Origin of the sequence: Pseudomonas sp. 6D_7.1_Bac1 (assembly GCF_025465945.1) — a bacterium.
Lineage (GTDB): Bacteria > Pseudomonadota > Gammaproteobacteria > Pseudomonadales > Pseudomonadaceae > Aquipseudomonas.
Genome location: NZ_JANLNW010000078.1, coordinates 1 through 57,291 on the forward strand (window position 1 = coordinate 1; position 57,291 = coordinate 57,291).

Below are 57,291 nucleotides of genomic sequence, written 5' to 3' on the forward strand. Positions count from 1 at the left end.
CGCCATCCAGAACAGTGGCGACGGCCTGATCTACAGTCAGAACGGCGACCTGCAACTCAGCGCCGCGAGCCTGGCCAATGGCAAAGGCACCCTGCAAAGCCTGGGCGCCAGCACCCTGACCGTCAGCGGCGATATCGACAATCAGAGCGGGCGGCTCCTCGCCCAGAACGGCGACCTGCGCGTGACCGCCGCCAACCTCGACAACCGCGGCGGCACCCTCGCCAGCCTCAAGGGCGCCCTTGAAGCCCGCGTGGTCGGCGTGTTGAAAAACGGCTACGACCTGACCAACAACCGCCAGGGCGGCATCACCCAGGCCCAGCGTCTGACCCTCAGCGCCCTGGGCGGCATCGACAACTATGGCGGACGCATCTCTGCGCAAAGCGGCGATGCCATCGTCGATACCGGTAGCACCGGCAACTTCGACAACCGCAACGGTGGGCTCTACGCCAAGGGCCTGGTCAAGGTCAGTGGCAACAACTTCGACAACAGCGGCGACAACGACGGCCAAATCGCCGGCAACCGGATCGACCTCAGCCTCAACGGCGCCCTGAACAACCGCCTGGGCATCATCGAAAGCGACAGCACCCTGAGCGTGCGCGCCGCCAGCCTCGACAACCAGACCGGCCAACTGCGTGCACTGGGCACCAGCGGCAAGACCGAATTCCAGATCGGCGGTCTGTTCGACAACCGCAACGGCATCGTCGAAACCGCCAACAGCGACCTGACCCTCGGTGCCGGTGGTTTCATGAACGTCGGCGGCAGACTGTTGCACGTCGGTACCGGCACCTTCGACATCGCCACCGCGAACGTCATGGGGGCCGGTGGCACCCTCGTCACCCGAGGCGGCCTGACCCTCAACGCCGACACCTGGACCAACAGCAGCGTGATCCAGGCTGGGCGATTGACGGTTAACGTGAACAACTTCAGTCAGAGCGCGGGCGGCCAGTTGCTGGCAGCCAACAGCTTTGTCGGTAGCGGTGTCAACTGGTTCAACGAAGGCTTGATTGCCAGTGATGGCAGCCTGAGCGTGGGTCTGAGCGGTGCTTACTGGGGCGCTGGTCGTCTCAGCAGCCGGGGGACGCTTGGCCTGAGCGCCGCGCAAGTGAGCCTCAATAGCGCGACTTCCAGCATCGCCGGCGGTAGCGACACCACGCTCAATGTTAGCGGCCAGTTCGACAATTCCGGTCGGCTGACTTCCAGCGCCGGGCTGACGGTCATGGCGGGAGGGGTGAGGAACTTCGGGACATTGGGGAGTGGGGGAAACCTGACGCTCTCGACCGGCGCATTGTTCAACTACGGCGGTTATACCAGCGGCAGTTTGATCTTCAGCGGCGGCGACATGCAACTGCTGGCGTCCAACTTCACCAACAGCTATGCGCAGGTCTACAGCCTGGGCAACGTGCTGATCGCCAGAGACTCGTACCAGAACAAGGCCGATCTGCTGGATAACCGTTCGGGGAACATCGAGAGCGTCGGCAACCTGACCATCGCAGCCACGACGGTTAACAATGTCATGGATGTGTTGCAGTACACCGAGCATGAGAAAAGTGTTGCGACCATCACTGAATTGCCGTGCACATTGATCGCGGGTCCTGCATGTGACTACCGTGGCGGTGGCCGCAGAAACGGCCTTTGGGAAATTGCAGAAACCGATCGTTTGAAGATAACGCTTCATTCTGCAGCCGCCTCGATCAACAGCGGCGCGAACCTGACGATTAACGCAGGAGAAGTGAACAACATCAGCAGCAGTCTTACAGCGGCTGGCGATTTAACTGCCACTGCTTCGACGATCAACAACAAAGGTGTGCAAGAGCAGCAAATAGAATCCACTCGAAGATACGTGAGCTGGGTCAACGAAACCGCCACGGCCATTAGACTGGCTGCCATCTTCACCCAACGAAACAACCCGACACCTTCGGCCACGGTCGAAGCGGACATGAGCAACTTTCTGGCCTGGATGGGAGAAACACTGCCCGCCAGCACCCGCGTCATCAACGGTGAGTCTCTGGATGCCATTATCCAGGCTGGCGCAAATGTCACCCTCAATGCCGCTCAGAACATCAACAACAGCGTGGTTCGCCCGTACTATGCCTATGTTGCGGCGGGTCGTACCAAGACTGACACCGGTGCGGGACCGGCGTACTCCACGCCGATCTACATCAACGCGCAACTACCACCCAACCTGGCCCAACAGCAGGTCAACCCACTGAGCCTGCCGGGCTTCAGCCTGCCCACCGGGCAAAACGGCCTGTTCCGCCTGAGTGGCCAGGGCGGCACTGTCCGTCAGGCAACCCAGGCCAACAACGCACCCCAAAGCTGGACCATGGGGGGGGCCAGCGTCAGCAGCGCCCAGCGTGAAGTAAACCTGCCGAACGCTCAGGCCCGCAGCGTCCAGATCGCTGACATCGCCCAGGTTTCCGCCAGCGACCGGCAACTGGTGCAGACCGCCCGCCAGAGTGCCGGCATCAGCGCCAGCGGCAGCGCGATCAACGTCACCGCACCAAGCGACAGCAGCACCGGCAATGTTCAGTTGCCCGGCCATGACAGCACCCCCGGCGCCATCACCCAGGTCGGTACCGTGCACGTCGATGCCGCCAGCCAGCCGCCAGTGGACGCCACCCACCCCGACCTGAGCCTGCCGACCCTGCCAGCCACCCAGCGTGATCCATTGGCCGCGATCAGCGCGCCGGTCGCCGGCGCCGTGCCGAGCGGCGCCAGCCCGGCAGTCGCCATCGCTCAAATTAGCCGCCCACTCGACGTACCGGGCGCGGCAGTAGTGCCGATTGCCACGACACCCGTGATCAGCACCGCCGTGGCTGCCATTGCCACGGCACCCGTGGCCAGCACTGCTGTGGCCGCCATTCCGGTAGCCATCGCGGCCGTGACCAGCACCCCGGCCACCAGCCAGACCGTCGCCCGGGTCTTGGGCCTGCCCGACACTTCCGGCAGGTCCAACCCGCAGAAGTACCTGATCGAAACCAACCCAGTGCTCACTGACCTCAAGCAATTCATGAGCTCGGACTACCTGCTGGCGAACCTCGGCTACGACCCGGATAAAAGCGCCAAGCGTTTGGGTGACGGCCTCTACGAGCAGCGTCTGATCCAGCAGGCCGTAGTCGCCCGCACCGGTCAGCGTTTTATCGACGGTCAGACCTCGGACGATGCACTGTTCAAGTACCTGATGAACAACGCCATCACCAGCAAGCAGCAACTTGGATTGTCGATGGGCGTGACGCTGACGTCACAGCAGGTAGCAGCCCTGACTCACGACATCGTCTGGATGGAAAACGCCACGGTCAACGGCGAAACCGTACTGGTGCCGGTGCTCTACCTGGCCAACGCCAACAACCGCCTGGCCCCCAACGGCGCCTTGATCGCCGGCAACGACGTCTCGCTGATCGCCGGCCAGGACCTGAACAACGTCGGCACCCTGCGCGCGACCCACAACCTGTCCGCCGCCGCTGGCAACGACCTGGTCAACAGCGGCTTGATCGAAGCGGGCAACCGCCTGGACCTGCTGGCGGGCAACAACATCGTCAACAAGGCCGGCGGCATCATTGCCGGGCGTGATGTGAGCCTGACGGCGCTCCGGGGCGACGTGATCAACGAACGCAGCGTGACCACCCACAACAGCAGCAACGACAACTACAGCCAGCAACGGACGTTCCTCGACAGCGCCGCCCGCATCGAAGCGGCCAACAACCTGAGCCTCCAGGCCGGGCGCGATGTCAGCAACAACGGCAGCGTTCTGCAAAGTGGTGGCGATACGGCGATCAGCGCCGGGCGGGACATCACTATCGCGGCCACTGAAAGCCGTAATAAAGACGACTACGGCTCGAATAGAAACAGCAGCTCCGTCACCCAATACGGCGCCACCGTCAGCGCCGGCCGCGACCTGCAGATGAACGCCGGCCGCGACCTCTCGGCCATCGCCAGCCAGATCGAAGCCAAGCGCGACATCGCCCTGGCCGCGACGGAAAACCTGACCCTGGCCTCGGCAGCGGACGAGAGCCACTCCTACTCCAAGACCAAGAAGGAGACCCGTCAGGAGGACCATGTCAAACAGATCTCCAGCACCGTGACTGCCGGTGGCAACGTTGCGCTGAGTGCGGGTAAGGATCTGGGGTTGATTGCCAGCCGTATCAGCGCGGGGGATGAGGCGTATTTGTACGCGGGTAATGACCTGAACCTGAAAACGGCTGAAGACACTGACTACTCCTATTTCTCCGAGACTAAGAAAGGTTCGTGGGGCAGGAAAAGCTCGACGATGAGCGAGAGTGAGAGCGATACAGCTGTCAGCTCCACCATCGAGTCAGGGAAGAAACTGGTGATCTCAGCTGCGCAGGACATCAATGCTGAAGGGGCGAAGCTGACCAGCGCCGGAGCGCTGAAAGCGACAGCGGGGGGCGATATCAACCTCGATGCGGCCGAGAACTTTGCGAGCAAGGCCACCGCATCATCCAAAAGCAGTCTGTTCTCAAGCAAAGCCAGTAGCAGTTCTAGCAGTCAGAGCAGTTTGACCGGTACCGAGTTGGTTGCTCAAAGCATCGATCTGCAAGCAGACAATGATCTTGTACTGAAGGCAGCAGCACTCAAAGCAGTCGGAGCAATAACGTTAGGTGCTGGAAATGACCTCGAAATCGCTACCGATACCGTCCAGACACGGCAGTCATCCAGCCAGACCAAACAGTCCACCAACATGGGCTTTGGTTTAATCATGTGGGCAAATGCTGAGCAGAAAGCCCAGCAGAGGGAACAGAGTTCGACGCAGAGTGTGGGGTCAACGATCAGCGCTGGCAGCCTGAATATTAAAAGTGGCCGGGATACGACAATAAGCGGAAGTACGCTTGTTGTGGATCGGGACATAAAAGTTGATGCGGGCCGAAATCTTGACATCGTTAGTGCCGAAAACACGAACGGAGCGAACTCAAGCTCCAGCAGTAAAAAGGTCGGCGAGCTCGGTTCCTGGTGGCAGAGCGCTACTGGGGTGCTCAAGCAAAAGGCCGCCGATCAAAGCGACACGACCCAACAAACCGGGAGTCAGATCGCTTCCTTGGGCGGTAATGTCGATCTCAAGGCGGGCGAGCATTACAACCAGATCGCCAGCCAGGTTGTTGCGCCCAAGGGTGATATCAATATCTCCGGCAAGCAGGTCGATATTCAGGCGGGCTTCGACAACCTGAAAGCCAGCAACTCCGCGAGCATGAGCCGCACGGCTATCGGTGGCACCGTCAACATCCCCCTGCTGGATGCGCTGCGCGGTATCCAGCAGATGGGCAAGGCAGCACAAGAAACCAGTGACGGGCGCATGCTTGCACTGGCGGCCGTGAACGCTGCCATGAGCGCCAATCAGGCGATCGATAGCGGCCAGGCGCTGATGAAGGATCCTAAGACGGGGTTCAAGGTCAGCATCAACCTGAGCAACAGTAAAAACCACTTGGAGGGCAATCAGTCCGGTAGCAACGTGGTGGGCAGCAGCGTTGTGGCAGGTGGCAACGCCAATATCCTTGCCTCGGGCGCGGGGGCAGATAGCAATATCAATGTGATCGGTAGCCGGATTGAAGGCGGTGCAGACGTCAATCTGAAAGCCGACGGCAAGATCAATCTTTTGGCCGCGCAAAATACCGCGCATCAGGAAAGTACCAATGGTAATAGCGGTTGGAGCGTTGGCATTGGTTTCAGCGCCGGCGGACAACAGAACGGTTTCTCGCTGGACCTTGCCGCCAACAAGGGTCGTGGAAATGCCGATGGCGACGACGTCACGCAAACCAACACCGCCATCAAAGCAGGGCAGACAGTACGACTTGACAGTGGCGGCGATACCAATCTCAAAGGCGCAGTAGTTTCCGGCCCGCAAGTTCAGGCCAAGGTTGGTGGTGATCTCAATATCGAGAGCTTGCAAGACACCAGTACTTACCGTTCAGAGCAACTGAGCGCCAACGTCGGCGTCAGCATCTGTATTCCACCGTTTTGCGTTGGCATGAGCAGTGTCAGTGGCGGTATCGCCCAGCAACATATGCAAAGCGATTACGCCAGTGTCAGCGAACAGTCGGGTATCAAGGCAGGCGACGGTGGTTTCCAGGTCGAAGTCAAAGGCAACACCGACCTCAAAGGCGCGGTCATCGCCAGTACCGACAAAGCGGTAGCCGACGCTAAAAACACCCTGAGCACCGGCACGCTGACTACCTCCGACATCAAGAACAAGGCTGAGTACGATGCCAACAGCATCAATCTCAGTGGTGGCTATGGTGGCAATATAGGTCGAGACGGGAACGGTAATGCCAGCGCCACGGCCAATAAAAATGGCCCAGTACTTCCCAGCAAAGGTGGCGTGAGCGTTGGTGCTCCGGTCGTGTTGTTTGCCAGCGGCAGTTCCAGCAGCACAACCCAAAGCGGGATCAGCGGTGCAGCGGTCATCATCACCGACGGCGTCAAGCAGCAGGAACTGACCGGCCAGACCGCTGAGCAGGCGATTGCCGCGATCAATACCAACGTGTCCAGCGACCGGGATGGCAGCAACAAGCTCAAACCTATCTTTAATGCGCAAGAAATCGGTGTGGATTTCGAGATCGTTGGCAAGTTCGTGCAGAACGTCTCTCAGTACATTGAGAATCGAGCGCGGGAAATCGACCAGACGAAGGATCAGGCCAAAAAGGAAAAAGCCGCTTCTGATGATGAGACGTTGCCCCTTGCTGACCGGATAGCCCACCACGAGAACTACTTACAACTCAATCAGCAGATCAAGGAGATCGGCGATAACTGGGGGGCCGGCGGCACTTACCGGCAAATCGCAACAGCCCTGGTCGCCGGTATCAGCGGTGGCGTAACGGGCAGCAGTGCCCAGTTCGCGCAAAACATGCTGGTCAACTACGTCCAGCAACAGGGTTCGGACTACATCGGCCAATTGGTGAAAAAGGGCCTGAAGGAGGGCAGCCCTGAGCATGCGGCCCTGCATGCCATTCTCGGTTGTGCCGGCGCTGCCGCCAGCAATCAGAGCTGTTCGGCTGGCGCCTTGGGTGGCTCTGCCGCCAGTGTGCTGGCTGGCCTGTTCGCCGATTCCGATCCGAACGAAACCGCTGTAGAGCGCGAGGCCAAACGCAACATCATCACCAGTTTGGTGACCGGTATTGCGGCCATGAGCAGCCCGAACGGTGCGGCTACCGCCAACAACGCGGCGACGGCGAATGTTGATAACAACTGGTTGGCGACTCAGCAGTACGTTCAGGCTTGGAAAGAGATCGATGCCGAACCCAATCTGTTCAAGAAAATCGCGATTGCCGGGAAGTGGGGGATTACCTCTGCCCGTCAGGATGGTCTGACAGCGTCCGGGTTTCTCAACGGCTTCACCGACGCTATGGCGGGTAGCGGCCTAGGCACATTGGACAGTGCCGTGAATTTCATGCGCGACCCGGTGGAAAGCATCGGCGCCATGAAGGAGTTCCTCTCTTCTCCCGAGGCGATAAAGATCTTGGGGGCCAGTGTCGCTGAAGCGTTCAAATCGCAGCTTTCGCAAGTCGCTGACGCCGCCGTAAACGGTGGCGATGCCAACGCTGAAAACCTCGGCAAGCAACTGGGCCAGTCCTTGGCGCTCATCGTACAGCTCGTGGCGGGGGGCGGCAGTAACGCAGCCAACAGCTCGATGCTGCTCTCGCGCATGGGTATCGACGTATCGGCCAAGACCGTCAAAGAAATAGGGGTAACGGTCAAGATTGAAAGCGTCAAAAACCAGATCATCAAGCTGCCAGATTTGGTGCTGGATTCGGATGTGCCGGTGGTAGAGGCTCCGAAGGTGGTTACGCCGCCAAAAACTGATGTAACGCCGCCAAAATCGGTTGATCCAGTAACACCAGAATCGCCTTCTGGACCTGAAAAACCAATTGATGTCGATAACGGTATTCCGGCAACGTCAGCAATTGCACGAGAAGCGCTTCGGCTTAAACTTGCAATTGAAGCGGGAATCCCGCGATCCCTGGACAAGGTTTGGGGGGCGTCGGTAGATGATTTCGTTCAAGCGTATAAAATGGATGGGGCGACGCTTACACCTAAACCGCCCAGACCGGGTACTTCGGGGAAGGCTGAGGCATATATTGTGGAAGGGCATCCGGAAATAAGCGAGTTTCAATATCATCCGGGTAACGGCGTTCACGGTAGTGGTGAGTACTATAAATTTACATACAAAGATGGTATGGAGGTTAGGGTTATTGATTCAAGTTCGGATTTTAGTCCAGGTACGATTACCAAATATCAGCAGTATTTTGATAAGGACGGTAGTCGTCTGAAGTATATCGGTAGTAAATGGCTGGCTTGGTGAGGAAGTGTGAAGTGAACGCGATTTTTGTCCCGAATTTAGAAGCTGAACTGATTCCTGGGGTAAGTGCTGCTGGATTTAGTCTGGGAGACTCTTTTTCGAATTTGATGAGGTTGATTGGTCCAGTAGATTGGTATGAAGCGGACGCCGGTATACATGACGTACTTCTGAGAAGTAAAGGATGGGTTGGTGTAAGGAAGAAATTAGGTTTTGATGGGGGGGTTGTTGTTACCTTGACATATATGAATAGCTTGATTCTTCTTGCGTTTGAGTGTAGTGAGGTTTTGTACCGGATAGTCGTGGGTAGTGGGTATTTAGGGACGTTTAACGGTGTTAGAGTTGGTGATGATTTATTGTCGCTTGAAAAAAATTTTGAAATTGACTTTAATGATGTTGATGATGAATTTTTGATTCTAAAAGATAAAAGCTATATTGGCGGTATTAGTTTTATTACGAATTATAGAGCTTCGTTGATGCATGCGCCTGATCAAACTATAAAGTTTATTTCAGTGCATGATTGGGATCTTAGGTAGTGAAGGGGAGGTGCGGGAAATGGCGAGGTGAGCGTCCCCTTTTTTCGTTCGTTGTATTTCAGTCTGCGATAAGCAATGTCAAAAATGGGATTTATTTATGGCGGATTTATTTACGGGGTGCCGGATTTTGTCGTCGTAAATAAATCCGAGGTTTTTTTCGTATCCTGACAATGCAGCTATATATAACTCTGATGGGAAGTTGCGTTTTTAGCTTAAAATCCCGCTGGAAAGGGCAGCTATATCGGCGACATTCATTGTGGTGCGATGCCCGATAACCCCGATACTTTAGGTGTTTTGGTTGGAACGACCGCAAAAGGCAAAAGGACAGGCAAAAGCGGTAAAAGAGCGGCAAAAGGGGACACCCATTTTTCCTCATTCATCAGTCAAATAGCGCAATTATTCACATCAATCCAAATACAATTCCTTCCGGTATTGATCGTGCTGCTTTTGACAAATGGAAGATTCAATGCTGGCAGCAACGAGCGGAAAATTTTAGGAATTGAATATGAACGTTACGGCGCAGCAAGTTGAAGAGTTAATATCATTACATCCTGATGTCGTGTGCTTTGGTAGTGAGGCGGATCGGGTGAGTGATGGCTGGATTAAGAGGGCGGAAGAGAGACTAGGGCTTGCGTTGTCAGAGTCGTACAAGTGGTTCTTAAGAACTTATGCTGGTGGAGAGATTGGTGCTGAAGAAATTTACAGCATCTATGGAGTGGATTTTGACAGTGTTAATAGGGGGGATATTGTCTATCAGCATATTGTTGGCATGAAAAATAATTTGGTAGGTGGTAAAGAGCTCGTAATTAGCGAAACCGATATGGGGGAGGTTTTTTCTTTGATTATTCAAGGTTTAAAAATGACGAATGCCCAGTGAGTCTTCGGCTTCCGTCTGGAGAGAGTATTCATTATTCTTCAGATTTTTATGAGTTTTTATATAAGCGAATTTCTGTTCATATTTGATAGATCTCCCCCTCCAACACCGGCATCGCGCCGGTGTTGTTTTGTCTGTTTAATGTAATAGAGCAAAAAGGTGACACCCATTAGCCGGTATCGAGTCAAGGCTAATAGGTGTCCCCTTTTTGGTGCAGATTGTTTGCGACTTAGAAGGCTCCATCATTGGACCCACTCTGAAAACGAGCCTTACCCTCAAATAAATCGTACCCCGCGATGAAGTACATGGTTATCGTGGGGTACGGCGTTGAGCACCATTGTTTTGCAAAATCTTGCGCGCACGGCCTGAGGCTCAGTTCATCCTTCCCCGCAAAGTGGGGGAACAGCCTATACGTTACTTCAGTGCTGCGCCCGAATCTGGCGCCCCAATACATCCATCACATCGCAGCCATCACGCAGCAGCATGGCCGCTGCGTGGGCGATTTGCTGCACGTCTGCGCCTTTGGCATGGGCAATGTCGAGGCTGGCCAGGCTTTCCATCATCTGCGTGACCGCCAGAAACCGTGCAGCGGCGTTGCTGTGCAGCACATCCAGCGGCGCTTGGGTGGCGACCAGCAGCACCGGGATATCGCAATCGTTGTTGGCCATCGGCATGTGCGGGTTCATGCGTCATCTCCCGGTTGGGCGGCGTGCAGTCCGTCGATCGACGCCTGAACCAGTGAGCATTGGGTGGCAACTGTGCGTGGGTTGACGGACCGGCTCTCACGAACACCGGCGCACCCGAAGGTGCCCCGCGCACAGTCGCCATATGCAATGCAGCGGGCACAAAAGTGCTCGAGCAGAGAGAGGCTATGCACGTCGTAAGAAAATACGGGCCGTCAAACCCGATCACGAATGAGTCGTGACAGGCGCGAGGATAGGGAGTGAGGCGGTGGCCGTCAATCGGCCTAAGGTCTGACGCAGGTGGTTTGTTTGTAGGTTTGTTCCGGGACTGACAGTTGCCGTGTGCGCAGATACCGATCGCCGGTTGCGATGAACGCAACTGGGGTGGGATTAACGGTCTGAGGAAAAGGAGGCTGATTTATTGATGTACCCACCCAGCCAGAAACTCTTCAGGCCATATATTTCAATTGAGTAACATTCCTACTGTATAGAAATAAGCTGGACATCTTCCAGCAAAGGACGCAGGGCACTCTATACAGGCCCCCTCATAAGGAAACGAGCGTGCAGGTATTAGCCCTGCACGCTATCACTGCCGTCGACTCGATAACGCTTGGATTCAAGCCGTGACCGGCAATATGACCTGGTGCTTCTGACGCCCTGTAACCGAATGAAATGACTTTACCCATGGAGTAACACTATGAGCTTGACCAGGAAATTGTTTGTCGGCGTTGCCTTGACCAGCCTGCTGCTCGGCGGTTGCACCTCAAGAATCACGGAGAAGGAACAGTACTCAGGGTTTCTTCCCAACTACAACAACCTGCAAGAAGTCACTACACCCAGTGGCGAGAAAACCATGCGTTGGGTAAGCCCGTCCTGGAACCCGAACGCCTATGACACGGTGGCCTTCAAGCACATGGACTTGTACCCGGTACCCAAGCCCAATGAGCGGGTCAACCGTCAGACGCTGGATCAGTTGCAAGCCTACGTGACGGACAATGCCAAGAGCGTACTGAGCCAGAAGTACCATGTGGTACCGAACGTTCAGTCGGCCCCTGCCGGTTCGCGAGTTCTGGTTGTGCGCGCCGCGATTACCGGGGTCACGGCGTCTAACGAGGGCATGAAATGGTATGAAGTACTGCCGGTTACGGCCGCGATAGGCGCGACTCAGGCGGCTACCGGCCACCGCGACCAGGACACCGAGTTGTTCATCGAAGCCGAGATGATCGACGCGAGCAACGGCCAGACTGTGGCAAAAGTGGTGCGCAAGGTCATGGGTGAGCAGGTGAAAAATGCAAGCCAACCGGTAACCGCCAACGATTTCAAAGCGGCGATCAAAAAACTGAACAGCGATATGCAGGCATTCATTAAATAGCAATGAAGTGTCAACAAAGAAAAGGGGAGGCCCATTCGCCGGTCTCGGGTCAAGGCCACCCCTGTTTAGAGCGCTTTCACCGGTATGCAAATCTCACATTCCAGTACGCCGGTTTTCTCATCGTAGTGGGCCTCCACCGGATACCGTTCAAAGCACGGCCGGGCATCGAACTGCATGCCGCTTTTGGGGAGCCAGTCGCGGCAGAGTTCGGTCCATGCATCGGCAATCTCCGGGCCTTTGCCTTTGAATGGGGCGATGGCGTAGAGGCCGCCGGGCAGGGTGGTGACGGCGGCCTGTTCGCTGGCGCCGAAGTTGTCCGGGACTTCGACGCAGGCGTCGTAGCGGCATTTCTCGGGGGGCGTAGTGAACGGGTCGTCGTGGCCGATGCCGTAGCGCACCCATTGCAGCAGGTTGTTTTCGATCATCCACGGGGCCACGGTTTCGCGCCAGAAGGTGCCGATGCCCATGCCGTAGGGACCGATGTAGCGCATATAGGCCACGCGTGTGGGAGGCAGTTCTTTCAAGGTGACGTTCATCGTCTGATCCTTCATATGAGTGAAGGCCTCAGGATCGGCGAAGTCTGTGGCCTGTGCCTGATCAGGATTGCTCAATTGCTGCTGGCGTCGTTCGCGGATGCCGGTCAGGCGCTGATCCCAGCGTTCGGGTTCGGTGATGCGCCAGGTGCTCGGGGTCACTGAGAAGTGTTGCTTGAAGGCGCGGGAAAAGGCTTCGCCGGAGCTGAAGCCAACTTCCAGGGCAATCTCCAGAATGGAGGCTTCGGGCCTGCTGGCCAGTTGCTGGGCGGCGCAGGCCAGTCGGCGTCGGCGCAGGTAGTCGCCGAGGGTTTCACCGACCCAGGCGGTGAACAAACGATGAAAGTGGTAAGGCGAGAAGTGCGCGATTTGCGCCAGATCGGCCAGCTCCAGAGGTTGGTCCAGATGCTGGTCGATATGCACCAATACCCGATTCATGCGGCGCGTGTATTCGCAGAGGCTGTGGTACGCAGGGGTCATGGGCTTCATTCGGAACAGCAGCTTGATGAGCCCTTGATCGCCGGTTCGTCTTCGTAACGATCGTGATGGCGCACCCATTTCATGCCTTGCTCCTCGTTGCGGCCCTTGGGCGCCAGGTCGAGGTAGTTATAGGCGCCGACCAGCAAGTCCAGGCCGCGAGCGTAGGTGGAGTAGGTATGGAAAATTTCCCCGGCGTCATTGCGATAAAACACGCTCAGCCCCGGCAGTTCGCCTTCGGTGCTGGTGCTCTTTTCGTAGTTGTAGGTCGCGGTGCCGTCCGCGAGTTCCTGATCGCTGATGGTCACCTTGTAGTCGGCGTTAAAGTCACTGCCGGCCGATGACAGCCATTTGAACTGCCAGCCCATGCGTTTGCGGAACGCCTGGAATTCGCTGAGTGGTGCGTGGGAAACCACCACCAGCGAGACGTCATGATGGGCCAGGTGCTGATTGGCACCGTCGATGTGATCCGACACAAACGAGCAGCCGGGGCAGCCTTCTTTCCAGCCCTTGGCGAACATGAAGTGGTAGATGATCAGTTGACTGTTGCCGCCGAAAAGGTCCGCGAGGTTTTGCCGTCCGTCGGGGCCTTCGAACACATAGTTTTTGTCGACTTTCACCCAAGGCAATGACCGACGTTCGGCGCTGAGTTTATCGCGTTCCCGGGTAAAGGCTTTTTCGTGAATCAAATGCTGTTTACGGGCTGCGAGCCATTCTTCTCGGGACACGACTTTGTGCTGTTGCACGCTGCTCATGACTTTCCCTCCTGCGAGGTTGGCGTTTTGTAGCTTACACAGCCTAGTCGATTGGCCGACGGGCAAATCGACAAGCCGCTGATCGGTTGTCGGCATTTAAGAAGCGCGCGTTGCCTTCAAGCACTTCATTGCGCTGAAATCGCTGCGCACCTTGTCGATTTTCTTCAGCAGATGCTGGCGTTGATCGGCAGTGCTGTCGGCCATCAGATCGACGATCAGGCTGCGCGCCTGGGTTTCGGTGTTGGCGTTAACCTGGCGGTAGGCGGGGGTCCAGAGGGTTTCGCGATCGACCAGCAGGGTTTCGATGCGTTGTGCAAAGTCGCTGCTGTGGCGTTGCTCCACCGCGGCACTGAACAATGCCTGCCAATGGGCGCGGTTGGCGATCCATTGCTGATTCTGCTCGCCCAGCGCGTTGGACCAGGCAGTAACGCGCTGCTCCTGAGCTGGGGTAAGGGGCCCAAGCCAGTCGCCCAGGCGTTTATCCATGCGTTCGCTACGATGTTTGATCTGCTGTGCCAGCGGCGGTTTTACGTATTGGTCCTCTCGTTTGCGCAAGTCCTTGGCGAAGGCCTGCTTCATCTCGCTGACCTGTTGGTCGTTCAGCCCTTGCAACAACTCGACCGCCGACGGGGTGATTTCCCGGGCGGTCTGGGCGATGGCTTGCTTGGCTTCGAGGATTCTGGCTTGCAGCGCGGCGTCCGTGACTTGATGGGTTTCGACCATCTGCTGCAAGCGATCAAGCCAGTCGAGGTAGCCGGGCAATTGCGTGGAACAGTGCCAGTTGAGGTGTACCTTGAGGCGCTCGTTGAGCCAGTCTTTCTGCTCGCTGTTCATGTCCAGGTAGTCGTTGAGCGTCCAGGGAATGATCACGTCGAGATTGCGATAGGCCAGGCTCACTCGGTTGCAGGCCGGTAGCGCGAGGCACAGGGTCAGGAGCAGAGTCAGGTGTTTCAACCAGCGCGACATGAGCCAATCCTTGCAAAGGCATTGTTCTGATATCTGAACGCAGGATGGACCCGGCCGTTCAGCCGATCAATAGAACGCGCGCTTGGCCTTGAAGGATGTCGCTGGGGGAGGAGGGTTCCAGTCCTAGCGCTTCGAAGCTCAAAGCGCTTAGGGACCAGGGTGACGCGAGGGGGGTATTACTTTTTGCCCAGGGTGATCTGCTTGGACGGGCCGAATGTCTGGCCGCTGACGCCTTTGGCAATTTGCTGGATCTCGCCGCCGGACTTGAGGAAAAGAGCAATCTGGTCGTTGATCGATTCGCTGGTTTCAACGGCTGGAGCTGGCTTTGCTTTGCTGTTGGATGCTTTTACACGCATGGCGGCCATTAACCTGTAGAAAATTAACTTGGCCAAGCATCGTACAGGAAATACTTGACAATTGCTTGGTAAATATCGGCCTGAAATAACCGACGGCAGGTGTCGATTATTCAGAAGTTGCTGTTCACGATAACTGTCTAAGCTGCTGTTTTAAATAAGAACACTGGCGTGAAAAATATCGTGTATGGCTTACCGATATCAGTGAAAAACGCCTGAACGGTCTGACGAGCGGGCCAGACTCTGGCGCAAAACCCAGGAAAAATGAGCCTCGCAGAGGAATTTTCTTCGCAAGCCAGCCGGCCACCCAACGGCGCCGGCAAAACCGGGTAGAATGGCGCCCAAGCAATGAGGGTATTGGAAATGGCTTTAGTCGGGCGCTACAACAGCTTGCAAGTGGTTAAACACACTAACTTTGGTTTATATCTGGACGGTGGCGCGGATGGCGAAATCCTTCTGCCTAATCGTTATATTCCAAAAGATATTCCCAGCGAAGATGAAGACTGGCTGAACGTTTTTGTTTATCTGGACAGCGATGACAAACTCATCGCAACTACAGAAAAACCGAAAGTTCAGGTCGGTGAATTCGCCAGCCTTAAAGTCGTTGAAGTCAACAGCATTGGTGTGTTTCTCGACTGGGGTCTGCCCAAGGACCTGCTGCTGCCGTATTCCGAAGAAAAGCGGCAGATGACCGCTGGCGAATACTGCGTGGTGCATGTCTACCTCGACAAGCACACCCGCCGCATCACCGCGACCGCGCGTCTGGATCGCTACCTGGACAAAACCCCGGCCAGCTACAAACCGGGTCAGGAAGTTGACCTGCTGGTGGCCGAAGCGACCGATATGGGCTTCAAGGCGATCATCAACAACAAGCATTGGGGTTTGATCCACAAGAACGAAATCTTCAAGTTCATGCGTGCCGGCAAGGAAGAGAAGGGCTTCATCAAGGAAGTCCGTGCCGATGGCAAGATCAGCCTGAGCCTGCAGCCCGTGGGTGAAGAAGCGGCCACCAGCCTGAACTCGAAGATCCTCGCCAAGTTGCGCGACAACAACGGCACCTTGCCAGTCAGCGACAAGAGCGACCCGGCGCTGATCAGCAGCCTGTTCGGCGTCAGCAAGGGCAACTTCAAGAAGGCCATCGGCGCGCTCTACAAGAACGGCCAGATCGTCATTCACGCGGATCGCATTGAGCTGAGCTGACCTCAGCTCGCGCAGCCGAGGGCCGGTCAGCATGAAAAAAACGCTGTGTGCCTGTTCAAGGTCGCTCTCAGGCAGTTTTTTCTGTCTGTCTGGTTAATAATTCAAAGCATCATTCTTTGCCCCGGCCAAGTACCGGGGCATTTTTTTATTGAGTAACTGCTATGTTGTTAACCGTGTGCGAGGTTTCGCGGTGATTGCCACTCGGCGCAGCGCCGATGGTTTTGCCCTGCAAGTAATGCTGGGACTGTGCCTGGTCTGGGGCATCCAGCAGGTCATGATCAAATGGGCGGCGGCGGACATCGCGCCCGTGATGCAGGCCGCCGGACGGTCCGGTATTTCCGCGTTGCTGGTGGGTGTGTTGATCTGCTGGAAGGGTGGCTGGGACCAGGTCGGCAGCACCTGGCGCGGCGGCTTGCTGGCGGGCGGCCTGTTTGCCACCGAGTTTTTGTTCATCGCCGAAGGTCTGAAACTGACGACTGCGGCGCACATGTCGGTGTTCCTCTATACCGCACCGATCTTCACCGCACTGGGCGTGCACTGGCTGCTGCCGAGCGAGCGTTTGCGACCGTTGCAATGGCTGGGAATTCTGCTGGCGTTTATCGGGATTGCCATGGCATTTGCCGGGGGCGTGTCCTGGGACAATCTGGACCGACGGATGCTGCTCGGCGATGCTTTCGGCGTGCTGGCCGGGGCGGCATGGGGCGCGACTACCGTGGTGGTGCGCGCCTCGCGGCTGTCGGAAGCACCGGTGACCCTGACCTTGTTCTACCAACTGATCGTCGGCTTCGTCGGCCTGTTGCTGATTGCGATTCTCAGCGGCCAGGTTACCCATGTCAGCCTGACCCCCGTAGCGGTGGCCAGCGTGTTGTTCCAGGGATTGGTGGTGTCGTTCTTCAGTTACCTGATCTGGTTTTGGCTGCTGCGCCGGTATCTGGCGGCGAATCTGGCGGTGTTTTCGTTCATGACGCCGCTGTTCGGCGTCACGTTCGGGGTGCTGCTGCTGGGAGAGAAATTGAGCCTCAACTTTGTGATCGGCGCTGTGCTGGTATTGCTGGGCATCACTTTTGTGAGCGCAGAGCAGTGGCTGCGCCGTCGTTTGCGCAGAGCGCTTGGGCAACCTTGACCGGACGTAGCAACAGGCCGCCACTGATGAGCAAACCGCTGCCGGCGATCATCAACGCCGGTTGCAAGCCACCGCTGAAGTGGCTGCTGAGCGCCGCCAGCAATGGCCCACTGAGCTGACCCACGGCGAAGCACGCGGTCAGCAGGCCGGCGTTGCGCTGGGTGGCATGCGGCGCCAGTTCTCGTGAGCGCTGCATCACCAGTTGCATGCAGGCCAGAAACGGCGTGCCGCAGAGGATCACCCCCAGGGCCAGACCGAGACCGCTGCCCAGCAGGCACGCGAAGACCCCGGCCGCTTGCAGCCACAACGTCGCGATCAACCAGTGACGCGTGGCATCGGGTTTATGCTTGCGCAGACTTACCAGCAACACACCGGTGGCGGCCGCCAGGCCAAAGCATGGCCAGAATAGATCCGCCTGCCATTGACCCTGGAAACGTGCGCTGGCCATCTGCGACAGGAAGGTCGCTGGGATGATGTAGCCCAGACCATACAAGGCGTAGATCAAACCCAGTCGCGGGATTCCGGCACTCCTTGAGGCGACGACGGTGGGGGCTGCTGCCACGCTCGTGGCCGGTTGCGGCAGGATCGGCAGAATCACCAACAGCATTGCCAGCCCCACACCGGCATACACCAGCCACAAGGTCGCAGAGCTTTGTCCGAACAGGTTCGAGCCGAGTGCGAGCAAACCCGTCAGAAAAATCCCCAGCCCTGGCCCGGCAAATACCAGCGCGCCGAGCCGTGGGCGCCCGGCCGCCAGTGCCAATGGCTGACTCAACGCGGTGATCATCACCAGTACCCAGGCGCTGGCGACACCGGTCCCAAAGCGCAAAAACAGATGCGGCCAAAAGCCCTTGGCCCAGAACGAGGCGAGGGTCAGCAGCACGCACAGCCACAAACCACTGAGTAAGCGCTGACGGACTTGTTCAGGGCGACGGGCGAACATCGCGTCCACGGCACCGATGAAGTAGCCCAGGTAATTGGCTGCCGCAATCAGGCCAGCGGCGGTCAGGTCGATCTGACCTTCGCTGAGTAAATGCGGCAGCTGTGGGGTGAGGGCAAAGCGGCCAATGCCCATGGCCATCATCAAGGCAATGAAACTGGCGAGTAAGCGAACAAACGGCGACATGGTCAGGATTCCTGCAAAGGAGCAATGACCGTCAGGCTAGGACTGATTGACTTTCTTTAAAAATGAATAATAGTGAGCAACTTGTTCTTGTTTGGAGAAAGGTGTGGAGTTCAGCCAATTGCGTATCTTCCAGGCCGTGGCCGAGGAAGGTTCCATCACTCGGGCCGCCGAACGCCTGCATCGGGTGCCGTCAAACCTGTCGACCCGGCTCAAGCAACTTGAGGATCAGTTGGGTGTAGAGCTGTTCCTGCGCGAGCGTCAGCGCTTGCAGCTTTCGCCCGCAGGCAAAGTGCTGCTGGACTACACCGCCAAGCTGTTTGCCCTGCATGACGAAGCCCATGCGGCGGTACAGGGCGGGCAACCGGCTGGCGATTTCGTACTTGGCACCATGTACAGCACTGCGGCGATTCATCTGCCGGCGTTGCTGGCACGCTATCACCGCACTTATCCGGCGGTGAACCTGCAAGTGCAGTCCGCGCCCAGCGGTGAGCTGCTTGAAGGCCTGCTCAGCGGTCGCCTTGATGCCGCGCTGGTGGATGGCCCGCTGGAGCTGGCCGGGCTCGACGGTGTGCCGCTGTGTGACGAAAAACTGGTGCTGATCAGCGAGGCCGATCATCCGCCGGTACGCAGTGCACTGGATGTGCAGGGGCGCTCGGTGTTTACCTTTCGTCAGGGCTGTTCCTACCGGATGCGCCTGGAGGCCTGGTTTGCTCACGACCACGCGGCGATGGGCCGGGCGATGGAGATCGAGTCCTATCAAGGGATGCTGGCCTGTGTGATTGCCGGCTCCGGCGTGGCGCTGATGTCCGAGTCGATGCTGGCCAGCCTGCCGGGGCGCGAGAGCGTGGCCGTGCATCCGTTGGCCGAGCCATTCGCCAGTGCCACCACCTGGCTGATGTGGCGCAAGGGCATGGTCGGCGCCAATCTCAATGCCTGGATCGAAGTGCAACAAGCGGCGTTCGGTGGTGGTTGCCCGGTTGGGGCTGATTTTGATGGATTCGGTAACAGATCTTTGCGTACTGAGGCGAGCATTGCGTAAGACTTCGGACTACTATCTGTATGAAGCGTCTATAGAACCCGGTCGCTCAGCATTACCCTGAAGGGGGGCACCATGAAAGAGAAATTGCAAAACTGGCTCCATGACCTTGGTGTCGCGCTTGGTTTGATCGAACCACCTCTGCAGCCCGTGCCTGTGCGCACTGACGATGAGCAACGCCGTCGGCAGCAAACCCGCCGCTAAGCACCTTCCAACGCCGAAGATCGTAGCCTTCGACAGCCCCTGCTGGCATCGCGCCAAACCGTAGGAGCTGTCGAAGGCTGCGATCTTTTTATTTCTGCAGACGAAAAAAAACGGGTGTGGCAACCGACGCCACACCCGCCGAAGAAAGCGGTTCTATTTTGAGTCTGTGATCAGGCAGCGCTGGCCTGGGCAATCGGGCGCGGGGACAGCAGGCTGACCACGACGAAGCTGATCAGGCCCACAGCCAGGCTGTAGTAGATCGGCGTATTGGCATCCAGGCCATCCTTGAACATGAACACCAGGGCGGTGACGAAGCCTAGGCCCATGCTGGCGATAGCGCCGGAGGTGGTTGCACGTTTCCAGAAAATGGCGCCGATCAATGGGACCAACATGCCGCCCACCAACAGGTTGTAGGCCAGGGTCAGGGCGCTGATCACGTCGCTTACCACCAGGGCGATACCCAGCACGATAATGCCGGTGAGCAGGGTGAACAGGCGGTTGATTTTCAGGCTCGACTGTTTACCGCCGCGCAGTTTAGGCAGCAGGTCTTCGGTCAGGGTGGTGGAAGCGGCGAGCAGGCCGGCGCTGGCGGTGGACATCATGGCCGCCAGGGCAGCAGCGATCACCAGGCCACGAATGCCATCCGGCAGCGAAGCTTTGACGATCGCGGCGAAGGCGTTGTTGACGTTGCCCAGGTCCGGGATCAGCACATGAGCAGCCATACCGATCAGGGCACAAGCCAGGCCGTAGAAAATGCAGTAGACACCGGCGACGGTACCTGCGTACTGAGCGACTTTTTCGTTCTTGGCGGTGAACACCCGTTGCCAGATGTCCTGACCGATCAGGATGCCGAAGAAGTAGATCATGAAGTAGGTGATGATGGTGTCCCAGCCAATGGTGGTGAAGCTGAAGCTGGACGCTGGCAGTTTCGCCACCAACTGATCCCAGCCACCCACGCGGTACAGGCAGATTGGCAACAGGATGAACATCAGACCGACGGTCTTGATCACGAACTGAACGATATCGGTCAGGGTCAGCGACCACATGCCGCCGATGGTCGAATACACCACCACCACGCCACCGCCGAGTACTACCGAAATCCAGAACGGCAGGCCGAACAGCACTTGCAGCACGGTGCCGATGGCCAGGATTGAGGTCACGCCGATCATCAGCGCGTAGGCCAGCATGATCACCGCACTGGCTTGACGCGCCATTGGGTTGTAGCGCTTTTCGAGGATCTGGGTAACGGTGAAGATCTTCAGTTTGAGCAGCGGCTTGGCCAGGAACAGGTTCAGCGCGATGATTCCACAGCCCAGTGCAGCACAGAGCCAGAAACCGGAAATGCCGTGGACGTAGCCCAGGCGAACGGTACCGACGGTCGATGCGCCGCCCAGTACGGTGGCGGCCATGGTGCCCATGTACAGGGTTGGACCGAGGTTACGACCGGCCACGAGGTAGTCTTCGTGGGTCTTGGCCTTGCGCATGCCGTAATAGCCCAGCACCAGCATGCCGGCGGCATAGATGAGTACAACGAATAAATCCAAAGCCATGAAGCGTGTCTCCGATTGTCTTTCTTATATGAGTCTCGTAAGAGCAAGGCTTGCTGTGGCGAGGGAGCTTGCTCCCGCTGGGCCGCGTAGCGGTCCTAAAATTGCGACTGCTGCGCAGTCGAACGGGAGCAAGCTCCCTCGCCACAAAAGCTCTGTCCTTACGGGTAATGCTTGAGTCAGGCGGTTTTGCGCATGACCGGTTCAGCGAGCAAATCCGTGCCCTTGCTGCCCGAACACTGCTGCTGTTTCGGGGGAGCAGGCTCGACAACGTCAGCGGTCGCACAACGCCGGATTGGCATTGCACGACAGCAACGGTTGTTCGAGGGTGTAGAAAACGAAGCCGGCATCGGCGCTCAAGCAAGCGTGGTGATCGTTGCGGGCGAACGCCGACACCCGTCAGGCGGCGGCTTTCAAAACCTGATCACGTTCGCTTGGCGTCAAGCCTCAGCGGTGAGCCACGCCCGGCAGTACGCAGAGCATTTCGTACAGCAGGTTGGCGCCCAGCAGCGAGGTGTTGCCGGTGGTGTCGTAAGGCGGCGAGACTTCGACCAGATCGCAGCCAACCAGGTCGAGGCCCTGGCAGCCACGAACGATTTCGATCGCCTGGATGGTCGTCAGACCACCGATTTCAGGGGTGCCGGTACCTGGAGCCCAGGCCGGGTCGATGCCGTCGATGTCGAAACTCAGGTACACCGGACCGCCGCCGACTTTTTCGCGGACTTCAGCCATCAGTGATTCCAGCGATTTGTGCCAGCACTCTTCAGCCTGAACCACACGGAAGCCCTGCTTGCGGCTCCAGTTGAAGTCTTCAGCGGTGTAACCCTGAGCCCGCAGACCGATTTGCACGACGCGGTCGCAGTCCAGAAGGCCTTCTTCCACGGCGCGGCGGAAAGTAGTGCCGTGGGCGATTTTCTCGCCGAACATGTGATCGTTCACATCGGCGTGGGCGTCGATGTGCACCAGACCGACCTTGCCGTGCTTTTTATGGATGGCACGCAGGATCGGCAGGGTGATGGTGTGGTCGCCACCGAGGGTCAGCGGGATCACGTCGTGTTCGAGGATCTCGTTGTAAGACTCTTCGATGATGCGCACGGCGTCCAGCAGGTTGAAGGTGTTGATCGCCACGTCACCGATGTCGGCAACCGACAGCGAGTCGAACGGCGCAGCACCGGTGGCCATGTTGTACGGGCGGATCATGACCGATTCAGCACGGATCTCACGCGGCCCGAAGCGGGTGCCGGGGCGCAGCGAAGTACCGATGTCCAGCGGCACGCCAATGAAGGCAGCGTCCAGGCCGGCAGCGGTTTTCAAGTGGGGGAGTCGCATCATGGTGGCGATGCCGCCGAAGCGCGGCATTTCATTGCCGCCCAGTGGTTGGTGAAGAATCTTGTCCACGGGTATGGCCTCATCATCATTGTTTTATTTATGGGGTTGCTCCGTGCAAAAGGAATGCACAGGCACCTGTTGAGCGGATTCTGCGAAATGTAGTACGGGAGAAGAATCGCTGCCGGCAAATACTTAGTTCAGATTTTTCTAAACTAATGGCCGTGGCAACGATAGACTTCACAAACTCACGGGAAGGACACCCAACTTGTGGCGAGGGAGCTTGCTCCCGCTCGGCTGCGTAGCGGCCGCAAACCGGCGAACGCGGAGTGCCTGGATAAGCACCACAACCGGAGGGGCCGTTTCACGGCCCAGCGGGAGCAAGCTCCCTCGCCACAAGAAACGCGCGCTTTCCCTTGCAACCGGAGCCTCCTCCCATGGCCAACGCCTTACCCGACCTGAAACTATTGCGCATCTTCGTCAGCGTGGTGCGCCATCAGGGGTTTGCCAACGCCCAGCAGGAGCTCAACCTCTCGACCTCGGCCATCAGCACCTACATGAGCCAGCTCGAAGCGGCGCTGGGGCTGGTGCTCTGCCATCGTGGGCGTGGCGGCTTCAGTCTGACCAGCAAGGGGGAGTTGTTCCATCAGGAGACCCTGCGCCTGCTCGGCGAACTCGAAGGTTTCGAGCAATACGCCGCCGCGCTCAAGGGCGAACTGCGCGGCACGCTCAACCTCGGGGTACTCGACTCGACCGTCAGTGACAAGGCCTTGCCGTTCGCCGAAGCCATTGGCGCCTACAGCCAGGAACACCCAGCGGTGCATTTACACCTGTCGGTGATGAGCCCTTACGAGCTGCAGCTCGGCGTGCAAGACAACCGCCTCGATCTGGCCATCGGCTCGTTCTCCACGCGCATGAGCGGGCTGGTCTACATGCCGCTCTACCGTGAACAGCACTGGTTGTATTGCAGCAACCGTCATCCGTTGTTCACCGAGCGGCGGATTCCCGAGCAACTGATCACTCAGCAACGCATGGTCGGTCGCGGTTACTGGAGCCAGGCCGAATTAGCCCGCCACGGCTTCAAACACAGCGCGGCGACCGTGGAGAGTATGGAAGCGCAGCTGATTCTGGTGCTGTCCGGTGCCTACATCGGCTACCTGCCAGAGCACTACGCCCAGGCGTGGGCCGACAAGGGTGATTTGCGCGTGCTATTGCCGGCCACCTTCGGCTATCAGGCGCCGTTTTCGATGATCGTGCGGCGCGGACGCAGCCGTGAGCCGTTGATCCAGACGTTCCGCGATCTGCTCAAAGCCCAATTGAATCAGACCTGACCATGTCCAGAATCCAATGCCCGCGCTGTCTGCGCCCGCAAACCCATTGCCTGTGCCCGTTGATCCCCAGTCTCGACAGCCGCACCCGAGTGCTGCTGTTGCAACATCCCAGCGAAGTGAACCATGCGCTGAACACCGCGCGGCTGGCGGCGTTAGGGCTGAACAATGCCGAACTGATCGTCGGCGAAGTGTTCGAGGATTTGCCGCACCTGTTGAATCAACCCGGTTATCAGGCGCGCTTGCTGTTCCCGGCCGACGACGCGCAACCGTTGCGGGCCTATACGCCCTCCGATCAACCGTTGCTGCTGGTAGTGCCGGACGGCACCTGGCGCAAGGCGCGCAAGTTGCTGCACCTCAATCCATTGCTCGCGGCGTTGCCCCGCGTGACGTTGGCCGAAGGTGGTGTGTCCCGTTATCGCTTGCGCAAGGCGCCGGGGCCTGGGGCGTTGTCGACGGTGGAGGCGATTGTGCAGGCGTTGCAAGCCCTCGAAGCTTCCACGAACTTCGAGCCGTTGCTACGGCCGTTTGAGGCATTGATTGAGGGGCAGATCGCGGCGATGGGAGAGGAGGTTTTTCTGCGTAATCATGGTGCGACCTGATCGTTGCCATGCTCTGTGTACCACGGGGAATGGGGGTGTGGCAGAGCCGAAGGTCTCCCTCCTTTTCGCCGTTTACTTTTCTCGACGCAAAAAAAGTGGAGTGGGTAACGAGACAGACTGATTACCATTAATGAATCTGTCCCGTTTTTTGACATAAAAAGGGGACGAATAAATAAATTCGTCCCTTTTTCTGTACCCGGTATTAGTTGACCACCGCACCTCGATAGATGCATTTTCCACCTATCGAGGTGTCCGGGGAAATTAGACCACTACAGACCACTGCAACCTTCTTTATGTGAGAACGGCGCAAAACGCCGACTGAAGAAGTCTATCCCCCACTTGTGGGTAGCCGAGTCCAGATCCAGTAAGACCGTAGGTGGGGTCGTACCACAGCGAATAAATGACTATCTGGCCGTTAGAATACTGATACATACCGCACTGCCACCGCCTGCCTGTGGGCCCTGCTTGCGCGAAAAGTTGTTGAATGTTACTAAAATTGTTCGCTATGGCCGAATACGGCTCCCCGTCGTAAATGCTCACCCCTTGGGCTTGCCCCCAGGCAAGCGCGTCCCGCGCATACATTAATGTATTGTTTATGAGCATCCGGTATACCCTGGACACCGATACCGGGTAAGACACGCTCGCTCCGGCGGCATCAGTAACTTGAATCGTAGCTCCTCCGTTCTTGATCCCTGACACTTTTCCACCCGCGTCCACCGTGGCGACGCTGGGATCTGTAGACGCGAAGATGTAGGGGGGCACGCCCCCCTGCGGCAAACGGGTGGCCGTGTTACCTGTGACCTCCTTTGAGGCCCAGCCGTAGCTCTGAACCAACTTAAGTCCATTCAAGACCATTGTGGTTTGATCGATCTCCAAGTGTTGGCTGACGATATAAGTCCGTACAGGGAAGCTCGTTGCCGTTGCGCTGTTGGACACCCCGTCAAAATTTACCCTGAAGGTGATCTTCAGCACACTGCCATTCTTGAGTGATTTCAACCAGGCCAGCGGCACAGGACTGCTGAACCCTGGCAACGTGGTATGTGGCTCACCTTTGCGATCCTCGAAAGTCACCGCTGTGCCATTGGCATCGATCCCTTCATAACTCGACCAAACGGGTTGCCCCGTCGCCTGGTGCGGCCATTCGCTTACGCGCAGTAGGTCGCTGGCCTGCAGTTTGGTCACGTCCAGTGCGTTACCGGTCGCACCATCGATTGCCGGGATTGGCAAACTCGGATGACTATCCGGGATCTTGCCGATGGAAACGGTCAGCTCCTGCGAGTCATACGGGGTGCCGTTCCGGAACAGCACATAACGTAGTGTCACCACCTTGCCCATATTGGCCGCGATAAAGGCTTTGTCCAGCTGAAAGTCGGCTTGGCTGTTGGTGTTGAGCGGTTTGGGCTGGAAGGTCGGGGAGCCCGCGCCGGGGGCGCCGACGACGATGAGCTGGACAGTGTCGCCCGGGCGATACCCCAACACTTCCACCCGGCCCGTGGCACCTTGCAGGTTGGCCGGGTCCAGCGGATCGAGCACGCCGTTGGCGGATTTAATCAGACTCGGTGGCAGCAGGTTCGGCAGTCCTTCACCGATCACCCGTGCGTTGGCGGTTCGGGAGGTGGCGATGATCACGCCATTTCGAATCAACTGATAGCTGACCCGCACCACGCTGTTGGCCAGTACCTTGTCGTTGGGCACCAGGAGTATGCAGGGTTTCTTCTGGCCGAAGGGGTCGGTCTCGACAACCCCCGTGACTTGCACCACCACATCCGGCTGACCCGGCAACGTGGCAATGTAGGTGATGGCGATGCTGTCGCCTTTCTGGAAGCGGCCGTCGCCGGTCAGGATGACCACCGACAGGTCATTGCTGCCCAGTTTTTCCAGGTCGATGGTGTTCGGGTCGTCGTTAGCGTCGTCGAGGATTTCGCGCAGGATGGGCGCCGGCAAGCGATTACCCCCCAGGTCGACATCGACGATGTGCGAGGCCGACCAGGGGTTGTTGGGGTCGGGGTTGTTGCCGAGCTGATCGGTGACCGTGTAGGAGAAATTAAACTGCGGATTGTCCCTGGCCTGTTCCAGGTCGGCGCGGGTGACGGTAAAACACACATGGGTCGGGGTGTCCGAACCCGGATCGGGCGGTGCGGGGGCCTCGCCCGGCGTGACCGTGTGGTAGACCGGGTAGCCGTTGCAGTTCAGCCAGATCACATCGTAGGCGCGGCAATAGGGGTAAGACACACACACCTGAGCACTGACGAAGTCAGGGCCAACACCGTTCTTGATCGCGTCGGGCAGGATCAACTCCAGCTCGGAATGGCCTTCGACATTTGGAAAACGGTCCACGTTTCCCGGGCGGACGGCGTTGTATAACATCTCCAGCGGCGGCTCGGAGGTGCCCATGTTCTGGCTGCCACGGGTTATGGTGTAGGTGAGGCGGTTGACGATCCCTGCCAGCAGCATTTTCTTGGGGATGTAAAGCGTGGTGATGCTGCTCGCGGTGTCGGTCTGCGTGCTGACGATGGCTGTTTGGCCATTCAGGTTGATCGAGACGGTATCGCCCGGCGCCTGATCCAGATAAGGATCTACGTCTACTCTGAGGCCCATGGGCGTCAGGTCATAAATGCGCAGCGAAACGCCAAGATGAGCCCCCTCCACCGGTTCTGTTGCACCGGGGATCCTGGGTGGAAACAGCGCCAGCACGGTGTTGTCGGGCGTTATGTTGTCAAACGCATTCGCACTGAAGTCCGGTGGTGTGATGCCAAACGCGCTCATATCAACCGGGACGATGTCGGGCAGGTCGGTTTGATCGTTCATCTGAAGCCGCTCCTTGTCGGTAAGCCCGCCCTGAACAGCGGCCTGATGGGGGCTATCAGACACCTGACAAGGACAGTCTGGCTACTGTCAGAAGTTACAGGTCGGGGTGGGTTTGAGACGAACGGTCGCTGCATCGGCACTCATCACGACTCGCCTGAAAAGGACAGACCCCGCCGTTCCGGTCGACACATCCGTCCCAATCCACCCTGCATTCAATCCATCAGCGCTGACGCCAGAATTGCCGCGCTGGATTTAAGGATCGGCAGCGACTTGAGCACCGGAAAACACAGCCCGGTGTCTGGTGAGCAATAAAAACCTTCCAGGTTTTTCAGCGGCAAATGGGTGCCTGGCACTGAAAACACCTCGCAGGGTCGGCGACCGGATAGGTCGGGACGGGGCGCCACCTCGGGAGGGGTGATGACAAAACAGACCGTGGGGTTGAGCGGGTTGGCGGACGTTTTTATCGGGATCTGCTCTACCAGCGTTGCACCGAGCTGTTCAACGACCCCGGCGATGTTCTTGATATAGCCCAGCCGATCCATACGCTGTCGACCCTGCTCGCTGTTGATTTCGTAGCACGGTTCGAAGAGCACCAGTTTGTCGATCGTCACCCGGAACAATTCTTTCAGGAGTTCGCTGAGCGTTTCGCCGTTGGGTTCCAGCGCATGGCTTGAAACGGTGACGTTGATGGATTTGTCGAGCAGGGGAATTTCGCTGATGTCGGCGATAAACGGCGTGAGTCGCTCGAAGGTTTTACCCATGTGTTGCTGTGCGAAGGCCAGGCCCTTGTACACCCGTGACCAACTGATATCGAAGGCGTAAAGCTGATCGGGCGGGAAGGGTAATTGCCGGGCGATCAGGCTCAGGGTGGTCAACTCACCGGTGCCGATGTCCAGCAGTGAGTCCTGAGGCTTGAGGTGCTGGCTCAGCAGGCCGGCCAGTTCTCCCGCGTAGGCCTGCGCCTGGGTGAGATTGTTTTCGACGTAATCGATGTATGTGCCGGCCTGCAGGTCGTAGGCGGCCTCGATGATCTCGGGGGAGTTGTAGCTCAGTTGCTGTTGCTGGCGAAGCAGCTCCGTGATGTTCTTGCCTTGCGCGTACGCCTGGCGGGCGGCCAGCATATCGAAATGCTTGAGCGCAGTCCTTGTCTTGTTCATGGGCGGTCGCTGTGTCGAATGGGGAGGGTAATGCCGCACAGTTTGCCCTGCTTTGAACCCTGTCGGGCAGCGCTGGGCTAAAAAATCCTCCGGCACTGGCCAGTGCCACATGGTGTTCGCCTGTCGCCGCCTGATGAGTCCCCTACATGGGCGCTGGCGGTCCGATCAATCGGCCCATGACGCCGAACAGCCCCAGCGACTTGATCGTCTCCAGTTCTTCCTGTGTCTCTACCTGCTCGGCAATCAACGGCAAATCAATGCTGTGGGTCGCGCGGAAAATGGCTTCGATGAACAGGCGTTTGTCGCTTTGCTGGTCGATGGCACGAAGATAAATGCCGTCGATTTTCAAGTAGGCCAAACCCAGTTGAGTAAGGTTGCCGATCTGGCTGAAGCTGCCGCCGAAGTGTTGCAGGCCGATCCCATAACCGGTGTTGCGCAGGCTCAGGCTCAGTTGACGCAACTCTTCGGGCGGCGGCAGTTGGCGCTCGTCGAACTCCAGGGTCAGCAACGGTGCGAGGGCGGGCAGGGCGTCGAGCATGTCGAGGATCAGGCGCAGCTGTGTGGCATCGCGCAGGGTACTGCCAGACAAGCTCAAGGCCAGCGGCCAACGGTGTTCGGTCAGGTAGTCGAGGGTGTGTTCAAGCATGGCCAGGTCGAATCGCGCCGACCAGCCCAGGCGCTCGATCCAAGGCAGAAAATGTCCGGCGGCAATCGCCTGGCCCTGCGGGTCGAGCAGCCGCGCCAGCACTTTGTGGTGCAACACTTGGCTGGTGTCGGCGCACTGCACCACGGGTTGAAAGTACAACTGCATTTTGCCGTGAGTCAGGGCGTCATCGATCCAGGTGCGCCAGTCGTGCTGCGTCTGGCTCGCAGCGTTATCGGACAGCTCCAGATGCACCCACGGTCGTTCCGGATGCTGCTGGGCCTGAGTCAGTGCCTGATCCAGGCGCAGCAGGACACTGGTGGATGCTTCGCCCGGTGTGTAAGCGACGATCCCCAGATGCGCCACCGGCATGCAGTCGCTGGCGCCGGTCAGACGCAGGTTTTCCAGGGTGGCGCTGATCTCTGCGGCCAGGCGCGCCGCGTCCTTGCTGTCCAGGCCAGGGGCCAGCAGGCTGAACTCGCCACCACGATTACGCGCGGCCAGCCAAGTGTGGCGATCCGGCTGCTGGATCAGACGTTTGAGTAGCTGGGCGACGGCGGTGATCAGCGCGTCCGTGCGCTGGCTGCCGAGTCGCTGATTGAGCCCGGTCAGGTCATTGATTCGCAGCATCAGCAGGTGTCCGGCGCTGCTTTGTTCGGTCACCAGCAGGTGATCAGTGAGTTGCTCATTCAATAAACGTCGGTTGGCCAACCCGGTAAGGCTGTCCTGATACGACTCGGCGCGGAGTTTTTCGCAGCATGCGGCTTCTTCTGCAAACAGCCCTTCGAGTTTTTCGACCATCTGGTTCATCGCCAGCACCACGCGTTTGAGTTCCGGGGTATTGGGTAACTTCGGCAGGCTGAGAAACTCGCGTTTGCTGATGGCTTGCGCCTGTTTGACCATCGCGTCCAGCGGACGCAGTTGCCGGCGCAGCAACCAACTGCCGAACACCGCGCTGAGCAACCCGCACAGCAGTAACCAGATCAGACTGCCAAGGGTACTGTCCCACAGTTTGGCCAGAGCAAACTGTGGGCTGCTCACCACTTCAACGCGCGCTACTTGCTCCCCACCGCGTATGACCAAGGCATCACCCCCTTGCGGGTGCAGGTTCACCCGATCGACGAACCAGCCCGGCACGCCTTCGGTGGTGGCGGGCGCATTGTGCTCCACCAGTACGCGCTCGTCCTCGATGTTGATCACCCGAATACTGGAAAAATAGCCGCTGTCGAAGATCGAACTGACCATCAATTCAATCATCGCCGGGTCGTCGATCTGCGTGCTCAGCGACAGCCCCAGCGCCGTGGCAGCGTCCTGGGCATGGGAGCGTAATTGGCCGAGCATCTGAGCACGTGAGCTCTCCAGGCTGACAAAAAAACTGCCGCTGAAGGCCACCAGCAAGAACAGGCAGATAGCCAGAAACAGCTGTTTGAGTAGCGACATGAGACGCTCCTTGCCCGTTAGCCGTCGCCTTTGCGCGCACCTTCGCAGTCGCAATGTTGACCCCCGCTGGACTCTGCGAACGACAGGGTATGTCTGGCGACTGATATGCAGATGTTTGAAGTTTAGGTGCTGTTTTGTGAAAAGCAGGGCAGGTCGTTGGAGGGAGGGTGTATCGCTACAAGAGGAATGTGTTCAAGACTGGGTATGCCGCAGGAGATACACCGTCACCCCCCGACGCTACGCTCAGCCAGCCAATGGCCAGCAGCACGTAACGCAGGAAGGCAGTTGCCTATGGACATGGACGCCATAGGCCCAACCTTAGTGGTGACGAGGCTTGAGGATTGCCGGCTTTTCGTCTGGCGCGTTGCACAGCAGGTACAGCGCGGTCAGGGCTTCCGGGATCTGCACGATCATGTCGTCCATCAGGTTGGCGTCGGCCGCGATGTCGGAGAACTCAGGCTGCTCATCGAACAGGCCGGAACCGACCATGATCGGCAGCAGCATTTCGCTGACTTCGTCTTCGGCGGTTTCGAACCAGGCTTCTTCACGCAGGAACACGCCTTCCATGAAACCGATGCACCAGCCGCGCAGGTCGGAATCATCCGGCTCTTCGCCCAGGTCCAGGTCGCACGGCAGCTCGAATTCTTCATCGGACGCCAGTTGGCGAGCGATATGAGCCTTGAGGGCAATCAGGGTCGATTCGATTTCTGCACGCTCGGCGTCGTCGCGATAATGCGGCTCTTCGGCGAACAGCGCGTCGATCCACTCACGATCGGGCACCGTCTCGGAACAGATCGACAGGGCCGTCAGATAGCCGTGGGCGGCCACATAGTCCAGCGCCTCGTCATGCAGCTCGTCGGCGTCGAGGAAGGCTTGCAGGCGGGTTAGTTGCTCAGCGAAGGACATTGAAGGGCTACCTTGGGAATATACGATGCCCAATTCTAGGCGTTCTTGAGCGGTCCGGCCAGCCGCGCGGCAGATTTGCCTACATTCAAAACGGGTCTGAACCCGATCCGTAGCAGCTGCCGAGCCCGCGAGGCTGCGTTCGGCCGCGTAGCGGTCGCAAAATCAGGCACCGCAGTGTTTCAGGTAAACCGAGTCGATAGGATTTACGACTGCTTCGCAGCCGAACGCAGCCTCGCGGGCTCGGCAGCTGCTACAGGGATGTGTGGAGGCCGAGGTAACGGCTATTCGTCAGTGGCACCCTTTGCCCGGTATCGCTCGGGTATACTCGCGCGTTTTGCAAAGCCCTGCAGGTGTCGCGACGGTCCAGGACAAATCCGCTTACGGATCTGTCCGTGAACAATGCGGTTTTTTGATCCAGCCTGCACATAGGGATATTCAGCACCATTTGGAGTTTTTCATGCTCGAACAGGCTCAGCGCGTCCTCAAGGACATCTTCGGCTACGACAGTTTCCGTGGCCGTCAGGGTGCCATCATTGAGCGCGTGGCCAGTGGCGGTGACGCTCTGGTGCTGATGCCGACCGGCGGCGGCAAATCCTTGTGTTTCCAGGTCCCGGCGCTGCTGCGCGACGGCCTGGCGGTGGTGGTTTCGCCGCTGATCGCGCTGATGGACGATCAGGTCGCGACCCTCGAAGAGCTCGGTGTGGCTGCCGCGGCGCTCAACTCCACGTTAAGTGCCGAGCAGCAGCGCGATCTGGCGGCGCGGATCAAGCGCGGCGAAGTGAAAATGCTCTACCTGGCGCCCGAACGTCTGGTCCAGCCGCGCATGCTGGCGTTCCTGCAAAGCCTCGAAATATCGTTGTTTGCCATCGACGAAGCCCACTGCGTGTCGCAATGGGGCCACGACTTCCGCCGGGAATACCTGCAACTGGGCCAGTTGGCGCAATTGTTCCCCAACGTCCCGCGCATCGCCTTGACCGCCACTGCCGACAAGCGTACCCGGGAAGAAATCGTCGAGCGCCTGCATCTGCAGAACGCCGAGCGCTTCCTGTCGAGCTTCGACCGGCCGAACATTTTCTATCGCATTGTCCCCAAGGAGCAGCCGCGCAAGCAGTTGCTGGCGTTCCTGGCGGAGCGGCGCAGTGATGCCGGCATCGTTTATTGCCTGTCGCGCAAGAAGGTCGACGAAGTGGCCGTGTTCCTCAGCGAGCAAGGTTTCCCGGCGCTGCCGTACCACGCCGGTCTACCCAACGATACACGGGCACATCACCAGAAGCGCTTCCTCAACGAGGAAGGCCTGATCATGGTCGCCACCGTGGCGTTCGGCATGGGCATCGACAAGCCCAACGTGCGTTTTGTCGCCCACCTGGACTTGCCCAAATCCCTTGAGGCCTATTACCAGGAAACCGGTCGCGGCGGCCGTGACGGTCTGCCGGCGGACGCCTGGATGGCCTACGGTCTGCAAGACGTGGTGATGCTCAAGCAGATGCTGCAGAACTCCGAAGGCGATGAACGCCACAAGCGCCTGGAGCAACACAAGCTCGACGCCATGCTCTCGCTGTGTGAAGAAACCCGCTGCCGCCGTCAGACCTTGCTGGCCTATTTCGACGAAGACATGCCGCAACCCTGTGGGCATTGCGACAACTGCGTCGACGGTGTGCAGACCTGGGACGCCACCGAACCGGCCCGTCAGGCGCTTTCGGCGATCTATCGTACTGGCCAGCGCTACGGCGTCGGGCATCTGGTGGACGTATTGCTGGGCAAGGACAACGAAAAGGTTCGCAGCTTCGGCCATCAGCATCTGTCGGTGTTCGGTGTCGGCAAGGCGCGGGCTGAAGGCGAATGGCGTTCATTGTTCCGACAACTGGTGGCGCGCGGCCTGGCGGACATTGATCTGGAAGGCTACGGCGGCTTGCGCTTGAGTGACAGTTGCCGGCCGCTGCTCAAGGGTGAAGTGACCCTGGAGCTGCGCCGCGACCTCAAGCCGCAAACCACCGCGAAAAGCAGCAGCACCAGCCAGGCCAGCCAACTGGTGCGTGGCGAAGAACGCGAGCAGTGGGAAGCCTTGCGCGCCCTGCGGCGCAAACTCGCCGAAGAACATGGCGTGCCGCCGTATGTCATCTTCCCCGATTCGACCTTGCTCGAAATGCTCCGCAGCCAACCGAGCTCCTTGCCGGAAATGGCCAAGGTCAGTGGCGTCGGTGCACGCAAGCTGGAGCGCTACGGCGAGGCCTTCCTCGAAGTGCTGGGCGGCCAGGCCGAGGCGCCGAAAGTGGTCGCCGACCTGCGTCACGAATTGATCACTCTGGCGCGCGCCGGCATGACGCCGATGCAGATTGCCGGTCAGTTGCAATGCTCGGAAAAGAACGTGTACACGATGCTCGCCGAGGCCATTGGCAAGCAGCAACTGTCGCTGGAACAGGCGCTGGACCTTCCCGAAGACCTGATGGGTGAAGTCCAGGACGCGTTCCTGGACGGCGAGGGTGAGTTGCCGCCGGTGGCGGAGATTGCGGCGTTGTTCGCGGGTCGTGTCCCTGAGGGCGTTTTGTATTGCGTGAGAGCGGCGTTGCAGTCGGAATTCGAAATTTAAGTACCGATTATCAAGATGTAACGATTCAGTACAGACCGAGCCTTGCTTCGAGTCGAGGGCCATGCTTAGCTGACTAATAATTAGTTTCAGCCTATTTCAGTCTAACCATGAGTTTTTTATGCCGTTAACCGATCAACACCGTTTTGGCATGCAGTTGGCGCAGATGTCTCGCGGCTGGCGCGCCGAACTGGATCGCCGTCTCGCCGGCCTTGGCCTGTCTCAGGCCCGCTGGTTGGTGCTGCTGCACCTTGCGCGTTTCGAAGAGGCCCCCACTCAGCGTGAGCTGGCACAAAGCGTCGGTGTTGAAGGGCCGACGCTGGCTCGCCTGCTCGATAGCCTGGAAACCCAGGGCCTGGTGCAGCGTCATGCCGTGGTGGAAGATCGCCGGGCGAAAAAGATCGTGTTGTGTGCGTCCGCCCGTCCCTTGATCGAACAGATTGAAACCATTGCCACCGAGTTGCGTCACGAGCTGTTCGAGGGCGTCGACGAGGCAGATTTGCGAGTGTGCATGCGGGTTCATGGGCATATTCTGGCCAATCTGGAAAAATCTTGAGGTAAAACCCCCCGGCAGATTTTTGAGAACCGGCGCTGAGCAGACTATAAGAATGACCAGGCAATAATGTGTTCGTGCGGGAAATACGAATGCGCACAGGTTGATTCTGGTTATCGAAGGGATGCTCATGTTCGAGAGTTTGCAGTCTGCGTTACGGCGCTCCGTCTGCCTGTTGGCGGTCGCTGGCGCCTTGAGTTACTCCGCATTGACCCCTGCGCTGGGGTTGGGCGATATCACGCTGCACTCGGCCCTGAATCAGCCATTGAATGCCGAAATCGCCCTGGTCGACCCAGGTAGTCTGGCCGAGGGTGAACTCTCAGTCAGCCTGGCGACGGAGGACGAGTTCGCCCGTGCCGGTGTCGAGCGTGTATTTTTTCTCAACGACCTGCGTTTTACCGCCGTTCTGCGTGGCACTCGCAGCGTGATTCGGGTGGTGTCGAACAAACCGGTCAACGAACCGTTCCTGAATTTTCTGGTGCAGGTGAATCAGCCCAATGGGCGTTTGCTGCGCGAGTACACGTTGCTGATCGATCCGCCGGGCTCGCCTGGGATCGTGCCGGCGACTGACGTCGAATCGGCCCCGGCGATAAGCCCGCAACCGACTGCCGCCGCGCCTGCCAAAACGCCTGAAGCCGCCCCGGTGAGCACGACGGTGCCTGCGGTTGTCGACCCGGCTTCTGAGCTGCTCGCAGCCAGCGTCCTGGAAAACCAGCAACTGAAACAAACCGTCGATCAGTTGAACGCTCGACTACAGGCCCAGGATGAGCAGATTGCCAGCCAGCGCAAGCAAGTCAGCGATCTGCAAACCGAGTTGGCCGAAGCCAAAAAGCCCCCGCCCACCACGCTTGCCGTGCCAGTCCCCGTGCCCGTTACACCACAGGATGAGACACGCAGTGGATCGACGCTGTGGTTGATCGTCGGCCTGCTGGTGTTTGGCGCTCTGTTGTTGCTGGGCTGGTTTGTGCGCCGTCAGCGACAAGTACAGCACTTGTCAGAGCCTGTGCCGCGACATGAGCCGATGGTCAGTCGGGTAGCGCCCGATACAGCACAGAGACCACCGACTGAGCTTTCTGCCACGCAAATCACACCCCCGCAGCGCGAAGCCGTTTATGGGGCTGAGGTGCTTGAGAGCGTCGGTATCTACTTGACCTATCAGCGCTTCGCCGAGGCGGTCGGTCTACTGCGCGAAACCTTGCTCAAAGAGCCGCAGCGCAGTGATTTGAACCTGAAGTTGTTGGAGGTGCTGGGGCAGCAGGGCGACATCGCGGGGTATACGGCGCAGGAAAACAGCCTGCTCGAAGCGGGTTTCAGCACCGAGGTGTTGGAGCAGATCCGCGCACGCTCGCCAAAACTGGCCAGTGCGCAATCTTCGACGGTTATTGAGTCGACAGCTGAACCTGCTGCTTCGGTGCGCGATGAGTTTCAGTTGAATCTGGATGATTTGTCGATGGATTCGAGCTGGGATCTGGTCCGCCCGCTCGACAGCACGGCGGATACGGTTAAACCCTTGGGTCAGCTGGAGCCGCTGGACGATAGCTTTCTCGACGACTTCGCCGATGTCTCACCGACCCTGGAGCTGGAGCCGCTGCCGGGGCAGTTCGCAGGGCAGGAGCGCGAAGAGGTCCGCGCCGACAAACTGGAAGAGGCGCAAAACTGTATCGATGACGGCGATCTGGACAGTGCCATCCGACTGTTGAACGAGTTGCTCAAGGACAGCGAAGAACCCTTGAAGCAAACGGCCCGTAGCCTGTTGGCCAGCATTCGCTGAACGCCTCCAGCGCCAGTTATCATAGCGACGCCATCGAGCTCAGGAGTCCAGCGCACCATGACCACACGCAAACCGGAAGTTGTCATCACTTACTGCACGCAATGCCAATGGCTGTTGCGCGCCGCCTGGTTGGCCCAGGAGCTGCTCAGTACCTTCGGCGACGACCTGGGCAAGGTTTCACTGGTGCCGGGAACCGGTGGGGTGTTTCACATTACCTGCGACGGCGTACAGATCTGGGAACGCAAGGTCGACGGCGGCTTCCCGGAGGCCAAGGTGCTCAAGCAGCGGGTTCGCGATCAGATCGATCCAGACCGCGACCTCGGTCATAACGACAGAACTCAGTGAGATGCCGCTTCGGCCGCCCCGGTTTTTTTGCTTGAGCCGCCGGACAGGCTGCTGGACACCACAATCGCGATGATGATCAGCGCACCGCCAATCAACATCCGCAGCGTCGGATTCTCACCGAACAACAACCACGCCACGGTGATGCCGTAAACCGGCTCCAGGGCGAACACCACTGCTGCGGTGCGAGCCTTGATCACCGCCAGACTGGCCACGAACAGGCTGTGGGCGACGCCGGTGCAGAACACCCCTAGCAGGCCGATCCACAGCCAATCGATGGCGCGCACCTCACTCAAGCCCGGTGCCGCCACCGGCAGCAGGCAGAGCGCGACCACCACGTTCTGGCACAGCGCGGCCTGCACGGCTGGAATACGCCCGGAACTGGCACGGTTAGTCAGCGACAGCAGGGCGAACAGCAAGCCCGACCCTACGGCCCAAAGCAGACCGCTGGTAGCCTCACTGGCGAGATCGAAATCCGGGGTGACCAGCACCAGACCGACGCTGACCAGCGCGACCAGGAGTATTTCATTCGCGCGAATCCGCTCGCGGAAGATCAGACCTTCCAGAATCACCGTGAACGCCGGGAAACTGGCAAAACCCAAGGTCGCAATCGCAACGCCGGCCACTTTGACCGCGATGAAAAAGCTCACCCAATGCCCGGCCAGTAACAGGCCGCTGAGCAGCAGGCGACGCCAGTCCACGGCTTGCAGTTTCTGCCAGCCGGTGTTGCTGGCAAAGCGGGCAAAGAACGCCAGGGCGATCACCGCGAATGCCGCACGGCCAACGACGATGATCGCAGGGGAGGCGGCGGCCAGTTTGCCGAACACGCCGGTCAGGCCAAACATCAATGCGCCGATATGCAGGGCGCCAAGGGCGGTACGCGGAGTCATTGCAATCCTTAAATGCATAGCGAGAACCATGGGCTCACTCTAAAGCCCCGGGCACGCCCCTGTCTGTCGCCAGACTCGCGTTTTTTATCGTCAACCTAGCGTTCGCTCACCGCCCGGCGCAGCGTGCCAGGGGACGCGCCAAACTCGCGCATCACCGCCGCGGCGAAGGCACTCTGAGAACCATAGCCGACGCGGCTGGCGACTTCGCCAATGGGCAGCGCAGACTCACGCAGCAACTTCACCGCGATGTGCAGGCGGCGGCTGCGGATGTAATCCATCGGAGTCTGCCCGCATTCGGCCACAAACCGAGCGTGCAGGCGCGCACTGGACAGCCCGGCAATGCGCGCCAGATCGGCAACTTGCAGGGGGTAGGCGGCGTATTGGTCGATGTGCGCGTTGAGCGCGGCGTAGGGCAGTCGTCTGCCGGCGATGCTGCTCGGAGCGGCGCTGTTGAGGCTGGCGAGCAACAACACCGCACCTTGCTGGGCGATCAGCGGGTCCTCTACCGGGCTGCTGGCCAACCAGCTCACCAACTGACTTTGCCCGGCGTCCAGCGGCAAGCGTGCGGGGTTGTCGAGCAAGCGCCGACTGGCATCGGCGTGCTCGCCCAATGATTGCGAAACCCACTGATCGTTCGGTACGTCGAGCACCAGGCAGCGACTGCCTTTCGGACTGCCACAAGCGTGATGGGCACCTGAGGGCACCACCACAAAACTCTGCTGCAGCACCTGACTGCCACGGCCATCGACCTCGAAGTCGAGCGCGCCCGACAGGCCAAACACCAGTTGCGCGTGGTCGTGGCTGTGGACGATCAAGTCGTGAGTGTATTGGCGTAGCGTGAGGATCGGTCTCATCGCAGTCTCCCGGGCAGAGTCGCAGTCTACACCGCCAGCACCTGGGTTCGGGTTGTCATCAGACTGCCGCATTTGTGTCACGGGCTATTAATCGCTGCGGCGCAAGCTTGCGAAAAATCTCGCAGAGGTTGTCCATGACCAGCGCCGAAGTCGCCAAACCCAGCCGTAAACAACGCGTGCGCACCTTGTGGATCTCTGATGTGCACCTCGGTACACGGGATTGCCAGGCAGAGCATTTGTCGCAGTTCCTCAAGGGCTATCAGGCCGACAAGATTTATCTGGTCGGCGACATCATCGATGGCTGGAAGCTGCGCAGCGGCATGTACTGGCCTCAGGCTCACACCAACGTCATCCGCCGGCTGCTGACCATGAGCAAGCGCGGCACCGAGGTGATTTACGTCACCGGTAACCACGACGAGTTTCTGCGACGTTATTCAAAGCTGATCCTGGGCAACATTCAACTGGTGGACGAGGCGGTTCACGTCACTGCGGATGGTCGGCACCTGTTGGTGATTCACGGCGATCAGTTCGACGTGATCACGCGCTATCACCGCTGGCTGGCGTTTCTGGGCGACTCGGCCTACGAGTTCACCCTGACCCTCAACCGCTGGCTCAATCACTGGCGCGCGCGGTACGGCTACGGTTACTGGTCGTTGTCGGCCTACCTCAAGCGCAAGGTCAAAACCGCGGTCAGCTTCATCAGCGATTTCGAAGAGGCCATCGCCCACGAGTGCGTCAAGCGCGAACTCCACGGTGTGGTTTGCGGGCACATCCACCACGCGGAAATCCGCAAGGTCGGCGAGGTGGATTACCTCAACTGCGGGGATTGGGTGGAGTCGTGCACGGCATTGATCGAGCATTGGGATGGCACGATCGAGCTGTACCGATTGGCCGATGCGCAGGCGCGCGAGGCTGAGTTGAAAGCCTTGAAGGTTGCAGAACCTGCTTGATCCGACAGGTTCAGCTTTTGTGGCGAGGGGGCTTGCCCCCGTTGGGGTGCGAAGCGCCCCCCCGGAAACCTGTGATCGTATTCAGTCAGACAAACCGCGTGCTCTGGATTGACGACTGCTGCGCGGCCGAGCGGGAGCAAGCTCCCTCGCCACGGGTTCGCGGAGATCTCAGGCCGGTGCGTATTCTTCCATTGCCGCTTTGTAAATCGACTGCTTCGGCTGGGTAAACAGACGCTCCAGCATCGGCTCGAAGAAGCTGAGCGGCAAGGTCTCGTAGGCCGGATCAAAAGCCGCTGCATCATACTTGGCGCAGAACTCGATGGTCTGCCGGTACTGCGGGTGTTCGCGAAATTGCTCGCGCAGGTGCCGGTCCATACCCAGGTGGTGGAAGAAGTAGTAGCCCTGGAATATCCCGTGTTTCTCCACCATCCACAGATTTTCAGCGCTGACGAATGGCTTGAGGATCGCCACCGCGATGTCCGGGTGGTTGTAGGAACCGAGGGTGTCGCCAATATCGTGAAGCAGCGCGCACACCACGTATTCCTCATCACGGCCATCGCGCAAGGCGCGGGTGGCGGTTTGCAGTGAGTGGGTCAGACGATCGACCGGGAAGCCGCCAAAATCACCCTCCAGCAGTTTCAGGTGCGCCACAATCCGTGTCGGCAATTGTTTGGCGTAGGCACTGAAGTCTGCGGCGATGATCGCCCAGTCTTCCTGCGTGCCATCCTTCATGTGGGTGAAGCGGGCGTGCACATTCATCGACGATCCTCTTGTTTGTATTCGAAGGGACGATTCGAGTGTAGAGCATTGGATCCAGCGCTGTGCTGGCCGCTCGGGACGGCTTGATGGCCCCGCAAGCCTAGAAGGGCACTTTGCCCAGGATCATATCGCGGTACATCACGAAGTCCCCGAGCAGGCTGTAAAGTGGATGTTGGAATGTCGCCGGGCGGTTTTTTTCAAAGAAGAAGTGGCCAACCCAGGCGAAGCCGTAACCAACCAGCGGCAGGGCCAGCAATAGCATCCAGGCACCTTTGCCGATGGCGAAGGCCAGGATGGAAATCACCAGGCTGGTGCCGACGAAGTGCAGGCGTCGGCAGGCGCTGTTGCTGTGTTCGCTGAGGTAATACGGGTAAAACTCGGCGAAGCTGTTGAAACGTTTGATGTTTTCCACGACTGCGATCTCTGTGGTTATTGTTCTGCTGACCGGATGTTCTGCGGGGAGCTTATTTGAGTCTAGAGTCATCAGTGGCAACAGCCAGTGACAATGGGCGCCACTTTAGTATCCTTCTGAAATTGGCCGTGACACGCGGCTCATCAAGTAAGCAAACGCCATGAGCGAACGAACGACTTCTGCAAGTTGGGCGATGGGGATTGTCAAAGCGCTGGAGATGGACGGCCTGGATTGCCGGGTTTTGTTCAAACAGCTGGGGCTCGACTACGCGGCACTGGATGATCCGGATGCGCGCTTCCCTCAAGATTCGATGACGCGGCTCTGGCAGCGCGCGGTAGAACTGTCCGGCAACCCGGCGATCGGTCTGAACATGGGCAAGCTGGTGCGCCCTGCGTCGTTTCATGTCGCCGGTTATGCCTTGATGTCCAGCCAGACCCTGGCTGAAGGCTTTCAACGATTGGTGCGTTATCAGCGGATCATTGCCGAAAGCGCCGATCTGAGCTTTCAACTGTTACCCGAAGGTTATGCGCTGATTCTGACGGTGCATGGCGATCATCTGCCGCCAACCCGACAAAGCGCCGAAGCATCACTGGCGTGTGCATTGGGCCTGTGCGGCTGGCTGACCGGGCGCACCTTGCAGCCACGCAAAGTGTTGATCCAGGGCGCTCAGCCCGTTGACCTCGCCCCCTATAAACAAGTCTTTCATGCGCCGCTGGAGTTCAACGCCCCGTATGACGCGCTGATTTTCGAACGGGCAGACATGGAGGCACCGTTGCCGACCGCCAATGAGGCCATGGCGTTGTTGCATGACCGCTTTGCCGGTGAATACCTGGCGCGGTTTTCTGAAAGCCGGGTGACCCACAACGCGCGGCAAGTGCTGTGTCGCTTGCTGCCCCAGGGCGAGCCCAAGCGCGATACGGTGGCGCAAGCCCTGCATTTGTCCCAGCGCACCTTGCAGCGACGCTTGCAGGAAGAAGGCACGAGTTTTCAGACGCTGCTTGATGACACGCGCCGCGAGTTGGCCGAGCAGTACCTGGCGCAACCGAGCATGACCCTGCTGGAAATTGCCTACCTGTTGGGGTTCGCCGATCCGAGCAATTTTTTTCGGGCCTTTCGGCGCTGGTTCGATACCACACCCGGCGAGTACCGGGTGCGGTTGATGGAAGCGCCCAAAGAGGTCAGTGACGCCAAAACGCCGGAATACACAGCACAAACACGGTAATGATCTCCAGCCGCCCCAGCAGCATGCCGAGGGACAGAATCCACTTGGCGGCGTCGGGCAGGCTGGCGAAATTTCCGGCCGGACCGATGGTTTCCCCCAGACCCGGGCCGACGCCGGACACCGTACTGGCCGCACCGGTCAGGGCAGTCATCCAGTCCAGGCCCAGCAATGATAACGCCAGGGCGATGGCGCAAATGGTGATCGCAAAGAAGAACGAAAAGGTCAGAATCGAACGAACAATTTCTTCGTCGAGACGGTGGCCGTTGTACTTCTGCTTGATCACCGCGCGCGGGTGGATCAGTTGGTTGAGGTTGGCCTTGAGCAGGATAAAGGCCACCTGGAAACGGAAGATCTTGATTCCGCCGGCGGTCGAACCCGAGCAGCCACCGACAAAACCCAGATAGAAGAACAGCATCAGCGAGAAGTTGCCCCACATGCTGTAATCCCCCAGCGCAAAACCAGTGGTAGTGACCACCGACGTGACGTTCAGCGCAACGTGGCGCAATGCGTCCAGCCAGTGCAGGTCGGTGGTCCACCAGTACCAGGTGCCGAGTACCAGCCAGGTTACCAGCAGCATGCCGAGCAATCCTTGTACCTGCTGATCCTTGATCAACGCCCGCCGATTGCCGCGCAAGGTCGCCACGTACAGGGTAAACGGCAGGCTGCCGAGAATCATGATCACCACCGCGACCCAATGCACCGCCGGCTGCGTCCACTTGGCCAGGGACTGGTCGGAGGTGGAGAAACCACCGGTGGAAATGGCCGACATCGCATGGTTGATCGCGTCGAACGGGCTCATGCCCGCCCACCAGAACGCCAGGCTACCGAGGATGGTGATACTGACGTAGGCAGCGACGATCAGCCGGGCCACCATGTGCGAGCGTGGCATGACCTTTTCGGAACGGTCCGACGACTCGGTCTGAAACAGCCGCATGCCACCCACGCGCAGCAATGGCAAAATCGCTACCGCCATGCCGATAAAGCCGATGCCACCCAGCCAGTGCAGCAACGAGCGCCACATCAGGATGCCCGGCGACATGCTGTCCAGGCCGCTGAGCACGGTAGAGCCGGTGGCGGTGATGCCCGACATGCTTTCGAAAAACGAGTCGGTGTAACTGATGCGCTGGGTCAGCAGAAACGGCAAGGCAGCGAATAGGCAGACCACCACCCAGCTCGACACGGTGAGCAGGTACATGTCTCGCGGGCGCAGGTGCACATGCTCCGGCCGTCCGGGGATGACCAGCGCCAGGCCGGCGAGAAAGGTGATCATGCTGGCCCAGAGGAACGACGGCAGGTCGCTGGTGCGGTCGTAAATCACCAGGGTCGCCATCGGCACAACCATGCTGATGGCCAGGGTGATCAGGAAGATGCCGATGATAAAACCGATAATCCGTAAGGTCGGCAACGCCATGAAATCCGCTCGGGCTGATAGAGAAAGGGCGCCATTCTACCTGCGAGGCAGGTCATGTAAACCGGCACCCCCGACTCGGATACCGCTAGAATAACCAGACATTTTTTTCAGGAGGTGGCCGATGCAGGCTCTCGACGCTTTGCTCAACCGTGTTTCCGTTCCGCGCTTGCTCGACCCGGCACCCACTGCCGCACAACGGGAAGTGTTGTTTGCAGCGGCCATGCGCGCACCGGATCACGGGCATTTGCAGCCGTGGCGTTTTCTGACGGTCGAAGGTGCGGCGCGTGAGCAAATGGGCGAGTTGCTGGCTGAGGCTGCACGCCTGCAAGACGCCGATGTACCTCAGGCCTTGGTGGACAAGGCGCGTAATGGCCCGCTGCGTGCGCCGTTGGTGGTGGTGGTCATTGCGCGTCTGCAGGACCACATCAAGGTGCCGAAGTCCGAGCAGTTGCTGGCCGCAGGTTGTGCGGCCCACGGTATCTTGCTGGCAGCTTACGCTCAGGGCATCGGTGCGGTATGGCGCACCGGCGAGCTGGTCTATTCGGCGCATGTGGCCAAAGGCTTGGGTCTGACGGAAGGTGAAGAGGTGATTGCACTCCTTTACCTGGGCACACCACAGAACGAACCGCGTGTGGCCGGTAAAGTCGATCTCGCCGAGTTTGTCAGCGCCTGGCCTGCCAAGGCCTGAATATTGATGGATTGATTCAATGTGGGAGCGAGCTTGCTCGCGATGACGGCTTCACATTCAACATTGATGTCGACAGTCATACCGCTATCGCGAGCAAGCTCGCTCCCACATGATCCGTCAGGTTTCAGGGCTGAACCACAGCCCCGGGCTCCAACGGCAAATCCAGGCTGGCAATGAATCCGCCCTCGGGGTGATTGGCCAGAATCAGGCTGCCGCCGTGGCGCTCTGCCGCACGACGGGCGATGGCAAGCCCCAGGCCATGTCCTGCCGCCGTCTGCCCGGGCGCCCGGTAGAAGGGCTCGCCCAGTTGACTCAAGTGCTCGGTTTCTACACCGGGGCCGTGGTCGCGCACACTGAGCACAATCCGATCCCCCTGACGCAAGGCCAGCACTTCAATCGGCTGTCCAGCCGGGTTGAAGCGTTGGGCGTTACGCAACAGGTTATCCAGCGCCCGTTCGATCATGGTTGGCCAGCCCTTGAGGTTCAATGGCTGTTCGGCTTCGACACGGATGCTTTGTTCCGGCGCGCCGAGCTGGGCGTCTTTTTGCACCGTATTGAGTAGTGCGTTGAGGTCAACCTCTTCGGCACTGGCGTTGTCGGCGTCGACCCGTGCCAGCACCAGAATCTCACTGATCAGCGCTTCCAGGCGATCACACTCGCGGGTCAGTCGTGGCCAGAGTTTTTCGCGTTCTTCGGGACCGGCCCGTTCCGAGAGGGCCAGGGCGATACGCAATCGGGCCAACGGTGAACGCAGCTCGTGAGACACGTCGCGCAGCAATTGTCGCTGACTACCGATCAGGCTTTGCAGGCGTGCGCCCATGCGGTTGAAGTCGTTGGCCAGCACGCCAAACTCGTCACGACGGTTGGCCAGCCGCGCCAGGCTGTTTTGCTGATAGGTCGTCTGGCCGAGGTCATGTACCGCTCCGCGCAGACGGCTCAACGGGCGGGTAATGGACAGCGTCACCAGCAGGCTGAACAGCGTCAGCACCACCAAGGCAATCGCCAGTGCACTGAGGGGCCAAAGCAGGCTGTTGCGGTGCCAGGCGTTGAGTTCTGGATGCGGAATACGGTAGATCAGCAAGTAAGTTTCAGCACTTTTCGGGCTGGTGTACTCGACGGTCAGGCGCCGCCAGGGCAGGTGGCGGTCGTTGTCGTCGGCGTTGTCGCTCTGCCTTGCTTCCAAGGCCGCCGCGCGGCGAGGGAAGGTGCCGCGCACCACCGGGTCGCCACTCTCGTTCAGGACCTGAACGTCGATGTGGTAACGCCGTTTGCGTTGTTCGAGCAGCGCTTGCGCAGCGTCCTCACCCTTTTCTTCGTAGAGCTGCGTCCACTCTTGTGCCAGGGTATTGAGGCCCGGATGGCGACTGAGAATCCAGGCGTCCTGGTTCAACATGTGCCCGAGCAGAATCGACAGCCCTGCAACCAGAGCGATGGCCAGCCAGAAACTGGCAAGGATGCGCCAGAACAATGAACGCACGGGAAGTCCTCAAACAAAGAAAGCCCAATGGTGACTCACCATTGGGCTGGGAAGTAGCGCTAGAACATTATTGCGCTTTTTGCGGCTGTTGGGCTTTCCACGCCTGGAACTGCTCCCACTCGGCTTTGCGTTCGGCCTGCTTCTTTTGGATCGCGTCGAACTTCTGCTGTTGGTCCGGCTTGAGTAGGGCACGAATGTCCTTCTCGGTTTTCTGGCGGCCGGCCGCCATTTGGTCCTTCAAAGCCTGCTGATCGGCTGGCGAGAGTTTTTGCAGGTACTGCTCTACCAACTCTTTACGTGCATGCATCTGCTCGCCAATCAGTTTGCGGATCTGCTCGCGTTGTTCGTGGCTCAGGTTCAGCTCTCTGTAAGCGCCTTTGCCGCCGTGCATGTGTTCGCTGTAACCGTGGCCGTCCATTGGGCCCATCGGGCCTTGGCCTTCTGGTGCGGCCATGGCAATGGTCGGCAGTGCGGCAGCGAACATCAAAGCGATAAGGGTCTTGCGCATGGTGTGTCTCCTTGTCTCGTTCCCGGTGTGTTCCGGATGAGTACAGATTACGGAGATCTAGGTCAGCGGCGGTCAGTTGAGCGTAAAGCTTGGGTAAAGACGTTTTTCCGTCGTCCTGACAAACCACCGCTTTGATTTACGTAGCAGCTGGCGCAGCCTGCGTTCGGCTGCGCAGCAGTCGTAAAACCTGCGTCCGCGTTTTTCCAGATACACCACGTCATCCGGATCGCGACCGCTACGCGGCCGAACGCAGGCTCGCGGGCTCGCCAGCTGCTACAAGGGACCGCGTCGGTCGTTAGAGACTGTAGTAGTAGCCGCGGCTGCGCAGGGCCACGATGCGCGGGCGGCCGTCGGGGTGCGGGCCGATCTTTTTGCGCAGGTTGCTGACGTGCATGTCCAGGCTGCGATCGTACAGGGTCAGCTTGCGACCGAGGGCGATCTGCGCCAGTTCCTGCTTGTCCAGCGGCTCGCCGGGTTGCTTGAGCAGGGCTTCGAGCAGGCGACTTTCGGAGACGGTCAGGGTGTATTCCTGTTCGTCGATGCTGACCACACCACGGACCGGGCTGAAGCACAGATCGCCGAGTTCCATCTGGCTGGACACTGCCGGCGGATGGCTGCGCCGCAGTACGGCGCGCAGACGGGCAGTCAACTCTCGTGGATCACACGGCTTGGCCAGGTAATCGTCGGCGCCCAGCTCCAGGCCGAGGATACGGTCCAGCGGCTCGCCGCGGGCCGAGAGCATCACCACTGGCAGGTCCGGGTGGTCGTTGCGCAATTGCTTGAGCAGTTCCAGACCGCTGCCGTCGGGCAGCATCACGTCCAGTACCACCGCCGCCGGTGCGGACTCGGCCAGGGCGCGGCGCGCACTCAGACCGTCGTGGCAAGCGCGCACAACAAAACCTTCCTGGCTCAGCCAACTGCTCAGGAGCTCACACAGCTCCTGGTCATCATCAATTAGTAACAGCTCACTCATGACTCACTCAATTTAGCCATTGCCGACGTTTTCTACGTCCACCACTGGCGAAGATACCGCAGAGCAGGGCCAATAGCGCTACTCCCGCGCCCGTGACGAACCATTGCTGCTGATCGCTCAGCAGGCGCGGCTGGGGGCTGGCCTGGACTTCCTTGAGTTGCAGCTTGAGGCGCTGATTCTCTTGGCGCAACCGGCCCAGCAAGGCGCTTTCGCGTTCGCTATCGGCATTTTGCAGTTGATTGTTCAGCTCTTCTCGTTGCCGCTCGCTGTCTTTCAAGCGTTGCTGCAATTCGGTGATCTGGCTACCGGCGCTTAACGACAGAGGCGTTGAATAACCTGAGTCCGAGTGCTCTTCGGCATGGGCGAAGGCCCCGATCGATAACATGACCAACAGCAGACACAGCGGACCTTGGCGCATCGAAACTCCTGATTCCAATCGAGTGTTGGGCAGGTTGTCGGCCGTTGAACGAGAATAATGAGCAGTTGAACACGCGATGAACCCAAGGTTCATCGCGTGGGTGCTGTGTTATGGCAGGACTTGCTTGAACGGTTTGACCAGAACGTTGGCATAGACGCCTGCCGCGATATACGGATCGGCGTCGGCCCAGGCCTTGGCGGCTTCCAGGGAGGCGAACTCGGCGACGATCAGGCTGCCGGTGAAACCCGCAGCGCCCGGATCATTACTGTCGACGGCAGGGTGCGGGCCAGCCAGCACCACGCGGCCCTCGGCTTGCAGTTTTTGCAGCCGCTCAATGTGCGCAGGGCGCGCAGTCAGGCGGTTTTCCAGGGAGTTGGCGACGTCTGTAGCAATGATTGCATATAGCATGTCAGTCCTCGGTTTTTGGCGTAGTGGCGTCGGCGTCGTGCAAGTGGCGGGACAGGTAGATGCCCTGGCCGACCAGGAATAGCAGGGTCATGCCCAGGCTGCCGAAGACTTTGAAGTCGACCCAATAGCTCTGGAACGTGAACGCAACGAACAGGTTGGCCGCGCCGCAAAACAGGAAAAAGCCGATCCAGGCAATGTTCAGGCGAGTCCAGACCGGGTCCGGCAGGGTCAGCGCGTGGCCCATGATGCGTTTGATCAGCAACCGGTCACCGACAAAGTGGCTGCCGATAAAGGCCAGGGCGAACAGCCAGTTAACCACCGGCGCCTTCCATTTAAGGAAGGTTTCACTGTGGAAGGCCAGGGTCAGGCTGCCGAAGACCAGGCAAGCGATCAGGGTCAGCCACTGGCTCTTCTCCAGCTTGCGCTGTTTGATGAACAACGTGCCGTACACCACCAGGGAACTGATGATCAGCATCGCGGTGGCGCTGTAAATACCGCCTACAGTCAGTTGATGGCCGGCGATGTCGACGACCCGTGGATCGATTTTATAGACGATGAAAAACAGCAGAAGCGGGATGAAGTCGATGAATTGTTTCACAGTGGCAGCCAGAAGCAGGATGTGGCGGCATAATAACAAACATATTGGGTCGCGAAAGCGCCAGCTGATTTGAGGTTACACAGTCCTGTGAATGTTGATTTGCACTGCCATAGCACGGCCTCCGATGGCGCCCTGGCGCCTGCGGTACTGGTTGCGCGTGCGTTCGAGAAAGGCGTGCGAGTCCTGGCCTTGACCGACCACGACACCCTTGAAGGCCTCGACGAGGCCCGCAGCGCTGCGGTTGCGCTGGGGATGCAACTGGTCAACGGCGTCGAATTATCCTGCACCTGGGGTGGCGCGACCATCCATGTGCTGGGTTACGGATTCGACGTCAATGCCCCGGCGTTGGTCGAGGCGATTGCCAAGTTGCATGATGGGCGCTGGCTCAGATCCGAAGAAATCAGCCGCAAGCTGGAACTCAAGGGCATGCCGGGCGCGCTTGAAGGCGCGCGGGCTATCCAGCAGGAACTCGGTGACAGCGGCAATGCGCCGGCCCGACCGCACTTTGCCGATTATCTGGTCCGCGCCGGTTTCGTCAAGGATCGCGCGGAAGCCTTCCGCAAGTGGTTGGGCGCCGGCAAGCTGGGGGACGTCAAGCAACACTGGCCGACCCTGGAAGAAACCGTCGAAACCCTGCGCGCCGCCGGGGCCTGGGTCAGCCTGGCGCACCCTTGGCACTATGATTTCACCCGCAGCAAGCGCCGTCGCCTGATTGCCGACTATATTCAAGCAGGTGGCCACGCGATCGAAGTGGTCAACGGCCATCAGCCGGCCGAGCAGGTCGGCAGCCTGGCTATTCTTGCTCGTGAGTTCGGTCTGCTGGTCAGTGCCGGCAGTGATTTCCATGGACCCGGAGGCTGGTCCGAGATCGGCGAGTACCGCCCACTCCCGGAGGACCTGCCACCGCTTTGGTGTCGGTTCAAACATGACCCAGCCGTTATTGCCGTCTGAACAGGTAGACAATGTGAGTCAATTTTTCCAGATTCATCCGGAAAACCCGCAAGCGCGCCTGATAAAACAAGCTGTCGAGATTATCCGCAAAGGCGGGGTGGTGATTTACCCTACTGACTCGTCCTACGCTATTGGCTGCCATATCGGCGACAAGAACGCCGTCGAGCGTGTGCGTCGATTACGGCAACTGGACGACAAACACAATTTCGCACTGATCTGCAGCGACCTGTCGCAACTCGGGCTGTTCGCCAAGATCGACACCGGCACCTTCCGGCTCCTCAAGGCGCACTTGCCGGGGCCTTACACGTTCATTCTCAACGCCACCCGCGAAGTGCCGCGTCTGTTGCTGCACCCGAAGAAGCGCACCATCGGTTTGCGGGTGCCGAGCCATCCGATTGCCCTGGCGTTGCTTGAAGAGTTGGGCGAGCCGCTGATGAGCGTGACCCTGATCATGCCCGGTGAAACCGAACCGATGAGCGACCCGCATGAAATGCGTCAGTTGCTTGAACATCAGGTCGACCTGATCATCGACGGCGGTTTTGGCGGTATCAAAGCCTCCACGGTGATCAACCTGGCCGATGGCGAGCCCCAAGTGATTCGCGTCGGTTGCGGCGACCCCGCGCCGTTTATGGTTGAGGCCTAGATGTCCGCAGTAGAGCCCGTCGATAACCAGGCCGGCGCCCAGCAAGAACTGCCGTTCGCCATGGTCTATGGCCAGGCGGTCATGGAAATGCCGCTGGACCTGTACATTCCGCCGGACGCGCTGGAAGTCTTCCTTGAGGCCTTCGAAGGCCCGCTCGACTTGCTGCTGTACCTGATCCGTAAGCAGAACATCAACATCCTCGACATCCCGGTGGCGGAAATTACCCGGCAGTACATGGGCTATGTCGAGTTGATGCAGTCGGTACGCCTGGAGTTGGCCGCCGAGTACCTGGTGATGGCCGCGATGCTGGCCGAGATCAAGTCGCGGATGCTGCTGCCGCGCTCGGCCGAGATCGAAGAGGACGAAGACGACCCGCGCGCCGAGCTGATCCGCCGCTTGCAGGAGTACGAACGCTTCAAGGCGGCGGCCGAAGGCATCGACGGCCTGAGCCGGGTCGGCCGCGATGTGGTGGTGCCCAAGCTCGATGCCCCGGAGGCGCGAGCGCGCAAGTTGTTGCCGGACGTGAGTCTGGAAGAGTTGCTGATGTCCATGGCCGAGGTCCTGCGCCGTGGCGATATGTTCGAAAGCCATCAGGTCAGCCGCGAGGCGTTGTCGACTCGCGAGCGCATGAGCGATGTGCTGGAGCGGCTCAAGGGCGGCGGTTTTGTGCCTTTTGTCGAGCTGTTCACTGCTGAAGAGGGACGCTTGGGTGTGGTCGTGACGTTCATGGCGATCCTCGAACTGGTCAAGGAATCCTTGGTCGAGCTGGTACAGAATGAGCCGTTTGCGGCTATCCATGTGCGGGCGCGAGCCGAATAACGAGCAAAATCAATGAATCTGAGTGAACCCCGCGAGCTGGCGCCACTGCTTGAAGCCTTTCTGTTGGCCTCGGGAAAGCCGCAGTCGATGGAGCGTCTGTTCGAACTCTTCGAAGAGGGCGAGCGCCCGGAGCCGCCGGTCTTCAAGAAGGCCTTGGCGATTCTGGCCAAATCCTGCGACGGCCGGGCCTTTGAGCTGAAGGAAGTCGCCTCGGGCTACCGTCTGCAAATTCGTGAGAAATTCGCGCCCTGGGTCGGACGTCTGTGGGAAGAGCGCCCGCAGCGCTATTCCCGAGCGATGCTGGAGACCATGGCGTTGATCGCCTATCGTCAGCCGATCACCCGTGGCGAGATCGAGGATGTGCGCGGTGTGGCGGTGAACAGCCACATCGTCAAAACCCTGCTGGAGCGCGAGTGGATCAGGATCGTCGGTTACCGCGACGTACCGGGCAAACCGGCGATGTTCGCCACCACCAAGGCGTTTCTCGATCATTTCAACTTGAAAAACCTCGACGACCTGCCGCCGCTGGCTGAACTGCGCGAACTGGAGCCCGAACCGATGCTTGAGTTCGACGACGCGCCGGTGCCGCAGAACCTGCAAGAACTGGCCGATGCCAGCGCCGAGCCGGAAGAGCCGAAGGACGAAACCAGTTTCCATACATTGCTGTTGGAGCTGGATTCGATGGAAGAGGGCATCAAGACCGACTTCGACGATTTGCTGCGTGATGGGGCGGTCAGCGAGAGCGAGCCGTCGGTGCCAGACGATGTGCCCGTCGAGGTTGAGGCACAGACCGACCTTCAGGCCGAAGCCGAGGCAGAAGTTGAGGAAGAGGCTGAAGATGACATCCTGGGAGTTGCCGAAGCTCGCGAGAAACTGCTTGCCGCCGTCGCTGCACTGGAGCAACCCAAACCCGAACTGAGCGACGAAGAAGCCGAAGCCCAGGCCCTCGCCGAAGCAATCGAGAACGAACGCCGCCAGTTCGACGACTGACGCAGGACCTGTGGGAGCGAGCCTGCTCGCGATGAGGGAGTGTCAGTCGACATCAATGTTATCTGATACACCGCTATCGCGAGCAGGCTCGCTCCCACAGTGGTTCAGTGTTGTGATTGATCGAACTCAGCGCCACCGGTCGGCGGAAAAACAACTGCCCCACCGTTTATCCGCTAGTCTCTGATGCGCGAGCGGCGCCATGCGCGTATGATTCGCGACCCTTTGGCGATCTCTTCGCCAAACGACCAGATTTCACATCTTCAGGCCAAGGCCTGAACAGACCACACCGGGAGGTGCCCAGATGAGTATCAACGACCAGAAAGACGACCAGGAAATCGGCCCAGCAGGCGAAAAACTGCAGAAAGTCCTCGCCCGTATCGGCGTTGGCTCGCGCCGCGACGTAGAGGCCTGGATCAGCCACGGCCGCATCAAGGTCAACGGCAAAGATGCCACCCTTGGCCTGCGTGTCGACCTGCACGACGCCATCACTATCGATGGCAAGGTGATCAAGCGTGAAGAAGCGGCCGAATCGGTTCGCCGCGTGATCATGTACAACAAACCCGACGGCGAAATCTGCACCCGTGACGACCCTGAAGGCCGTCCGACCGTGTTCGACAAAATGCCGAAACCAAAAGAAGGCCGCTGGATCAACATCGGTCGTCTGGACATCAATACCACCGGTTTGCTGATGTTCACCACCGACGGTGAGCTGGCCAACCGCCTGATGCACCCTTCCTACGAAATGGACCGCGAATACGCGGTACGTGTCCGTGGCGAAGTCGACGACGAAATGATCGAACGCCTGAAGGCGGGCGTCGTTCTCGAAGACGGCCCGGCGAAGTTCACCGACATCAAGCAGGCTCCAGGTGGCGAAGGTTTCAACCACTGGTACCACTGCGTGGTGATGGAAGGCCGTAACCGTGAAGTCCGCCGTCTGTGGGAATCCCAGGGTCTGGTGGTCAGCCGTCTGAAGCGCGTGCGTTTCGGTCCGGTGTTCCTCAACTCTGACTTGCCGATGGGTCGCTGGCGCGAAATGAGCCAGTACGAAGTCGACGTGCTGAGTGCTGAAGTGGGTTTGACCCCGGTAGCCATGCCGCAAATGAACGCCAAGAGCAAAGACAAGCTTGAGCGTATGCAGCGCAAGTCGTCCCGTCCGGTCGGCAAGAGCGAGCGTGTGCGGACTCTGCGTCCAGCCACCGCTGCTCCTGCCGCAGGTCCGCGCCCAGCGCGTGAGCCGCAGATCGAAGGCGAGCGTCCGGCCCGCAAGCCAGCGCCACGTCAGGACGGCGAGCGCGGTCCACGGACGCCGCGTCCGGCCAACGGTCGCACTGAGCGTGGCGAAGGCCGTGGTGCTCCGGCCGGTGGTCGCAGCGATCGCGGTGCTCCGGCAGGTCGTGGTGAGTCGGGTCGCGGTACGCCAGTGGCAGACCGTCCGTCCGACACCAAGCGCCCGGCCAAGCCAGCGCCGAAGAAGCGTCCAGGCATCGTTCTGGTCGATCGTGATGCACCATCGGGCAAGCGTCGCGGCGCACCGGCCGGTTCCGGTCAGCGTCCAGGCTTTGGTCGTCGCAAGCCGGAGTAATTGGTAAGCGCCTCATAAAAAAACGCCAATCCTCGGATTGGCGTTTTTTTTGGGTCTGGCTTTAGTGATGTAGTGTTTTTGAATCTGTCATCGCGAGCAGGCTCGCTCCCACATTTGATCGCATTTATCTGAACGATCTCGTTCACCTGTGGGAGCGAGCCTGCTCGCGATAGCATCGGTGGCATCACCACTATTTTTCGGGGTTCAAAATACAAACCGCCCATCAAACACTGGCTTGTCATCCAGCGCCAGCACGCCGCTGGCGAAGATCAGGTCCAGGTGATGGCTGCCCTTGGCGCCACCGCCCAATCCCAGGTGGAGGCCGCAATGGCGCTCTTCGAAGCCGGCGTTGCGCGCATACAGGTCTTTGACGCCCTCATTGGTGCCGATCCCCAACTCCTCGATGCGCCGATTGGACGGGTTGGCGTCCAGGTACTTGTTGAAATCATGCTCCAGCCCCGGCACGTCCGTGGCGATTCGGCGGATGGTCGAATTCTCGATCCACAGCTCCAGCGGTGATTCAAGCACACCGTATTTGCGGGCGAAGGGGATGGTGCCGAGGAACGTACCGACGAACTTCACCTGGCCATTGATGGCTTCACTGTGGGTGGCGATCTCGCCGGGCGCCAGGTCGAAGTTGCCGACGCCGTTGATATTGGTCCACTTCTTGATGCTGCTCAGCGGTGTTTCGAAGTAAGAGCCATGCCGATCACTGAAACTCAGGGTCGTGGCCTGGGACATGCGCTGGATCAGGTGGCTGTTGAGCCCGGCGATACGTTGCGGTGTGACGCTGAAAGTGTCGTAGAAGTAATCGCCGTAATCCTTGAACAGCAGCGATTTTTTCCAGTTGTCGGCCATGACGCTTTGCAGGGCACGAACAAAATCAGGGCCGTCCGGGCGCGGATTGGGCAGCGTCGATGAGTCGTAGAAGAAAATGTACAGATCGCAGTCGGCAATGGCCTGCACCAGGGCCGGGGTCGGTTCGAGGTCCAGGCGCATGGCGCTGAACTGGAACGGCTCTTCGGACGCTTGTTCGATGATCGCGCTGGTCAACGCCTCGTAGGGTGCCGTATGCCCAAGCAAGACCTTGGCCGGACGTACGCCAACCAGAGCGGGATGGTGTTCGAGGTAGTAAAGGAAATGCGAAATGGCGCGGTGTCGATCCATGAGTCCTCCCTGACGGTCAGCGAAAAACGGCAGCGGCGACCGGCCTGGTCGCCTCTGCCTGGATGTCTTACATCGGCCACATCGCCGTGCCGAACGGAACGACCGCGTCGGCTTGCATCATTTCAACAGCAGCGTCATGGGTCGGCGCTTCAAACCAATCGTCCAGTTGCAGTTCAGTTTCCAAGTCTTTTTCCAATGCTTGCATAGTGAATCTCCTAGATGACTTTTCGGTTGAATGGCGGTGCTGTTTTCCGTGCATGAATAAATCATTGCGACTGAAAAGAGTTGCCGCTTACTTGCAGGACTTCACGGTCTGGCAAGTGGTTGGAAACCTAGTCCAGTCGTTTTAAAAATACAATTTAATATTTAAATTATGCTTTTGTGAAATTTTTATTCTGTTTTGTGTTGTCGATTTTTTCAATTAAAAACAAAGTGCTAACTCGACCTCGTCTGTAGGAATAGGACTACCGTCAATTTGCAGTCGACCTACAGAAAGATCTGCCGTGGAAAAATCATGTTACGTGTCGTAAATAATTCTTTACGAAAAGCCGTGTTCTGCACCACGGATACGCGTTACGGCGAAGGCTGTAAGGAAAAGCTTCCGGTTGGCTCTCGGCCATGGGGTTTTCAGGGCTCTGATCCGCTTGTTTCAGGACGCTTTCGGCGGTGAGATGCGCCCATGCCTGTCGTGCAGGTGCATAACAAGAAGGGGGCGCAATGAACGCCGTGAGTCATCTCCATCTCTCCTCAAAGGGCGATTTTTCCATCGTCCCCGTCAATGACCCGCAAAGGTCTGACCCATTTTTTGCAGCCGCCCGGGACCCTCGGGGCGGACACAGGCAATCCCGGCAAACGACGCGCTGATCCAGCGGCGTCTGGCAGCAGGGGGTTACAGGTGTACAATGCGCCGCGTTTTAACTGTGACCTCCCTGCGTAACTGCGCAAAACTCAAGGCTACCCGTCTTGTTAACTCCGCCGCGTCACAAGCGTGTCGGGTTCGATTTCGTCACAGATAAAAACAAACAGGTGACGCATGACCAGTAAAAAAACGCTGAACTCCTGGTACCTGCGCTGGGGTTTGATCCGCGCTGCTTAATCCTGATCCGAGCAGCAACGTCTTAACGAACATCATCAAACCTTGCGTGAGACCCTTTTCATGAGTGGACAAAACTCGCATTCAGGCGAGCTTAAACGCGGCCTGAAAAATCGCCATATTCAACTGATCGCCCTCGGTGGCGCGATCGGTACCGGATTGTTCCTGGGCTCTGCCGGCGTACTGAAATCGGCCGGCCCGTCGATGATCCTCGGCTACGCGATCTGTGGCTTCATCGCGTTCATGATCATGCGCCAACTGGGCGAAATGATCGTTGAAGAGCCGGTGGCCGGCTCGTTCAGTCACTTTGCCCACAAATACTGGGGCGGTTTCGCCGGCTTCCTGTCGGGCTGGAACTGCTGGATTCTGTACATTCTGGTTGGCATGTCGGAGCTGACCGCCGTCGGCAAATACGTGCACTACTGGTGGCCGGACGTCCCGACCTGGGCCTCGGCCGCAGTGTTCTTCGTGATGATCAATGCGATCAACCTGGCGAACGTCAAAGTCTTTGGCGAAGCGGAGTTCTGGTTCGCGATCATCAAGGTCGTGGCGATTGTCGGCATGATTGCTCTGGGCAGCTACCTGCTGGTCAGCGGCCATGGCGGCCCGCAAGCCTCGGTGACCAACCTGTGGGAACACGGTGGGTTCTTCCCCAATGGTGTCAGCGGTCTGGTAATGGCCATGGCGATCATCATGTTCTCCTTCGGCGGCCTGGAAATGCTTGGTTTCACCGCAGCAGAAGCCGACCAGCCGAAAACCGTGATCCCGAAAGCCATCAACCAGGTGATCTACCGGATTCTGATTTTCTACATCGGCGCACTGGTGGTTCTGCTGTCGCTGACCCCGTGGGACAGCCTGCTGGCGAGCCTGAACGCATCCGGCGATGCCTATAGCGGTAGCCCGTTCGTCCAGGTGTTCTCGATGCTGGGCAGCAATACTGCGGCGCACATCCTCAACTTCGTGGTTCTGACGGCAGCGCTGTCGGTGTACAACAGCGGCACCTACTGCAACAGCCGCATGTTGTTGGGCATGGCTGAACAGGGCGATGCGCCGAAAGCCCTGGCGAAGATCGACAAGCGCGGCGTGCCGGTGCGTTCGATCCTGGCTTCGGCCGCGGTAACGTTCGTCGCTGTGGTGATGAACTACCTGATGCCGCAGCACGCGCTGGAACTGCTGATGTCGCTGGTGGTTGCGACGCTGGTGATCAACTGGGCGATGATCAGCTTCTCGCACTTCAAGTTCCGTCAGCACATGAACCGTACTAAACAAACGCCGCTGTTCAAGGCGCTGTGGTACCCGTACGGCAACTACATTTGCCTGGCATTCGTGGCCTTCATCCTGTGCATCATGCTGATGATCCCGGGCATCCAGGTCTCGGTGTACGCGATTCCGGTGTGGGTCGTGTTCATGTGGGTGTGCTACAACATCAAGAACAAGCGCAGTGCTCAACAGGCATTGAACGTTGCTGCTTCTGCTGTGAAGTAAGCGTACGTTGCATCAACAACAAACCCGGCCAATGCCGGGTTTGTTGTTTCCAGGGTTCATACAAAACCCTGTGGGAGCGAGCTTGCTCGCGATGACGACGGCACATGCAACATCAATATGAATGACAAGCCGCTATCGTCGGATCGCCGCCCGGAGCAAGCTCGCTCCCACAATGGCCTGTAATTTCCTTCAGGCTATTCGGGTATCCTGATGCACCCCTAACGCGGACACGCTTTTCCATGCTGGAGATTTCCAACAACGTGCATCTACCCGATGCCGAGATCGAATTGACCGCCATTCGTGCGCAAGGCGCGGGTGGACAGAACGTCAACAAGGTTTCCAGTGCGGTGCACTTGCGCTTCGATATCCCGGCGTCATCCTTGCCAGAGTTCTACAAGGAACGGTTGCTGGCGCTGCGTGACAGTCGGATCACCAGTGACGGT

At 58.9% G+C, this 57,291-nt stretch carries 50 protein-coding genes and 1 pseudogene (1 of these 51 only partly in view); 25 read left to right on the forward strand and 26 right to left on the reverse strand.

What is annotated here, in order from left to right; genetic code table 11:
* From NTD87_RS23530 to NTD87_RS23545, 4 genes are all read left to right on the forward strand, one after another.
* Positions 1 to 8,311 (forward strand): hemagglutinin repeat-containing protein (locus NTD87_RS23530; RefSeq protein WP_315975341.1); only part of this gene is annotated, 8,311 nt, incomplete at its 5' end.
* Positions 8,312 to 8,322: 11 nt separating this feature from the next.
* On the forward strand, positions 8,323 to 8,841 hold the full coding sequence (locus tag NTD87_RS23535; protein ID WP_262116596.1) for a hypothetical protein: 519 nt from the start codon (positions 8,323 to 8,325) through the stop codon (positions 8,839 to 8,841).
* Positions 8,842 to 9,260: 419 nt separating this feature from the next.
* Positions 9,261 to 9,344 carry a hypothetical protein gene (locus NTD87_RS28170; RefSeq protein WP_410017517.1) on the forward strand — a complete coding sequence of 28 codons (84 nt, stop codon included), beginning with the start codon at positions 9,261 to 9,263 and terminating at the stop codon, positions 9,342 to 9,344.
* Positions 9,345 to 9,346: 2 nt separating this feature from the next.
* Entirely contained in the window at positions 9,347 to 9,718 is a 372-nt protein-coding gene (locus NTD87_RS23545; protein WP_262116598.1) for an SMI1/KNR4 family protein, read from the forward strand.
* A gap of 416 nt (positions 9,719 to 10,134) precedes the next feature.
* On the opposite strand, the gene NTD87_RS23550 is transcribed toward NTD87_RS23545, so the two are convergent.
* Positions 10,135 to 10,401 carry a short-chain dehydrogenase gene (locus NTD87_RS23550; protein WP_262116599.1) on the reverse strand — a complete coding sequence of 89 codons (267 nt, stop codon included), beginning with the start codon at positions 10,399 to 10,401 and terminating at the stop codon, positions 10,135 to 10,137.
* Positions 10,402 to 11,095: 694 nt separating this feature from the next.
* Between NTD87_RS23550 and NTD87_RS23555 the strand changes: the two genes are divergently transcribed.
* Positions 11,096 to 11,770 carry a DUF3313 domain-containing protein gene (locus tag NTD87_RS23555; protein WP_262116600.1) on the forward strand — a complete coding sequence of 225 codons (675 nt, stop codon included), beginning with the start codon at positions 11,096 to 11,098 and terminating at the stop codon, positions 11,768 to 11,770.
* Positions 11,771 to 11,835: 65 nt separating this feature from the next.
* Here the strand turns inward: NTD87_RS23555 and NTD87_RS23560 are convergent, their stop codons facing one another.
* The 4 genes from NTD87_RS23560 to NTD87_RS23575 form a co-directional block, all read right to left on the reverse strand.
* Complete coding sequence (locus tag NTD87_RS23560) at positions 11,836 to 12,783, reverse strand: GyrI-like domain-containing protein (RefSeq protein WP_262116601.1); 948 nt, start codon at positions 12,781 to 12,783, stop codon at positions 11,836 to 11,838.
* A 5-nt stretch (positions 12,784 to 12,788) separates the two neighbouring features.
* The gene (locus NTD87_RS23565; protein ID WP_262116602.1) at positions 12,789 to 13,535 is read right to left on the reverse strand and encodes a DUF899 domain-containing protein; all 747 of its coding nucleotides are present in this window, start codon (positions 13,533 to 13,535) and stop codon (positions 12,789 to 12,791) included.
* 96 nt (positions 13,536 to 13,631) lie between these two features.
* Entirely contained in the window at positions 13,632 to 14,501 is an 870-nt protein-coding gene (locus NTD87_RS23570; RefSeq protein WP_262116603.1) for a DUF6279 family lipoprotein, read from the reverse strand.
* Between the two features lie 176 nt (positions 14,502 to 14,677).
* Complete coding sequence (locus NTD87_RS23575) at positions 14,678 to 14,866, reverse strand: hypothetical protein (RefSeq protein WP_185015272.1); 189 nt, start codon at positions 14,864 to 14,866, stop codon at positions 14,678 to 14,680.
* 351 nt (positions 14,867 to 15,217) lie between these two features.
* Here NTD87_RS23575 and NTD87_RS23580 point away from each other — a divergent pair, with 351 nt between their 5' ends.
* On the forward strand, positions 15,218 to 16,054 hold the full coding sequence (locus NTD87_RS23580; protein ID WP_262116753.1) for a S1 RNA-binding domain-containing protein: 837 nt from the start codon (positions 15,218 to 15,220) through the stop codon (positions 16,052 to 16,054).
* 190 nt (positions 16,055 to 16,244) lie between these two features.
* Positions 16,245 to 17,177: a DMT family transporter gene (locus NTD87_RS23585; RefSeq protein WP_262116604.1), complete on the forward strand. Its 933-nt coding sequence runs from the start codon at positions 16,245 to 16,247 to the stop codon at positions 17,175 to 17,177.
* Here the strand turns inward: NTD87_RS23585 and NTD87_RS23590 are convergent.
* Complete coding sequence (locus tag NTD87_RS23590; protein ID WP_262116605.1) at positions 17,113 to 18,303, reverse strand: MFS transporter; 1,191 nt, start codon at positions 18,301 to 18,303, stop codon at positions 17,113 to 17,115. The genes NTD87_RS23585 and NTD87_RS23590 overlap by 65 nt on opposite strands.
* Positions 18,304 to 18,406: 103 nt before the next feature.
* On the opposite strand from NTD87_RS23590, the gene ptrR reads away from it, so the two are divergent.
* Both ptrR and NTD87_RS23600 read left to right on the forward strand, forming a co-directional pair.
* Positions 18,407 to 19,342, forward strand: coding sequence for a putrescine utilization regulator PtrR (gene ptrR / locus NTD87_RS23595; RefSeq protein ID WP_262116606.1), 936 nt, complete (start codon positions 18,407 to 18,409; stop codon positions 19,340 to 19,342).
* Between the two features lie 72 nt (positions 19,343 to 19,414).
* Entirely contained in the window at positions 19,415 to 19,543 is a 129-nt protein-coding gene (locus NTD87_RS23600) for a PA1414 family protein (protein WP_262116607.1), read from the forward strand.
* 170 nt (positions 19,544 to 19,713) lie between these two features.
* On the opposite strand, the gene NTD87_RS23605 is transcribed toward NTD87_RS23600, so the two are convergent.
* The 3 genes and pseudogenes from NTD87_RS23605 to speB form a co-directional block, all read right to left on the reverse strand.
* Positions 19,714 to 21,093: a sodium:solute symporter gene (locus NTD87_RS23605; RefSeq protein WP_262116608.1), complete on the reverse strand. Its 1,380-nt coding sequence runs from the start codon at positions 21,091 to 21,093 to the stop codon at positions 19,714 to 19,716.
* Positions 21,094 to 21,369: 276 nt separating this feature from the next.
* Positions 21,370 to 21,486: pseudogene (locus NTD87_RS23610) on the reverse strand (DUF4440 domain-containing protein); the annotation flags it as partial.
* 51 nt (positions 21,487 to 21,537) lie between these two features.
* Positions 21,538 to 22,488 carry an agmatinase gene (speB, locus tag NTD87_RS23615; RefSeq protein ID WP_262116609.1) on the reverse strand — a complete coding sequence of 317 codons (951 nt, stop codon included), beginning with the start codon at positions 22,486 to 22,488 and terminating at the stop codon, positions 21,538 to 21,540.
* A gap of 365 nt (positions 22,489 to 22,853) precedes the next feature.
* Between speB and NTD87_RS23620 the strand changes: the two genes are divergently transcribed.
* Entirely contained in the window at positions 22,854 to 23,747 is an 894-nt protein-coding gene (locus NTD87_RS23620; RefSeq protein WP_262116610.1) for a LysR family transcriptional regulator, read from the forward strand.
* A 2-nt stretch (positions 23,748 to 23,749) separates the two neighbouring features.
* On the forward strand, positions 23,750 to 24,346 hold the full coding sequence (locus NTD87_RS23625) for a tRNA-uridine aminocarboxypropyltransferase (RefSeq protein ID WP_262116611.1): 597 nt from the start codon (positions 23,750 to 23,752) through the stop codon (positions 24,344 to 24,346).
* Positions 24,347 to 24,637: 291 nt separating this feature from the next.
* Here the strand turns inward: NTD87_RS23625 and NTD87_RS23630 are convergent, their stop codons facing one another.
* The 4 genes from NTD87_RS23630 to NTD87_RS23645 all read right to left on the reverse strand — a co-directional run bounded on the left by NTD87_RS23630 (position 24,638) and on the right by NTD87_RS23645 (position 31,300).
* Complete coding sequence (locus tag NTD87_RS23630; protein WP_262116612.1) at positions 24,638 to 27,154, reverse strand: Ig-like domain-containing protein; 2,517 nt, start codon at positions 27,152 to 27,154, stop codon at positions 24,638 to 24,640.
* 212 nt (positions 27,155 to 27,366) lie between these two features.
* Positions 27,367 to 28,311, reverse strand: coding sequence for a class I SAM-dependent methyltransferase (locus tag NTD87_RS23635; RefSeq protein ID WP_262116613.1), 945 nt, complete (start codon positions 28,309 to 28,311; stop codon positions 27,367 to 27,369).
* A 142-nt stretch (positions 28,312 to 28,453) separates the two neighbouring features.
* On the reverse strand, positions 28,454 to 30,394 hold the full coding sequence (lapD, locus tag NTD87_RS23640; RefSeq protein ID WP_262116614.1) for a cyclic di-GMP receptor LapD: 1,941 nt from the start codon (positions 30,392 to 30,394) through the stop codon (positions 28,454 to 28,456).
* Between the two features lie 318 nt (positions 30,395 to 30,712).
* A complete protein-coding gene (locus NTD87_RS23645) occupies positions 30,713 to 31,300 on the reverse strand; it encodes a YecA family protein (protein WP_103315564.1) in 588 nt (195 codons plus the stop codon).
* A gap of 457 nt (positions 31,301 to 31,757) precedes the next feature.
* Here NTD87_RS23645 and recQ point away from each other — a divergent pair, with 457 nt between their 5' ends.
* The 4 genes from recQ to NTD87_RS23665 all read left to right on the forward strand — a co-directional run bounded on the left by recQ (position 31,758) and on the right by NTD87_RS23665 (position 36,553).
* On the forward strand, positions 31,758 to 33,887 hold the full coding sequence (gene recQ, locus NTD87_RS23650; RefSeq protein ID WP_262116615.1) for a DNA helicase RecQ: 2,130 nt from the start codon (positions 31,758 to 31,760) through the stop codon (positions 33,885 to 33,887).
* A gap of 118 nt (positions 33,888 to 34,005) precedes the next feature.
* A complete protein-coding gene (locus NTD87_RS23655; protein WP_262116616.1) occupies positions 34,006 to 34,440 on the forward strand; it encodes a MarR family transcriptional regulator in 435 nt (144 codons plus the stop codon).
* Between the two features lie 127 nt (positions 34,441 to 34,567).
* On the forward strand, positions 34,568 to 36,208 hold the full coding sequence (locus tag NTD87_RS23660) for a FimV/HubP family polar landmark protein (protein WP_262116617.1): 1,641 nt from the start codon (positions 34,568 to 34,570) through the stop codon (positions 36,206 to 36,208).
* Positions 36,209 to 36,265: 57 nt separating this feature from the next.
* Positions 36,266 to 36,553: a SelT/SelW/SelH family protein gene (locus NTD87_RS23665; RefSeq protein ID WP_262116618.1), complete on the forward strand. Its 288-nt coding sequence runs from the start codon at positions 36,266 to 36,268 to the stop codon at positions 36,551 to 36,553.
* Here the strand turns inward: NTD87_RS23665 and NTD87_RS23670 are convergent.
* Positions 36,547 to 37,440, reverse strand: coding sequence for a DMT family transporter (locus NTD87_RS23670; RefSeq protein WP_262116619.1), 894 nt, complete (start codon positions 37,438 to 37,440; stop codon positions 36,547 to 36,549). The genes NTD87_RS23665 and NTD87_RS23670 overlap by 7 nt on opposite strands.
* 95 nt (positions 37,441 to 37,535) lie before the next feature.
* Positions 37,536 to 38,294: an AraC family transcriptional regulator gene (locus NTD87_RS23675; protein WP_262116620.1), complete on the reverse strand. Its 759-nt coding sequence runs from the start codon at positions 38,292 to 38,294 to the stop codon at positions 37,536 to 37,538.
* Between the two features lie 134 nt (positions 38,295 to 38,428).
* Between NTD87_RS23675 and NTD87_RS23680 the strand changes: the two genes are divergently transcribed.
* Complete coding sequence (locus NTD87_RS23680) at positions 38,429 to 39,244, forward strand: UDP-2,3-diacylglucosamine diphosphatase (protein WP_262116621.1); 816 nt, start codon at positions 38,429 to 38,431, stop codon at positions 39,242 to 39,244.
* Between the two features lie 168 nt (positions 39,245 to 39,412).
* Here the strand turns inward: NTD87_RS23680 and NTD87_RS23685 are convergent, their stop codons facing one another.
* The gene (locus tag NTD87_RS23685) at positions 39,413 to 40,003 is read right to left on the reverse strand and encodes an HD domain-containing protein (RefSeq protein ID WP_262116622.1); all 591 of its coding nucleotides are present in this window, start codon (positions 40,001 to 40,003) and stop codon (positions 39,413 to 39,415) included.
* A gap of 100 nt (positions 40,004 to 40,103) precedes the next feature.
* Complete coding sequence (locus NTD87_RS23690; protein ID WP_262116623.1) at positions 40,104 to 40,415, reverse strand: Mpo1-like protein; 312 nt, start codon at positions 40,413 to 40,415, stop codon at positions 40,104 to 40,106.
* Between the two features lie 160 nt (positions 40,416 to 40,575).
* Between NTD87_RS23690 and NTD87_RS23695 the strand changes: the two genes are divergently transcribed.
* Positions 40,576 to 41,637: an AraC family transcriptional regulator gene (locus tag NTD87_RS23695; RefSeq protein ID WP_262116624.1), complete on the forward strand. Its 1,062-nt coding sequence runs from the start codon at positions 40,576 to 40,578 to the stop codon at positions 41,635 to 41,637.
* On the opposite strand, the gene NTD87_RS23700 is transcribed toward NTD87_RS23695, so the two are convergent.
* On the reverse strand, positions 41,594 to 43,048 hold the full coding sequence (locus tag NTD87_RS23700) for a TrkH family potassium uptake protein (RefSeq protein ID WP_262116625.1): 1,455 nt from the start codon (positions 43,046 to 43,048) through the stop codon (positions 41,594 to 41,596). The genes NTD87_RS23695 and NTD87_RS23700 overlap by 44 nt on opposite strands.
* Positions 43,049 to 43,169: 121 nt before the next feature.
* Here NTD87_RS23700 and NTD87_RS23705 point away from each other — a divergent pair, with 121 nt between their 5' ends.
* The gene (locus tag NTD87_RS23705) at positions 43,170 to 43,736 is read left to right on the forward strand and encodes a nitroreductase family protein (protein ID WP_262116626.1); all 567 of its coding nucleotides are present in this window, start codon (positions 43,170 to 43,172) and stop codon (positions 43,734 to 43,736) included.
* A 124-nt stretch (positions 43,737 to 43,860) separates the two neighbouring features.
* On the opposite strand, the gene NTD87_RS23710 is transcribed toward NTD87_RS23705, so the two are convergent.
* The 6 genes from NTD87_RS23710 to NTD87_RS23735 form a co-directional block, all read right to left on the reverse strand.
* Positions 43,861 to 45,213 carry a sensor histidine kinase gene (locus NTD87_RS23710; RefSeq protein WP_262116627.1) on the reverse strand — a complete coding sequence of 451 codons (1,353 nt, stop codon included), beginning with the start codon at positions 45,211 to 45,213 and terminating at the stop codon, positions 43,861 to 43,863.
* 67 nt (positions 45,214 to 45,280) lie between these two features.
* The gene (locus tag NTD87_RS23715; protein WP_262116628.1) at positions 45,281 to 45,721 is read right to left on the reverse strand and encodes a Spy/CpxP family protein refolding chaperone; all 441 of its coding nucleotides are present in this window, start codon (positions 45,719 to 45,721) and stop codon (positions 45,281 to 45,283) included.
* Between the two features lie 295 nt (positions 45,722 to 46,016).
* Positions 46,017 to 46,694: a response regulator transcription factor gene (locus NTD87_RS23720; RefSeq protein ID WP_262116629.1), complete on the reverse strand. Its 678-nt coding sequence runs from the start codon at positions 46,692 to 46,694 to the stop codon at positions 46,017 to 46,019.
* Between the two features lie 7 nt (positions 46,695 to 46,701).
* Entirely contained in the window at positions 46,702 to 47,112 is a 411-nt protein-coding gene (locus NTD87_RS23725) for a translation initiation factor 2 (RefSeq protein WP_262116630.1), read from the reverse strand.
* A 108-nt stretch (positions 47,113 to 47,220) separates the two neighbouring features.
* Positions 47,221 to 47,520 (reverse strand): YciI family protein, encoded by a 300-nt coding sequence (locus NTD87_RS23730; protein WP_262116631.1) that lies wholly within the window; start codon positions 47,518 to 47,520, stop codon positions 47,221 to 47,223.
* A 1-nt stretch (position 47,521) separates the two neighbouring features.
* Entirely contained in the window at positions 47,522 to 48,118 is a 597-nt protein-coding gene (locus NTD87_RS23735) for a septation protein A (protein WP_262116632.1), read from the reverse strand.
* Between the two features lie 87 nt (positions 48,119 to 48,205).
* On the opposite strand from NTD87_RS23735, the gene NTD87_RS23740 reads away from it, so the two are divergent.
* The 5 genes from NTD87_RS23740 (at position 48,206) to rluB (ending at position 53,103) form a co-directional block, all read left to right on the forward strand.
* Positions 48,206 to 49,069 (forward strand): PHP domain-containing protein, encoded by an 864-nt coding sequence (locus tag NTD87_RS23740; protein ID WP_123423370.1) that lies wholly within the window; start codon positions 48,206 to 48,208, stop codon positions 49,067 to 49,069.
* Positions 49,070 to 49,082: 13 nt separating this feature from the next.
* Positions 49,083 to 49,712 carry an L-threonylcarbamoyladenylate synthase gene (locus tag NTD87_RS23745; RefSeq protein WP_262116633.1) on the forward strand — a complete coding sequence of 210 codons (630 nt, stop codon included), beginning with the start codon at positions 49,083 to 49,085 and terminating at the stop codon, positions 49,710 to 49,712.
* Positions 49,713 to 49,832: 120 nt separating this feature from the next.
* A complete protein-coding gene (locus tag NTD87_RS23750) occupies positions 49,833 to 50,531 on the forward strand; it encodes a segregation and condensation protein A (RefSeq protein ID WP_262116754.1) in 699 nt (232 codons plus the stop codon).
* Between the two features lie 12 nt (positions 50,532 to 50,543).
* Entirely contained in the window at positions 50,544 to 51,521 is a 978-nt protein-coding gene (gene scpB / locus NTD87_RS23755) for an SMC-Scp complex subunit ScpB (RefSeq protein WP_262116634.1), read from the forward strand.
* A 301-nt stretch (positions 51,522 to 51,822) separates the two neighbouring features.
* Positions 51,823 to 53,103, forward strand: coding sequence for a 23S rRNA pseudouridine(2605) synthase RluB (gene rluB, locus NTD87_RS23765; RefSeq protein WP_262116635.1), 1,281 nt, complete (start codon positions 51,823 to 51,825; stop codon positions 53,101 to 53,103).
* 204 nt (positions 53,104 to 53,307) lie between these two features.
* Here the strand turns inward: rluB and NTD87_RS23770 are convergent, their stop codons facing one another.
* Together NTD87_RS23770 and NTD87_RS23775 are read right to left on the reverse strand one after the other, a co-directional pair.
* Positions 53,308 to 54,270 carry a leucyl aminopeptidase gene (locus NTD87_RS23770; RefSeq protein ID WP_262116636.1) on the reverse strand — a complete coding sequence of 321 codons (963 nt, stop codon included), beginning with the start codon at positions 54,268 to 54,270 and terminating at the stop codon, positions 53,308 to 53,310.
* Between the two features lie 67 nt (positions 54,271 to 54,337).
* The gene (locus tag NTD87_RS23775) at positions 54,338 to 54,475 is read right to left on the reverse strand and encodes a hypothetical protein (protein ID WP_262116637.1); all 138 of its coding nucleotides are present in this window, start codon (positions 54,473 to 54,475) and stop codon (positions 54,338 to 54,340) included.
* Positions 54,476 to 55,426: 951 nt separating this feature from the next.
* On the opposite strand from NTD87_RS23775, the gene NTD87_RS23780 reads away from it, so the two are divergent.
* Positions 55,427 to 56,848, forward strand: coding sequence for an amino acid permease (locus NTD87_RS23780; RefSeq protein WP_262116638.1), 1,422 nt, complete (start codon positions 55,427 to 55,429; stop codon positions 56,846 to 56,848).
* Between the two features lie 239 nt (positions 56,849 to 57,087).
* Positions 57,088 to 57,291: the 5' end (the start) of an alternative ribosome rescue aminoacyl-tRNA hydrolase ArfB gene (arfB, locus tag NTD87_RS23785; protein ID WP_262116639.1), read on the forward strand. It continues 210 nt past the right edge of the window; only the first 204 of its 414 coding nucleotides appear in the window; it begins with the start codon at positions 57,088 to 57,090; its stop codon lies off the right edge, out of view.

Excerpts from the sequence above, each read along its gene's own strand:
- NTD87_RS23545 (WP_262116598.1), top strand. The coding sequence starts at position 9,347 with ATGAACGTTACGGCGCAGCAAGTTGAAGAGTTAATATCATTACATCCT.
- NTD87_RS23550 (WP_262116599.1), bottom strand. The coding sequence starts at position 10,401 with ATGAACCCGCACATGCCGATGGCCAACAACGATTGCGATATCCCGGTG.
- NTD87_RS23555 (WP_262116600.1), top strand. The coding sequence starts at position 11,096 with ATGAGCTTGACCAGGAAATTGTTTGTCGGCGTTGCCTTGACCAGCCTG.
- NTD87_RS23560 (WP_262116601.1), bottom strand. The coding sequence starts at position 12,783 with ATGACCCCTGCGTACCACAGCCTCTGCGAATACACGCGCCGCATGAAT.
- NTD87_RS23565 (WP_262116602.1), bottom strand. The coding sequence starts at position 13,535 with ATGAGCAGCGTGCAACAGCACAAAGTCGTGTCCCGAGAAGAATGGCTC.
- NTD87_RS23570 (WP_262116603.1), bottom strand. The coding sequence starts at position 14,501 with ATGTCGCGCTGGTTGAAACACCTGACTCTGCTCCTGACCCTGTGCCTC.
- NTD87_RS23575 (WP_185015272.1), bottom strand. The coding sequence starts at position 14,866 with ATGGCCGCCATGCGTGTAAAAGCATCCAACAGCAAAGCAAAGCCAGCT.
- NTD87_RS23580 (WP_262116753.1), top strand. The coding sequence starts at position 15,218 with ATGGCTTTAGTCGGGCGCTACAACAGCTTGCAAGTGGTTAAACACACT.
- NTD87_RS23590 (WP_262116605.1), bottom strand. The coding sequence starts at position 18,303 with ATGTCGCCGTTTGTTCGCTTACTCGCCAGTTTCATTGCCTTGATGATG.
- NTD87_RS23600 (WP_262116607.1), top strand. The coding sequence starts at position 19,415 with ATGAAAGAGAAATTGCAAAACTGGCTCCATGACCTTGGTGTCGCGCTT.
- NTD87_RS23605 (WP_262116608.1), bottom strand. The coding sequence starts at position 21,093 with ATGGCTTTGGATTTATTCGTTGTACTCATCTATGCCGCCGGCATGCTG.
- NTD87_RS23620 (WP_262116610.1), top strand. The coding sequence starts at position 22,854 with ATGGCCAACGCCTTACCCGACCTGAAACTATTGCGCATCTTCGTCAGC.
- NTD87_RS23625 (WP_262116611.1), top strand. The coding sequence starts at position 23,750 with ATGTCCAGAATCCAATGCCCGCGCTGTCTGCGCCCGCAAACCCATTGC.
- NTD87_RS23630 (WP_262116612.1), bottom strand. The coding sequence starts at position 27,154 with ATGAACGATCAAACCGACCTGCCCGACATCGTCCCGGTTGATATGAGC.
- NTD87_RS23635 (WP_262116613.1), bottom strand. The coding sequence starts at position 28,311 with ATGAACAAGACAAGGACTGCGCTCAAGCATTTCGATATGCTGGCCGCC.
- lapD (WP_262116614.1), bottom strand. The coding sequence starts at position 30,394 with ATGTCGCTACTCAAACAGCTGTTTCTGGCTATCTGCCTGTTCTTGCTG.
- NTD87_RS23645 (WP_103315564.1), bottom strand. The coding sequence starts at position 31,300 with ATGTCCTTCGCTGAGCAACTAACCCGCCTGCAAGCCTTCCTCGACGCC.
- recQ (WP_262116615.1), top strand. The coding sequence starts at position 31,758 with ATGCTCGAACAGGCTCAGCGCGTCCTCAAGGACATCTTCGGCTACGAC.
- NTD87_RS23655 (WP_262116616.1), top strand. The coding sequence starts at position 34,006 with ATGCCGTTAACCGATCAACACCGTTTTGGCATGCAGTTGGCGCAGATG.
- NTD87_RS23660 (WP_262116617.1), top strand. The coding sequence starts at position 34,568 with ATGTTCGAGAGTTTGCAGTCTGCGTTACGGCGCTCCGTCTGCCTGTTG.
- NTD87_RS23665 (WP_262116618.1), top strand. The coding sequence starts at position 36,266 with ATGACCACACGCAAACCGGAAGTTGTCATCACTTACTGCACGCAATGC.
- NTD87_RS23670 (WP_262116619.1), bottom strand. The coding sequence starts at position 37,440 with ATGACTCCGCGTACCGCCCTTGGCGCCCTGCATATCGGCGCATTGATG.
- NTD87_RS23675 (WP_262116620.1), bottom strand. The coding sequence starts at position 38,294 with ATGAGACCGATCCTCACGCTACGCCAATACACTCACGACTTGATCGTC.
- NTD87_RS23680 (WP_262116621.1), top strand. The coding sequence starts at position 38,429 with ATGACCAGCGCCGAAGTCGCCAAACCCAGCCGTAAACAACGCGTGCGC.
- NTD87_RS23685 (WP_262116622.1), bottom strand. The coding sequence starts at position 40,003 with ATGAATGTGCACGCCCGCTTCACCCACATGAAGGATGGCACGCAGGAA.
- NTD87_RS23695 (WP_262116624.1), top strand. The coding sequence starts at position 40,576 with ATGAGCGAACGAACGACTTCTGCAAGTTGGGCGATGGGGATTGTCAAA.
- NTD87_RS23700 (WP_262116625.1), bottom strand. The coding sequence starts at position 43,048 with ATGGCGTTGCCGACCTTACGGATTATCGGTTTTATCATCGGCATCTTC.
- NTD87_RS23705 (WP_262116626.1), top strand. The coding sequence starts at position 43,170 with ATGCAGGCTCTCGACGCTTTGCTCAACCGTGTTTCCGTTCCGCGCTTG.
- NTD87_RS23715 (WP_262116628.1), bottom strand. The coding sequence starts at position 45,721 with ATGCGCAAGACCCTTATCGCTTTGATGTTCGCTGCCGCACTGCCGACC.
- NTD87_RS23720 (WP_262116629.1), bottom strand. The coding sequence starts at position 46,694 with ATGAGTGAGCTGTTACTAATTGATGATGACCAGGAGCTGTGTGAGCTC.
- NTD87_RS23725 (WP_262116630.1), bottom strand. The coding sequence starts at position 47,112 with ATGCGCCAAGGTCCGCTGTGTCTGCTGTTGGTCATGTTATCGATCGGG.
- NTD87_RS23730 (WP_262116631.1), bottom strand. The coding sequence starts at position 47,520 with ATGCTATATGCAATCATTGCTACAGACGTCGCCAACTCCCTGGAAAAC.
- scpB (WP_262116634.1), top strand. The coding sequence starts at position 50,544 with ATGAATCTGAGTGAACCCCGCGAGCTGGCGCCACTGCTTGAAGCCTTT.
- rluB (WP_262116635.1), top strand. The coding sequence starts at position 51,823 with ATGAGTATCAACGACCAGAAAGACGACCAGGAAATCGGCCCAGCAGGC.
- NTD87_RS23770 (WP_262116636.1), bottom strand. The coding sequence starts at position 54,270 with ATGGATCGACACCGCGCCATTTCGCATTTCCTTTACTACCTCGAACAC.
- NTD87_RS23775 (WP_262116637.1), bottom strand. The coding sequence starts at position 54,475 with ATGCAAGCATTGGAAAAAGACTTGGAAACTGAACTGCAACTGGACGAT.
- NTD87_RS23780 (WP_262116638.1), top strand. The coding sequence starts at position 55,427 with ATGAGTGGACAAAACTCGCATTCAGGCGAGCTTAAACGCGGCCTGAAA.